Annotated in this window: 48 protein-coding genes (2 of these 48 cut by a window edge); 21 read left to right on the top strand and 27 right to left on the bottom strand. The window is 35.1% G+C overall.

Annotated features, from left to right (window positions below; all coding sequences use genetic code 11):
• The 3 genes from nadD to ICJ83_RS03030 all read left to right on the top strand — a co-directional run.
• Positions 1 to 130: the 3' portion of a nicotinate (nicotinamide) nucleotide adenylyltransferase gene (gene nadD, locus ICJ83_RS03040; RefSeq protein ID WP_188228874.1), read on the top strand. The gene continues 449 nt to the left of window position 1, outside the view; 130 of the gene's 579 nt are visible here — the last part of the coding sequence; its start codon lies off the left edge, out of view; its stop codon occupies positions 128 to 130.
• 236 nt (positions 131 to 366) lie between these two features.
• On the top strand, positions 367 to 873 hold the full coding sequence (locus ICJ83_RS03035; RefSeq protein ID WP_188228873.1) for a hypothetical protein: 507 nt from the start codon (positions 367 to 369) through the stop codon (positions 871 to 873).
• A 28-nt stretch (positions 874 to 901) separates the two neighbouring features.
• Entirely contained in the window at positions 902 to 1,372 is a 471-nt protein-coding gene (locus tag ICJ83_RS03030) for a hypothetical protein (RefSeq protein WP_188228872.1), read from the top strand.
• A 68-nt stretch (positions 1,373 to 1,440) separates the two neighbouring features.
• Here ICJ83_RS03030 and ICJ83_RS03025 read toward each other — a convergent pair whose 3' ends face one another.
• Entirely contained in the window at positions 1,441 to 2,382 is a 942-nt protein-coding gene (locus ICJ83_RS03025) for a nicotinic acid mononucleotide adenyltransferase (RefSeq protein ID WP_188228871.1), read from the bottom strand.
• 132 nt (positions 2,383 to 2,514) lie between these two features.
• Between ICJ83_RS03025 and ICJ83_RS03020 the strand changes: the two genes are divergently transcribed.
• A complete protein-coding gene (locus ICJ83_RS03020) occupies positions 2,515 to 3,516 on the top strand; it encodes an NAD(P)H-dependent glycerol-3-phosphate dehydrogenase (protein ID WP_188228870.1) in 1,002 nt (333 codons plus the stop codon).
• Positions 3,517 to 3,583: 67 nt separating this feature from the next.
• Here ICJ83_RS03020 and ICJ83_RS03015 read toward each other — a convergent pair whose 3' ends face one another.
• The 6 genes from ICJ83_RS03015 to ICJ83_RS02990 all read right to left on the bottom strand — a co-directional run bounded on the left by ICJ83_RS03015 (position 3,584) and on the right by ICJ83_RS02990 (position 10,865).
• Entirely contained in the window at positions 3,584 to 3,979 is a 396-nt protein-coding gene (locus ICJ83_RS03015; RefSeq protein WP_188228869.1) for a hypothetical protein, read from the bottom strand.
• Positions 3,980 to 4,019: 40 nt separating this feature from the next.
• Positions 4,020 to 4,610, bottom strand: a complete 591-nt coding sequence (locus tag ICJ83_RS03010) for a TetR/AcrR family transcriptional regulator (protein ID WP_188228868.1) — start codon at positions 4,608 to 4,610, stop codon at positions 4,020 to 4,022.
• A 64-nt stretch (positions 4,611 to 4,674) separates the two neighbouring features.
• A complete protein-coding gene (locus tag ICJ83_RS03005; protein ID WP_188228867.1) occupies positions 4,675 to 6,078 on the bottom strand; it encodes a TolC family protein in 1,404 nt (467 codons plus the stop codon).
• Between the two features lie 4 nt (positions 6,079 to 6,082).
• Positions 6,083 to 9,214: an efflux RND transporter permease subunit gene (locus tag ICJ83_RS03000; protein WP_188228866.1), complete on the bottom strand. Its 3,132-nt coding sequence runs from the start codon at positions 9,212 to 9,214 to the stop codon at positions 6,083 to 6,085.
• Positions 9,215 to 9,228: 14 nt separating this feature from the next.
• Positions 9,229 to 10,356 (bottom strand): efflux RND transporter periplasmic adaptor subunit, encoded by a 1,128-nt coding sequence (locus tag ICJ83_RS02995; protein ID WP_188228865.1) that lies wholly within the window; start codon positions 10,354 to 10,356, stop codon positions 9,229 to 9,231.
• 17 nt (positions 10,357 to 10,373) lie between these two features.
• Positions 10,374 to 10,865 carry a GbsR/MarR family transcriptional regulator gene (locus ICJ83_RS02990; RefSeq protein ID WP_188228864.1) on the bottom strand — a complete coding sequence of 164 codons (492 nt, stop codon included), beginning with the start codon at positions 10,863 to 10,865 and terminating at the stop codon, positions 10,374 to 10,376.
• Positions 10,866 to 11,034: 169 nt separating this feature from the next.
• On the opposite strand from ICJ83_RS02990, the gene porZ reads away from it, so the two are divergent.
• The 3 genes from porZ to ICJ83_RS02975 are packed head-to-tail and all read left to right on the top strand — an operon-like array spanning position 11,035 to position 14,614.
• Complete coding sequence (porZ, locus tag ICJ83_RS02985) at positions 11,035 to 13,383, top strand: type IX secretion system anionic LPS delivery protein PorZ (RefSeq protein WP_188228863.1); 2,349 nt, start codon at positions 11,035 to 11,037, stop codon at positions 13,381 to 13,383.
• The gene (gene recO, locus ICJ83_RS02980; protein WP_188228862.1) at positions 13,383 to 14,102 is read left to right on the top strand and encodes a DNA repair protein RecO; all 720 of its coding nucleotides are present in this window, start codon (positions 13,383 to 13,385) and stop codon (positions 14,100 to 14,102) included. Before porZ ends, recO begins: the two co-directional genes overlap by 1 nt.
• Positions 14,103 to 14,137: 35 nt before the next feature.
• Positions 14,138 to 14,614 carry a regulatory protein RecX gene (locus ICJ83_RS02975; RefSeq protein ID WP_188228861.1) on the top strand — a complete coding sequence of 159 codons (477 nt, stop codon included), beginning with the start codon at positions 14,138 to 14,140 and terminating at the stop codon, positions 14,612 to 14,614.
• Between the two features lie 170 nt (positions 14,615 to 14,784).
• On the opposite strand, the gene ICJ83_RS02970 is transcribed toward ICJ83_RS02975, so the two are convergent.
• The 4 genes from ICJ83_RS02970 to ICJ83_RS02955 form a co-directional block, all read right to left on the bottom strand.
• Entirely contained in the window at positions 14,785 to 15,276 is a 492-nt protein-coding gene (locus tag ICJ83_RS02970; protein ID WP_188228860.1) for a DUF6646 family protein, read from the bottom strand.
• 64 nt (positions 15,277 to 15,340) lie between these two features.
• Positions 15,341 to 16,201, bottom strand: a complete 861-nt coding sequence (locus tag ICJ83_RS02965; protein ID WP_188228859.1) for a cupin-like domain-containing protein — start codon at positions 16,199 to 16,201, stop codon at positions 15,341 to 15,343.
• Positions 16,202 to 16,380: 179 nt separating this feature from the next.
• Entirely contained in the window at positions 16,381 to 17,469 is a 1,089-nt protein-coding gene (gene bioB / locus ICJ83_RS02960) for a biotin synthase BioB (protein ID WP_188228858.1), read from the bottom strand.
• Positions 17,470 to 17,475: 6 nt separating this feature from the next.
• A complete protein-coding gene (locus tag ICJ83_RS02955) occupies positions 17,476 to 19,299 on the bottom strand; it encodes a TonB-dependent receptor plug domain-containing protein (protein ID WP_188228857.1) in 1,824 nt (607 codons plus the stop codon).
• 65 nt (positions 19,300 to 19,364) lie between these two features.
• Here ICJ83_RS02955 and ICJ83_RS02950 point away from each other — a divergent pair, with 65 nt between their 5' ends.
• Positions 19,365 to 20,879: an aminotransferase-like domain-containing protein gene (locus ICJ83_RS02950; protein WP_223154574.1), complete on the top strand. Its 1,515-nt coding sequence runs from the start codon at positions 19,365 to 19,367 to the stop codon at positions 20,877 to 20,879.
• A 33-nt stretch (positions 20,880 to 20,912) separates the two neighbouring features.
• Here the strand turns inward: ICJ83_RS02950 and ICJ83_RS02945 are convergent, their stop codons facing one another.
• The 3 genes from ICJ83_RS02945 to ICJ83_RS02935 are packed head-to-tail and all read right to left on the bottom strand — an operon-like array spanning position 20,913 to position 23,409.
• Positions 20,913 to 21,395, bottom strand: coding sequence for a hypothetical protein (locus ICJ83_RS02945; protein WP_188228856.1), 483 nt, complete (start codon positions 21,393 to 21,395; stop codon positions 20,913 to 20,915).
• 9 nt (positions 21,396 to 21,404) lie between these two features.
• Positions 21,405 to 22,826: a flotillin family protein gene (locus ICJ83_RS02940; RefSeq protein WP_188228855.1), complete on the bottom strand. Its 1,422-nt coding sequence runs from the start codon at positions 22,824 to 22,826 to the stop codon at positions 21,405 to 21,407.
• Between the two features lie 4 nt (positions 22,827 to 22,830).
• Positions 22,831 to 23,409, bottom strand: coding sequence for a hypothetical protein (locus ICJ83_RS02935; RefSeq protein ID WP_188229278.1), 579 nt, complete (start codon positions 23,407 to 23,409; stop codon positions 22,831 to 22,833).
• Positions 23,410 to 23,998: 589 nt separating this feature from the next.
• Between ICJ83_RS02935 and ICJ83_RS02930 the strand changes: the two genes are divergently transcribed.
• Entirely contained in the window at positions 23,999 to 24,448 is a 450-nt protein-coding gene (locus ICJ83_RS02930) for a DUF3157 family protein (RefSeq protein ID WP_188228854.1), read from the top strand.
• On the opposite strand, the gene ICJ83_RS02925 is transcribed toward ICJ83_RS02930, so the two are convergent.
• From ICJ83_RS02925 to ICJ83_RS02910, 4 genes are all read right to left on the bottom strand, one after another.
• Positions 24,440 to 26,473, bottom strand: a complete 2,034-nt coding sequence (locus tag ICJ83_RS02925; protein WP_188228853.1) for a beta-N-acetylhexosaminidase — start codon at positions 26,471 to 26,473, stop codon at positions 24,440 to 24,442. The genes ICJ83_RS02930 and ICJ83_RS02925 overlap by 9 nt on opposite strands.
• Before the next feature lie 8 nt (positions 26,474 to 26,481).
• Positions 26,482 to 28,407, bottom strand: a complete 1,926-nt coding sequence (gene nagB / locus ICJ83_RS02920) for a glucosamine-6-phosphate deaminase (RefSeq protein ID WP_188228852.1) — start codon at positions 28,405 to 28,407, stop codon at positions 26,482 to 26,484.
• A gap of 111 nt (positions 28,408 to 28,518) precedes the next feature.
• Positions 28,519 to 30,111, bottom strand: a complete 1,593-nt coding sequence (locus ICJ83_RS02915) for a RagB/SusD family nutrient uptake outer membrane protein (RefSeq protein WP_188228851.1) — start codon at positions 30,109 to 30,111, stop codon at positions 28,519 to 28,521.
• Positions 30,112 to 30,116: 5 nt separating this feature from the next.
• Positions 30,117 to 33,206, bottom strand: coding sequence for a SusC/RagA family TonB-linked outer membrane protein (locus ICJ83_RS02910; RefSeq protein ID WP_188228850.1), 3,090 nt, complete (start codon positions 33,204 to 33,206; stop codon positions 30,117 to 30,119).
• Positions 33,207 to 33,444: 238 nt separating this feature from the next.
• On the opposite strand from ICJ83_RS02910, the gene ICJ83_RS02905 reads away from it, so the two are divergent.
• The 3 genes from ICJ83_RS02905 (at position 33,445) to ICJ83_RS02895 (ending at position 35,756) form a co-directional block, all read left to right on the top strand.
• The gene (locus tag ICJ83_RS02905) at positions 33,445 to 34,485 is read left to right on the top strand and encodes a sensor histidine kinase (protein ID WP_223154573.1); all 1,041 of its coding nucleotides are present in this window, start codon (positions 33,445 to 33,447) and stop codon (positions 34,483 to 34,485) included.
• Positions 34,482 to 35,204 (top strand): LytR/AlgR family response regulator transcription factor, encoded by a 723-nt coding sequence (locus ICJ83_RS02900; protein WP_188228849.1) that lies wholly within the window; start codon positions 34,482 to 34,484, stop codon positions 35,202 to 35,204. The genes ICJ83_RS02905 and ICJ83_RS02900 overlap by 4 nt, the downstream gene beginning before the upstream one ends.
• A gap of 117 nt (positions 35,205 to 35,321) precedes the next feature.
• Complete coding sequence (locus ICJ83_RS02895; protein ID WP_188228848.1) at positions 35,322 to 35,756, top strand: LexA family protein; 435 nt, start codon at positions 35,322 to 35,324, stop codon at positions 35,754 to 35,756.
• Positions 35,757 to 35,831: 75 nt separating this feature from the next.
• Here the strand turns inward: ICJ83_RS02895 and ICJ83_RS02890 are convergent, their stop codons facing one another.
• The 9 genes from ICJ83_RS02890 to ICJ83_RS17040 form a co-directional block, all read right to left on the bottom strand.
• Positions 35,832 to 36,125 (bottom strand): FoF1 ATP synthase subunit delta/epsilon, encoded by a 294-nt coding sequence (locus tag ICJ83_RS02890; RefSeq protein WP_188228847.1) that lies wholly within the window; start codon positions 36,123 to 36,125, stop codon positions 35,832 to 35,834.
• Between the two features lie 63 nt (positions 36,126 to 36,188).
• Positions 36,189 to 37,697 (bottom strand): F0F1 ATP synthase subunit beta, encoded by a 1,509-nt coding sequence (atpD, locus tag ICJ83_RS02885; RefSeq protein ID WP_188228846.1) that lies wholly within the window; start codon positions 37,695 to 37,697, stop codon positions 36,189 to 36,191.
• A 167-nt stretch (positions 37,698 to 37,864) separates the two neighbouring features.
• Positions 37,865 to 39,112 carry a G-D-S-L family lipolytic protein gene (locus ICJ83_RS02880; RefSeq protein ID WP_317173250.1) on the bottom strand — a complete coding sequence of 416 codons (1,248 nt, stop codon included), beginning with the start codon at positions 39,110 to 39,112 and terminating at the stop codon, positions 37,865 to 37,867.
• A 42-nt stretch (positions 39,113 to 39,154) separates the two neighbouring features.
• A complete protein-coding gene (locus ICJ83_RS17085) occupies positions 39,155 to 39,496 on the bottom strand; it encodes a hypothetical protein (protein WP_317173249.1) in 342 nt (113 codons plus the stop codon).
• A 10-nt stretch (positions 39,497 to 39,506) separates the two neighbouring features.
• Positions 39,507 to 42,290 carry a TonB-dependent receptor gene (locus tag ICJ83_RS02875; protein ID WP_188228845.1) on the bottom strand — a complete coding sequence of 928 codons (2,784 nt, stop codon included), beginning with the start codon at positions 42,288 to 42,290 and terminating at the stop codon, positions 39,507 to 39,509.
• 197 nt (positions 42,291 to 42,487) lie between these two features.
• Complete coding sequence (gene glmS, locus ICJ83_RS02870) at positions 42,488 to 44,335, bottom strand: glutamine--fructose-6-phosphate transaminase (isomerizing) (protein ID WP_188228844.1); 1,848 nt, start codon at positions 44,333 to 44,335, stop codon at positions 42,488 to 42,490.
• A gap of 159 nt (positions 44,336 to 44,494) precedes the next feature.
• A complete protein-coding gene (locus ICJ83_RS02865) occupies positions 44,495 to 46,180 on the bottom strand; it encodes a DUF4270 domain-containing protein (protein WP_188228843.1) in 1,686 nt (561 codons plus the stop codon).
• Positions 46,181 to 46,287: 107 nt separating this feature from the next.
• Positions 46,288 to 47,094 (bottom strand): glycogen/starch synthase, encoded by an 807-nt coding sequence (locus ICJ83_RS02860; RefSeq protein ID WP_188228842.1) that lies wholly within the window; start codon positions 47,092 to 47,094, stop codon positions 46,288 to 46,290.
• Positions 47,095 to 47,104: 10 nt separating this feature from the next.
• Complete coding sequence (locus ICJ83_RS17040; protein ID WP_262891551.1) at positions 47,105 to 47,233, bottom strand: hypothetical protein; 129 nt, start codon at positions 47,231 to 47,233, stop codon at positions 47,105 to 47,107.
• 89 nt (positions 47,234 to 47,322) lie between these two features.
• Between ICJ83_RS17040 and panC the strand changes: the two genes are divergently transcribed.
• The 9 genes from panC to ICJ83_RS02815 all read left to right on the top strand — a co-directional run.
• Positions 47,323 to 48,201, top strand: a complete 879-nt coding sequence (panC, locus tag ICJ83_RS02855) for a pantoate--beta-alanine ligase (RefSeq protein WP_223154572.1) — start codon at positions 47,323 to 47,325, stop codon at positions 48,199 to 48,201.
• Positions 48,202 to 48,214: 13 nt separating this feature from the next.
• On the top strand, positions 48,215 to 48,565 hold the full coding sequence (panD, locus tag ICJ83_RS02850; RefSeq protein WP_188214471.1) for an aspartate 1-decarboxylase: 351 nt from the start codon (positions 48,215 to 48,217) through the stop codon (positions 48,563 to 48,565).
• An 11-nt stretch (positions 48,566 to 48,576) separates the two neighbouring features.
• Positions 48,577 to 49,536 (top strand): lysylphosphatidylglycerol synthase transmembrane domain-containing protein, encoded by a 960-nt coding sequence (locus ICJ83_RS02845; protein ID WP_188228840.1) that lies wholly within the window; start codon positions 48,577 to 48,579, stop codon positions 49,534 to 49,536.
• A 63-nt stretch (positions 49,537 to 49,599) separates the two neighbouring features.
• Positions 49,600 to 50,748: an alpha/beta hydrolase-fold protein gene (locus tag ICJ83_RS02840; protein ID WP_188228839.1), complete on the top strand. Its 1,149-nt coding sequence runs from the start codon at positions 49,600 to 49,602 to the stop codon at positions 50,746 to 50,748.
• Entirely contained in the window at positions 50,748 to 52,106 is a 1,359-nt protein-coding gene (radA, locus tag ICJ83_RS02835; RefSeq protein ID WP_188228838.1) for a DNA repair protein RadA, read from the top strand. The genes ICJ83_RS02840 and radA overlap by 1 nt, the downstream gene beginning before the upstream one ends.
• Before the next feature lie 71 nt (positions 52,107 to 52,177).
• Complete coding sequence (gene ileS, locus ICJ83_RS02830) at positions 52,178 to 55,582, top strand: isoleucine--tRNA ligase (RefSeq protein ID WP_188228837.1); 3,405 nt, start codon at positions 52,178 to 52,180, stop codon at positions 55,580 to 55,582.
• A 4-nt stretch (positions 55,583 to 55,586) separates the two neighbouring features.
• Positions 55,587 to 55,967, top strand: coding sequence for a TraR/DksA family transcriptional regulator (locus ICJ83_RS02825; protein ID WP_188228836.1), 381 nt, complete (start codon positions 55,587 to 55,589; stop codon positions 55,965 to 55,967).
• Positions 55,968 to 56,062: 95 nt separating this feature from the next.
• Complete coding sequence (locus ICJ83_RS02820; protein ID WP_188228835.1) at positions 56,063 to 56,689, top strand: lipoprotein signal peptidase; 627 nt, start codon at positions 56,063 to 56,065, stop codon at positions 56,687 to 56,689.
• A gap of 90 nt (positions 56,690 to 56,779) precedes the next feature.
• Positions 56,780 to 57,671 carry the beginning of an OmpA family protein gene (locus tag ICJ83_RS02815; RefSeq protein ID WP_188228834.1) on the top strand. It continues 995 nt past the right edge of the window, so 892 of the gene's 1,887 nt are visible here — the first part of the coding sequence; its start codon is at positions 56,780 to 56,782; its stop codon lies beyond the right edge, outside the window.

Raw genomic sequence — 57,671 nt, 5'->3', positions numbered from 1 at the left:
TATTGATGCTCCTATTATGGAGCTGTCTTCAACCTTCATTAGAAAATCTATTAAAGCCGGAAAGAATGTAAAACCTATGCTACCCGAACACGTATGGGAGTATATTGATGAAATGTTGTTTTATAGGTAATTTTATATCATACCCTGTTCGAAATTTAACTTTTTGATTAATAAGCTGCTATAAAATGTAATTTTTAATACTCCGATATGAATGCTTCATTTAAAAGGGTTTAGTGAATTTTTAGGCTGTAGTTTGAGAGGTATCTAACTTAATTTATAGAAATAAATTTTATATTTATCTCATTAAAAATAATGAGGCCGTATGTTGTTGGCTTCAATTTATATACCCAAATTAACCCAATATCTATGAAATTTAATCTAACAATTATTCTTTTACTGTTAAGTTTAATTTGTTTTTCTCAAAACGACCTTTTACAAGACATAGACACCTATGCTAAGCATATAGACTCTCGTTCAGATTTAAATTTAGAAAAATATGACTGGAATAAAGTCACAAAAAGTCAAACCGACAATATTGCTACATTGAAAATTTGGAAGAAGGGTAACCAGATTGTAAAAACAGAAGAACAATTTGAAACTACAAATGGCAAGATTTCCAGATTCATTTATTTAAAAAACAATAAACCTATAAAGGGGATTGAAAAGGAAGAGGTCTTTAACCCAACCCCATCTGAAGCCGCTCAATCTAATCAAAAATTACCGTATCAATTACAAGTTTATGTTACTGGGTTTAATGATGAAATTAAAGAATATGAATTTGAAATGAGTGAGGAAGGAGAGCGATATTTTACAGAGCCTTATTGCGATTTAAATAGCCTTTTTGTAATTCTCGACGAGATTGGTAATTTATAAAAATTGAAGGCCTAAATTTTGAGACATATTGAATAAATCTTTTGATTTAAAGAGGAATGGAAGCATAATCATTTATGAGTCTCATCTGCGTTTATTTCTTAAATGGAAGTTAGAATTACATAAAGACTATATATCTATTGGAAAAAAATCATACAAAACAAATACGGTTGAAAAGTTGGTTTTTGAAGTAGATGGAAGATCACATTCAAAAAATCCGTTCGGACCTACTTTGTGTGTTTCCAAAACATATTTAAAATTGAAAGATAAAAGGACGTATGTGCATTTTTTTACAATTGAAGTTGAAGAGAATTATGTTTTATGTAACCAATCTGAATGTTATAAAATAACTGAAAATTTATTAAAAGAAATAAAAGAGAAATACAATATACCTTTTGAGTACAGCCTAGGGGGGGATACAGAAGAAAAAGACCTGACCACAACCTTGGTATTAGTTTTAGTTCCATTAATTTGGATATTGATTTACCTTCTGAGTAAATAAAAAAAACCGCCTAAAGTGCTTAACTTTAAAGCGGTTTCCAATCTACTTAAATAACCAACCAAAAATTTTTAAACCCGTGTACTTGTTCTCGGGTTATTTACTTTATCTTTTCTAGGTTTACGCAATTTATCGGTGTTTCCAGATGCTGCGGTATTTCCTTTTGTGTTTTCTTGTTTTAAATATTGAATATATCCACGTCCGGTAAATTCATAAACCGTTTCCGATGAGGGGTGAAACAATTCTATCTTTTTATCATTTATAACGGTTAATTCGAAGTATTCATTGCTGAAGAAATCATAATCTAATGTTAAAGTTTTTAGGTACATATCGCCTTTAACATCGCCAACACCATAAACTCCTGTATAATCCCAATATAAAGCACCGACATTAGTGCCTTGTAAATCCTGCGAGCTTCTAAACTCTGAGTCATTTCCACCCGCTAAAAACTGTAAAAAGTTTTCATTATCAAATTCATTTAATGCGCCATATGCGCTGGTGTAGGTTTTCTCCCAAGCTTCATATTCTTGCAAGAAATAATGAATGTTATCGTAAAATACAAAATCGTAATCGAACGTGTTACGCTGGTAACCTTCCAGGAAATACGACGTATCATTATTAGGATTGTAAAGTTCAATCGTATTCCGGTCTATCTGATAAACGTCAAAGGTTTCAAAGCCATCTAAATCGTGGTATACATCTAAAATCATGTCGTAGGCGTCGTATTCACCAATATCGATACCTAATCCATTACCATTGCTTCCAAGGCCCACAATATTGTTATTGGCATAAACCACACCATTTAAAAAAGACATAGTGAAGGCTTTTTGTAAAAAAGGCGTTTCACCATAACCAACAGTTTTATTTATATCGACATACCATAATTCGTAAGAGCCTAAAAGCTGATTTAAGGAGATGCCAGGCTCTTCTTCAACAATTACGGTTTCCTGATAGCAGGAGGTAAATAGTGTTGCCGTCAAGGCAAAAGTTAAAAGTAGTTTTACAGTCTTCATAGTCATTCTTTTTTTTTGTTTCTATTTAAAGAGTTTCAAAACGCGTGCCAAAAAAAGGCTTAATAATTTCTTCACACCATTAAAATGAATATTTTATGTACTTTTGCACCTATATAAATTTGTAGAGTTTTCATGGAAAAACCTTTAAAATATGCGGTGTTTGGCGCAGGCAGCTGGGCTACGGCTATTGTTAAAATGCTTTGCGAAAATTTAGATGAAATTGGTTGGTATATGCGCAGCGTATATACCAAAGAGCATTTATTAAAAGAGCAACATAACCCCAATTATTTAAGTTCGGTTGAGTTTCATTTAGAGCAATTAAAAATTAGCAATGATATTAATGAAATTGCTGCATTTGCCGATGTGCTTATTTTTGCCATTCCATCGGCTTTTATGCATAGTGAACTCCAAAAATTAAATATCGATATTTCAAATAAAATTATTGTATCGGCTGTAAAAGGTATTATGCCCGAAAGTGGCTTGTTAGTAGGAGAGCATTTTCATGATTTTTATAATATACCATCTGAAAATATTGCAGTTATTGCAGGCCCATGTCATGCCGAAGAGGTGGCTTTAGAGCGTTTATCTTACCTCACTATTTCCTGCTCCGATTTAACAAAAGCAAAAACTATTGCCAAAACAGTGTCGAGCGATTATATTAAAACAAAGGTTAACGACGATGTTGTTGGTGTTGAGTATGCCGTTATGCTGAAAAACATTTATGCTATTGCAGCTGGGATTGCCCATGGTTTAGGGTATGGAGATAATTTTCAGTCGGTTTTAATGAGCAACTCTATTAGAGAAATGAAACGTTTTATTAAAAAAATGCACAAAATGAAACGAAACATAAACAACTCTGCGTATTTAGGCGATTTGTTAGTTACGGGGTATTCGGTGTTTTCAAGAAATAGAATGTTTGGTAACATGATAGGGAAGGGCTATACCGTAAAATCGGCACAAATGGAAATGAGTATGGTTGCCGAAGGGTATTACGCCACTAAAAGTGCTCATTTACTAAATGAAAAGAATAAAAGAAAAACGAAACTTCCTATAATAAATGCTGTATACGAGGTGTTGTATGAAAATAAAGAGCCTAAAAAGGTATTTAAAAAGTTAACCGAAAAGCTAGATTAAATTCTAGATTAGAATTAAAAAGGCATCGCATATGCGATGCCTTTTTTTATATAAAAAAATACGTTTCTTATTTTACCATTACACCTTTAACTTTCATTAATGGAACGGGCTGTAAGGCTTTTAAATTGATTGTATTTTTTCTAAATACATACGTTTTTTCAAACATTTGATTGCCTTCAAAAAAGGTGACTTTAAATTGATTATTTAAAGCAAATACAGCCTCTTGCATCAATTCAATTTTAGCATAGCTTTTTGCTGGTAACTTATCTAATTTTTTTCTGAATACTGAGGTTATTTTTTCATCGTTGTATCCGTTGGTAACAATAAGTACAACATCTAAATCAACTTCCTTGTCGTTTATTATGTATGCATTCCAGTCTTGTGTTTTGTATATGTCGTTATATTCGTTCACAACGGCTACATAAACGTCTTCTACTTTAGGAATGTCTATATCTTTTTTCATGGTTTAAAGTCCTTAATTTCAATTTGCAAAAATAGGCAAACTATTCAAAATTTAACTTATAATTTGGCGTTGTAATGCCTTGTAAATTGTAAACGATAAAATGATTTAAAAGTTCTTCGTTACTATAGTTGTCAAAAAATGTATTGTTTTTTAATGCAATTTCCTCAAAACGCAGAAAATATAAATCGCAAAAGAGTCTTAAGTTCACTTCAGGTTTAATATAGCCCAGGGATTTGGCAGTTTCCAGAAGTTGAAATATAACCGAATTTAGAATGAATTCCCTAAATGTATCGAATATATCATTAGCCTTTGGATAATATTTTTTAAGGCCGAATATGAATGAAGGTTTAAAATGTGAAATATGGGCAAATGCTTTTTTATAAATCAATATAATACTCGTAATAGGGTCGGCATTCTTATTTGTGATAATAATGTTAATGTCGGATTTGAAATTTTCTATTAATAATTCTACGCATTGAATTACTAAATCCTCTTTACTATTAAAGTATTTATATATGGTTTTTTTTGAAATACCTAATTTTGAAGCGAGCTCGTCCATAGTAAAGCGTTTACTGCCGAATTTTGTAAAATTCGATACTGAACAGGCTAAAACTTCTTCTTTTGTGGTCATCGTTCTTAAGTAAAATAGCCGAGGCACTAACTTTTTTTACTGTTAATGCCTCAGTTTTGTCAATTTATTTCCAACCGCCACCTAAGGCTTCATAAATATTTACAACGCTTAACAGTTGTTGCAACTTATTATCAATAACATTAAGTTCGGCGTTTAAGGCACTTTGTCTGGCTGTTAACAGGTCTAAATATGTAGCATAGCCGTTCTCAAGTAAAACTTCAGAATTTGTTTCAGCGTTTCTTAATGCCTCTACTTCTTTTTGTCGGTATTCGAATTTTTCGGTTTCAGCATTATAGGTATAAAGTGCATTGGAGACTTCATTACCAGCAACTAATAACGCTTTTTTAAAGTTAAGTAAGGCTTGTTCTTGCTGAGCTTCGGCGACTTCTTTTTGCGTTTTTATTTTTCGTTGATTAAAAATAGGCTGAGTTAATCCGCCAACAATATTTGCAAACAACGAATTGGTACTAAGAAGTTGGTCTAATTGTAAACTTTGAAAACCTCCTGTAGCTGTAATGGTTAACGAAGGATAGAAATTGCTTCGTGCCACATTTGTCATTTCAAACGATTGTATTAAACCGAATTCTGCCGCCATAACATCCGGGCGGTTGCTTAATAGCTGTGAAGGAACGCCTGTTTTTATTTCGGCATCCAGATTTTGATCCGTCAAATCGCTGCGCTCGACAACAATAGAAGTTCTTCCTAAAAGTAAGTTTAAAGTATTTTCGGTAGTAAAAATAGCGGTTTTTAAATCGACTTCAAGTGCTTTGGCATTGTTGTATTGCGCAATATTTTGGTCGACAGCTACCTGATTAACTTGACCAGCATCTTTTAATGCTTTAATCGTTTCTATACTACTTGCTCTATTTGCTATGGTTTGTCTGGTTATAGCCAATTGTGCATCGTAAGCCAGTAACTGATAATATACAGATGCAATGCTTGATACTAACTGGGTTTTTACCGCCTGATGCGCTGCGACACTCTGGAGGTAACTCGCTTCGCTGGCACGTTTGTTACTTCGGATTTTACCCCAGATATCGGCTTCCCAAGATAAATTACTCGACAATTCAAACTGTTCTATTGCTCCGTTGAAAAATGACCCAAACTGACTATTCCTGGCTAATTCCTGGTGCGTCATGGAAGCCTTTGCGCTTATACTGGGTAAATATCCTGCTTTTCCTTGTTTGTAATAAGCTTCGGCCGCTGCCATTTGTTGAATAGCCACCCTGATATCGATATTGTTTTCGAGACCTTCTTCTATATAATTTTGTAAATAGGAATCGGAAAACATGTCTTTCCATGATATGTCGGCCATAGAAATACTATCGGAAGGTAAAGCGTCGGTTCTGTATAAATGCTCGGTATCTTCAAAATCTGGACTCTTGTAATCTTTCGCTACAAAACAACTTTGCAGTGTTAAGGTTAGCACTAAAAGCAGTACTAATTTATGTTTTATTATTGCTCTCATTATTTTAATCTTCAACAATTTTAATTTCTGGTTTTCCCGATATTTTTTCCTGCAGCCATTGAAATGCAATAAACAATACTGGAATTATGAATACACCTAAAATAGTTCCTATAAACATACCTCCGGCAGCTCCCGTACCAATCGAGTTATTTCCTTCGGCACCTACACCTTTTGCTAATACTAAAGGCATTAGACCTAATATAAAGGCGAACGAGGTCATTAAAATAGGTCTTAAGCGCGCTTTTGAACCATGAATGGCTGCATCAATTAGACTTTCACCATTTCGTCTGCGTTGCAATGCGAATTCTACGATTAAAATCGCATTCTTGGCTAATAACCCAACCAGCATGACGAGTGCAATTTGGAAATAAATGTTGTTTTCTAGCCCCATTAGTTTTGTAGAGAAGAAGGCGCCAAAAACACCAAGTGGTAATGAAAATATCACCGATAGCGGTAAAATATAACTTTCGTATTGTGCCGATAATAAGAAATATACAAACACGATAACCAGTAAAAATATAATTACGGTTTGGTTTCCTGCATTAACTTCTTCTCGAGATAGTCCGGAATACGCCACTTCATAATTACTTGGTAAATTTTTAATTTCTTCATTTACAATGGCAATCGCATCACCAGTACTAAAACCTGGATTTGAGGCACCACTAATTTTAGAAGAATTGTATAGGTTGAATCGGGTAACCGATTGTGGTCCGTACACGCGCTTTAAGTTTACAAATTGTGTTATAGGCGTCATGTCTCCGCTACCGGTTTTAATGTATAATTCGTTAAGTGAATTTTCGTTGGAACGATCTTCTGGTAATGCTTGAATATACACGCGGTACTGTTTACCAAATCTCGCAAAATCTGCAGCATATACCCCTCCAATATAACCTTGTAAAGTAGAGAAAATACTGCTTATAGATACCCCGTACTTTTTGGCAAGAGGCACATTAATTTCCATCTCATACTGCGGGTAATTCGTATTAAAGGACGATTGCCCGTATTTAATTTCAGGATGTTTCATTAAATTACCTATAAACTCCTGAGTTGTTTTATCTAGGTCGTCGAAACTTCCACCGGATTTATCTAATAAATTTACTTCGAAACCACCGGCTAATCCAAATCCAGGAATACTTGGAGGTGCAAAGAAGATGATATTAGCATCGGGTATGGTTGCTGCAATACCAAATAATTTGGCAATAATAGCATCGGCCGATTCGGCTTCATCTTCGCGCTCTTCCCAAGGATTTAATTTCACAAAACCTAAACCGTAATTAGTACCGGCACCACTTATTAAACTTCTTCCGTTAATTACCGTAACACCTCTTACACCTGAGATCTGGCTTGCTTTTTCATAAAGTTCGTTGGTAACTTCATTGGTACGATCCATGGATGCACCGGCAGGTAATTCTACGTTCATAAAAATAATTCCGCGATCTTCGGAAGGAACAAAACCTGTAGGCGTTGTATTGGCAGTCCACCAGATGCCTACACCTGCCATAATTAGTATGACTACGGTAATCCATTTGTTATGCGATAAGAATTTTAAGGATCTTCCATAGCGTTCTGTTGTGGCATTAAAAGCAGCATTAAATGCGTCGTAAAAGCGTTGTAAAATGCTTTTGCTTTTATGTTGGTCGTTATGCGGTTTTAAAAATAAAGCACAAAGTGCAGGGCTTAAAGTTAAGGCGTTAACTGCCGAAATTAGAATAGCTACAATTAGTGTGACACCAAACTGTTCATAAAAAACTCCTGTTGGCCCTTGAATAAAAGTTACAGGAATAAATACGGCGGCCATTACAAGTGTAATTGAGATTATAGCTCCCGAAATTTCGTGCATAGCTCCCAATGTTGCCTTTTTCGGATTGTGTTCTCCCTGGTCTATTTTGGCATGTACAGCTTCAACAACTACAATTGCATCATCTACCACAATACCAATGGCCAGAACTAATGCAAATAAGGTTAACAGGTTAATAGAATATCCAAAAAGATTTAGAAAAAAGAAGGTTCCAATAATGGCTACAGGTACAGCAATCGCTGGAATTAACGTAGAGCGGAAATCTTGAAGAAATATGAAAACCACTAAAAATACCAGTAAAAATGCTTCAATTAAAGTGTGTTTTACTTTGTTCATCGATGCCGTTAAAAAGTCGTTGGTATCGTAGTTGATAACATATTTTACGCCATCAGGAAAATCTTTTGAAAGGCGTTCTAGCTCCGATTTAATTTCCCTAATAATATCTTGTGCATTGGAACCAGCAGTTTGATAAATTCCCATATTCACACTTGGGAAACCTTCGGTAAAACCAAACGACTCATAACCTTGTGCATCCATTTGTACGGTGGCAACATCTTTTAATCTTAAGTATTCGCCATTATCTAAAGCTCTTATAATGATATTTTCATACTGGTCCTCTGATTTATAGCGCCCACTGTATTTGATATTATACGTAAATGCTTGACCGTCATTTTGCCCCAAGGCACCAGCTGAAGCTTCTAAACTTTGCTCTCTTAAAGCAGCTGTAACATCGGAAGGTATTAAGTTATACGCTGCTAATTTTTCTGGTTTTAACCAGATACGCATAGCATAATCCTGATTGGAAAATACATTGACATCACCCACGCCGTTAACACGTTGTAGCGCTGGTATTACATTAATTTTTAAATAATTTTGAATATAGGTGGCATTGTAATCTTCATTTTCAGAAAATACTGAGAAAAACATTAATGCCGAAGTTTGTTGTTTTTGTGTCAGTACACCAGTTTGTTTTACCTCTTGCGGTAACAAAGGATTTGCCCGAGCAACACGGTTTTGAACGTTTACTGCTGCGATATCTGGATCTATATTTTGATTAAAAAATACCGTAATACTAGCAGAACCATTATTGTCGGCCGATGAGGTCATATAGGTCATACCCTCTACACCATTAATTTGTTCTTCAATAGGAATGATAACACTCTCTAAAATAGTTTCTGCACTTGCTCCAGGGTAGGAGGCTCTTACCTGAATGGTAGGTGGAGCAATATCAGGATACTGTTCTACCGGAAGGGCTATATAACCTAATATCCCCATAATAACAATGATTATTGATATTACGGTAGATAAAACCGGTCTTTCGATAAATGTTTTTAACATAGCTTAAAAATTAATTATTGAAATAGTGGTTTTAAAGGTTTAACAACACTATCGAAGGCCACTTCCTGAGGAATAATGCTCATGTTATTTCTTAATTTACCAATGCCTTTTACCACAATTTTATCACCCGACTTAATACCCGATTCAATAATGTAAAATGTACTGGTTTTATCTTTTATATTTATTAATGTAGATGATACTGTTTGGTCTGGGTTTACTTTATAAACAAAGATTTGCCCTTGTTGTTCGTAAGTTGCCGATTGTGGTACTACCGTGGCATTGCTATAGTTTGTAGGGATTTCAATGGTACCGCTATTTCCGTTTGACAAAATAAGGTTCGCATTATTAAATAGAGCTCTAAAGCTAACGGTTCCAGTTGTTGCATCTATTTGACCGGTGACTGTTTGGATAGTACCTTCTTCGGTATAAGTTTGTCCGTTTGCCAGTATCAAATTAACTTTAGGAAAGTTTTCAATTTTCTCTTGTCTCGTGTTGCCATCCGTTTTTTGGAGAAAATTTAAGTATTCTGTTTCATTCATTGAAAAGAATGCATAAACATTATCAATACTTGCTACTGTTGTTAATGGCTTTGTACTGGTAGCACTTACTAGTGCACCTTCACGGTAGGCTATAGCACCAACATATCCATCTACAGGACTGGTTACAGTGGCATATCCAATGTTAGCAACAATACTGTTATAATTGCTTTTGGCCTGAAGGAGTTTTGCTTTGGCAGTTTCTAACTGAACTGCGCTAATTATATTTTTTTCTACTAGAGGAATTAATTTGTCAACTTCAACTTGAGCGGCATTTACGTTGGCTTTTGCAGCTTCGGCATCCTGACTCAAAGCTTGGGTTTCTAACTTAAATAAAGCCTGGCCTTTTTTAACTTTTTGCCCTTCATCGATTAATACTTTTTGAATGTATCCTGAAACTTTTGCTCGAACTTCACTGCTTATTGTACCTTCAACGGTGGCAGGATATTTAACAAATGAAGTGACATTTTTTACTGGAACAGTAGATACGGTAAAAGGTAAAACTTGCTGTTGATTTGGTGCAGATTGCTTGGTGTCATTACCACAGGCAACAAGTATTACAGATGCTAAGAGAAGCGTTATTTTGGTATGGATTTTTGTTATCATTTTATTTATTGAATTTTCTAATTTGATCTTTCTATGATTCTGGATTTTAATTTTAGAATGGATTGCGTGGCTTCCTCTAAATACTGAAGATAATCGTCATGGAACTCTAAATCGAATTGTTCCTCTTCATTTAGGTTGTCTAATTTGTTAACTTTTTCTTTATAGGCTTTAATTTCTAAATGCATTTCTTTTTCAAGATTCCAAGATTCTACCATATTATCAATACCAATAAGTATGGTGTCCTTTTTAATGACGAAATATTTTTTTCGATCACCCGGTTTAGTGAAATATTCTATTTTTTTTAAATCTTGAAGATGATTTAAATGTGTAGAAATGGTGCTTTTACTGGCGGCTAAATCAACAACCAGATCTTCGAAAGTTGTTCCCGATTTGCCTTTAAGAATAGCATAGGCCATAATACGTGCAGCAACTGGAGCCAATTGCTCTTTAGTTTCTAGGAAAACGCCTAATTTTTCAATTAAGGTACTTCGTTCTTTGCAAGTCATCATTTTTAAATAATTTCATGCAAAAATACGAATGGTTCGGAATAAACCGAACTAAACGAAGTTAAAATTTCTTAAAATTTTCCCACGCTTCAATTTATTGCTTTGTTCAAATTATATTATTTTCATTTAAAACTCGTTAGTAATAAATATATTTGACAGGTAAATACGATATATGTTTAGAAAAATTGCTGTAATTATATTATGTGTTAGTTCCATTTTGGTTGGTGCTCAGGATTATTCGGCTTCCTGGAAGGGGTATTTTTCATTTTATAATGTTAAAACAGTAGTTGAGGGCAATTCTAAAATTTATGCGGCTGCCGATAATGCCGTTTTTGTTTATGATAAACAAACAAATGACATACATGAAATAACTACCATTAACGGTTTGTCGGGCGAAACCATCTCAACCATTTATTACAGTGATGCTTATGAACTCCTGGTTGTTGGGTACGAAAACGGTTTGATGGAAATTGTTTTTGATAATGATAACGATGTTTTAACTATTGTTGACATACTAGATAAAGTAACCATTCCTCCAACAAGTAAGCGAATTAATCACTTTTATGCTTTCAATAACTTAGTCTATATTTCTACGCGTTACGGGGTATCAGTTTTCGATTTAGAACGGCTGGAATTCGGAGATACTTTTTTTATCGGGAACGGCGGTACTCAGGTTCAGGTAAATCAAACTACGGTTTACGATAATTATATTTATGCGGCTTGCGCTGGAGATCAAGGATTACGCCGAGCGTCCTTGTTAGATACAAATCTTATTGATTTTAATAATTGGGAAACCGTTACCACAGGAAGTTTTATTGCAGTTACGACACAGGGCGATAATTTATACGCTGTTAGAAGTGATAGACGCTTGTTTAAAATTGAAAATGGTTTATTTACAGAGTTAATTCAATTTGGCGATAGTCCATTGGATGTTCAAGCTGTTAATAATAACTTGGTAGTAACAACGCGAAATAATATGTTTGTTTACGATACTATGTTTAATTTGGTGTCGCAATTAGATATCGATTCAAATTTTACAACACAGTATACTTCCGGTGTAGCGGATACAAATTATATGTTTGTAGGAACCAGAGATTTTGGTGTTTTAAAAGTTGATTTATTTAATACCTCTACAATAGAAGAAATACATCCTAACGGACTGTTGTTAAACCGACCTTTTGGCTTACAAGCTGAGCCTAACGGACTTTGGGTAACATTTGGGGAGCATGATTTATGGTATAACCCTTATCCTTTAAATAGCCGTGGTATCAGTCATTTAAAACATGGTGAATGGATAAACACAGCATATTCAGATTTATTTGACGCAAAATGTTTAAATAAAATTTCTGTTAATCCATTTAATAAGAATCAAGTTTTTATAAGTTCATTTTTTAATGGGTTATTAGAATTAAATGATGAAATCCCTACCTTTTTATATAATGAAACTAATAGTGCACTAGAGTCATTGGTACTTGCTAACAATCCAAGTTATGTCGATATTAGAATAGGTGCTTCTGCATTTGATTCTAATGGCGTATTATGGGTTACAAATGGATTTTCTGAGCATCAAATCAAGTCTCTAAATCCTTCTAGCAATCAATGGAAGTCTTACAGTATAGATCAAATTGTACCCGAGCCAGCTTTAAATCATGGATTTAAAGATATTATTGTAGATAACAATGGCGTAAAATGGATGACAGCGGGATATTCCTATGGCGTAATAGCATTTAATGAAAATGGAGGAAACCCAAAAATGAAAGCAATTTATAGTGAGGAGCAAAATATGCCTTTTACTTTCTCTACAGCGATTGCCATGGATAAGAGAAATCAATTATGGATAGGGACATATCGTGGTTTACGCGTGTTGTACAATACCTCCGATATTTTTGAAAACGACAATATTCAGGTGAACGAAATTATTATAGAAGAAGGTGGTATAGCGAAGGAATTATTATTTCAACAATATATTACCGATATAAAAGTTGACGGTTCTAATAATAAATGGATAGGAACATCAGATTCTGGAATATTTTATTTTTCAGCAGATGGTCAAAAAACCATTTATCATTTTACAACCGAAAATTCGCCATTACCATCTAACGTTATTCAAGATATCTCTATTGATGAAGTAAATGGTGTGGTTTATATAGCAACATCTCGTGGTTTGGTTTCTTTTTTATCAGGAAGCTCCAGTCCATTTACAACCTTAGAAAAAGCATATGCTTATCCTAATCCGGTTCGACCTAATTTTAATATTGTGGAGGATAAGGTGAAAATAAAAGACATATCGGAAAATGTAAATATTAAGATAACCGATATTGAGGGTAATTTAGTTGCCGAAGGGCAATCCAGAACTAATCAACGGTATGGGGGGTATAATTTGGAGATCGATGGAGGAACAGCCTATTGGAATGGAAAAAATCTGGCAAATAACATTGTAGCATCGGGGGTCTATTTGGTTATGCTGTCCGACTTGGATACGTACGAAACCAAAGTTTTAAAAATAATGGTCGTTAGGTAATGCTTTTAACAACAAATGCCATTGTTCTTTCTAAAATAAAATATAAGGACAACGATTTAATAGTAACCTGTTATACCCAACAACAGGGGGTTATCGGTTTTTTACTAAAAGGCGTATTAAAAAGTAAAAAGTCGAGTAATAAAGTGGCTTATTTTCAATTGTTATCGCAATTACAATTAGTCGTAAATTATAAAAGTAATAGGTCGTTACATATTGTAAAGGAGTCAAAACCCATTAATGTATATCACGCCTTACATACACATGTTTTAAAGAGTGCCATAGTTATGTTTTTGTCTGAAGTTTTATTTTCAGCATTGCGGGAAGAAGAGCAAAATCAAGCATTATACAGTTATATTGAAACCGCGCTATTATGGTTAGATGAACAAACCGATTTTGCGAATTTCCATTTATTATTTCTTCTGAATTTAACGAAATACTTAGGATTTTATCCAGATACAGCGAGCATTGATTTTCCATATTTTAATTTAGTAGATGGTATGTTCGACTTAAAAGAATATGGTAAACATTCGGTTTCAGGTGATGATTTAAAACTATTAAAGTTATTTTTAGGTTTATCGTTCGATGAATTGCCTACGGTAAAAATAAGTTCCAGACAACGCCAGTCATTTCTTAATATGTTATTACAATATTATGAATTGCACCTCGATAGTTTTAGAAAACCAAAATCACTTGAAATACTAAACCAAGTATTTAGTTAAGGTTATAATTTTGGTAGAATACGTATTTTAGCCATATGCAACAAACTAAAAAATCATATACACTTGAGGAGGCTAAACGTAAGTTAGAGCAGTATTGTGCCTATCAGGAACGTTGTCATAAAGAAATATTTGAAAAATTATCTCAAATGGGTATGATCCCTGAAGCCATCGATGTTATTATTGTGCATTTAATTGAGCATAACTTTTTAAATGAAACCCGTTTTGCAAAGCAGTTTGTAAGTGGGAAATTTAAAATAAAGCATTGGGGAAAAAACAGAATTGCTTTCGAACTTAAAAAAAAGGATATTAGTAAGCATATTATTCAAGAAGCATTAAAAGAAATAAGCGATGAGGATTATCTCGCTTCATTTGATATTATAACACGGAAAAAGGCGGATAGTATAAGAGAATCAAATCTTTATAAAAAGAAAAAGAAATTTGCCGATTATTTTCTTTATCGAGGATGGGAATCCTATTTGGTTTATGATAAGGCCAATGAGCTTATTAAATAAAAAAGAGGTCTAAAAAGAATCGTTTTGTCAAACTCCACATGATTCATGTTCTCATTAAGATTGAAAATCAGTAGGATGAGATTCTGAAATACTAAAATAAATTCAGAACACGTGAATTAATTGATTATGTCGCTTTTAAAGACTTTTTAGACCTTTCTTTATTCATACTTTTACAAGCTAAATGAAGCACCAAAACTTATTGTAAATTGGTTGTGTAATTCTTCTGCTGGTGTTAAATCTTCCGTTTTATATTTAGCAAGTGGCGCATTTAATTCTGTGTACACCCCAAAACCGGGTGTAAAAAAGTAGCGTGCACCCAAATGTCCTCCAAAATTTTTAAGACTTAAGTTTAATCCAGGGTACAAATCGAAATTTTCATCAACATTAATAACATTTCCTAGATTAGCATTAAAACGACCTTTTAGGTCGAAACGGTCACCAAAACTCGCATCAATATCTTCGTTAACACCTAAGGCATAAGTAGAAGAAATACCCACCGAAATATTATCACCTAAACCGTAATCGTAAGTTAAATTAATTCCTGTGGCATTATCTTGTAAATTCACACCCACTTGAAATTTATTGTCGTTAACTCCAACATAGGCTTGAGAATGAGCCAATGAGATACTTAAAATAGAAACTAATAAAATTAATTTTTTCATAATTTGAATATAGATAATTATATGGAACAAATATATTATTAAGATTTTAAAATACAGTATTTTTTTACAAACCTTTATGTGTTTTAACTATAGCTTGGTTATTTTTCCAGTTTATCCATTTTTGACCTCTAACACGACGCATAACATTATCGAAATTTCTCATAATAACAATGTTATAAATAGCCTTACTGAAGTTTTTTGGATTTCTAGCAATGGCACGAAGACTCATTGAAAATCCTGGTGTTATGTACCGCATATAATGCCAGTAACCCTCTGGCATATATAAAACTTCACCATGATTTAGTTCGGTGTGAAAACCTTTTGCTTTTTCAAGCATGGGCCATTTTTTAAAATCAGGATTATTAAAATCGATATCTTCTCGAGTAATTAATGAGTATGGAATTTTATATAAATATTCATTTTGTTTCTGGTCGAAAAGAATAATTTGTTTTTTCCCTTCAAAATGAAAATGAAAAATATTAGCTAAATCAATATCGTAATGCATAAAGGTATGCGAATTCATTCCTCCAAAAAATAACATAGGAATCCCTTTCATAAGACGTAAACCAAAATCGGGAAACTTAAAATCTTTTTGTAATTGAGGAATTTCCTTAATCGCATTCCAAAGAAAAATACGGTATTTGGTGGGTTCGCGCTTTAACAAATCGATGTATTCACCCAATTTCATTTGGGCATGAGGCTCGTTAAAACCGTCTTTATAATCTACTGGTCTGTCATCGTATAGCGGAATCGTAATATCGCCAGCTATAGCTTTCATATAGTCTAAATTCCATTTACTGTAAGCAGGCCAATCGTCTATAAAACGTTCTATAACCACAGGTTTTTGCGGAATAAAATAATGTTTTATAAAATCCTCTTTCGTAATTGTTTTTACTCGAGGAATGTCTTGTAAGTTTAACGACAAGTTAAAAAGATTTAGTGAGCAAAGTTAACAAAACGTTATTAATTGTAAAATAGGGAATGTTAGTTTCCGTTCTATTCTACAATCTGTAACTTGAGAGCATTAGGATTCGGTTTTTGGATAGTGGTTTTTAAACCTTTAGTTAGTAAAATAGACGGTACTAACAAGGTCTTGAAAGTGAATTATGATTTCCTTTTGGATTTTACAGCTTCGTTTCTTGGAATAGTATGTTCAGGACGACTCCATTTGGGTTTTTCTCCTAAGCTCTGGTAGTTAGAATCTTTAGCCTCTACGGTTTGTGGTTGCATTTTTTTTATAAAGGGCTTTTGCGCCTTTAGTCCGAGTAATTTAAATAGCTCCAGGTCATCATTGACATCGGGGTTAGGAGTCGTTAAAAGCTTGTCGCCAGCAAAAATGGAATTCGCTCCTGCAAAAAAGCACATGGCCTGGCCCTCTGGTGTCATTTGAGTTCGTCCGGCACTTAAACGCACTTGGGTTTCTGGCATGACAATACGCGTGGTGGCCACCATACGAACCATTTCCCAAATAGAAACGGTTTGTTGGTCTTCCAGTGGTGTACCTTCAACGGCAACTAAGGCATTAATTGGTACAGATTCTGGTTGAGGGTTTAGAGTTGATAATGCTACCAGCATTCCAGCACGATCATTTACTTTTTCGCCCATACCAATAATACCACCACTACAAACGGTAATATTGGATTTTCGAACATTACCAATAGTTTCAAGGCGGTCATTAAAACCTCTGGTAGAAATCACTTCTTTATAATAGTCTTCAGAGGTGTCTAAATTATGATTATAGGCATATAACCCAGCTTCCGCCAATCGTTTGGCCTGATTTTCAGTGATCATGCCAAGGGTACAGCAGACTTCCATATCGAGTTTGTTAATGGTGCGTACCATTTCCAATACCTGATCGAATTCTTTACCGTCTTTAACATTACGCCAAGCGGCTCCCATGCAAACACGGGAGCTACCGGACGCTTTGGCACGTAAAGCTTGAGCTTTTACCTGCGTAACGGACATTAAATCGTTACCTTTAATATGGGTATGATAACGTGCGGCCTGAGGACAATATCCACAATCTTCTGGGCAACCTCCCGTTTTAATAGAAAGTAAGGTACTTACCTGAACGGTGTTGGGTTCATGATGCAAACGATGTATGGTAGCCGCATCATAAAGTAGCTCCATCAATGGCTTGTTGTAGATTTCTAAAATCTCTTCTTTTGTCCAGTTATGTCTAGCCGCTGCCATCGAGTTTTACTTAAAATTGTAGCGTAATCCAAAAAGAACATTGCTTGGAGGCATTGGAACAATGCCTGTTTCGATATAATCAGCATCGAAAATATTGTTTGCAGTTATGCTTAACTCCATTTGATTAACCTTGAAAATTGCCGAGGCATCCAATACATTATAACTTAAACCTTGGGTGCGTTCAGCATATTTATAAATTACATTGAAGTTTATGGTTTTTGTAATACGCGTGCTTAAACGAGATGTGAAATGGTGTTTAAGTGAGTTGATTGAATATCTTGAAAAATTAAGATTGATGTCTTGAATTTCGTCTTCCATAAACGTGTAGCCAACCGATAAATTTTGCTTTAAGTTATTAATGGTGAAATGATAAGAGGTATTTACTTCGAAACCTTTGGTTTTTGAATCTCTTATGTTTTGAGCCATAAAAGGGTCGTCTTCATTTGCTTTAACATAATCGATTAAATTTTCAGCGTCTTTATAAAACAAGGCGAACGATGCATTAAATCTAGAAGAGAAAAATTTACCACCAACTTCTCCAGAAAGCGCTTCTTCAGGTTGAAGGTCTTCATTACCAATAGAAGCTGGGTCGCTGTAATACAAATCGGTATAGGTTGGCACGCGGTAAGTGTATCCAAAATTACCGTAAGCCCTGAAGTTTTCTGAAATTTTATATCCTAAATCGATTCCAGGAAAGGCATGAAATTTAAAATCGGAAAAATACGTTACCGCAACACCTGGGGTGATATCCAAGTTGTCATTAAATATTTTAAAACGGTGTTCTAAAAATGCAGTAGCCATGAAACGGTCGCGGTCTCCTAAAGTGTTACTTGTTAAATAAATTTGTGAAATATCCACACCTAAACCAGTAACTCCGATATTAGATGTATATGAGGTGTTTACTTCAGCTCCCACTTTGTTACTAATGTGTAAGTTTCTATAAAAGCTAGGTTCGTTGCGTCTTAGTAAGAACATGTCCTGATTACGTTTCCAGTATAATCTAGGTTTAATTTTCAGATTTTTGGCTTTAAAAGCAGTTGAAACCCCGATTAAACTGTTTTGAGTTTCTTCGTATTCATGAAATGTTGCATTGCTCGTATAGAAGTTTTCTGCGCCAAATTTTCTTTCGAAGAAAGTAGCAATCATTTCAACGGGTTGAGCATTTTTATTAAATATGCTTTTTAGAAAATAATTAGAATTATCGTAATCAGAATTTATTCTGTATCCATCAGACGATAATTTACCCATATGCGCAATATGCGTTGAGTTTTCTAGGTCAGATCCAACAGTTACCGATCCGTTTAATTGGTTAAATGAGCCTGCCTCAAGATTTGCCGATACACTATTGTTTAGTTGGTTTTTAGTTACAATGTTAATCGCTCCGGCAAAGGCGTTTTGCCCAAATGCTCTTGCGGCAGGGCCCTTTATAATTTCAATACGTTCAATAACCTCTATGGGTAAAGCGGCATTCATGGTGTGATGACCAGTTTGGGCGTCATCCATTTTTATGCCATCAATAAGAAGCAAGGTTTGGTCGAAACTACCACCGCGAATGTATAAATCGGCCTGGCTTCCTCCTGTACCGCGTTTTCTAATATCGACTCCTGCAACTTGTTGTAAAAGGTCGGCTACATTAGTAGCGGCACTATTTTTAATGTCTTCTGAAGTAATAATGTTTATAGTTCTTGAGTTTTCTTTAAAAGGTAAATCTATTCGTGTAGATGTAATTGTTATCTCCTGTAGTGAATCTATCTTAATAGGTTCATTTTGTGCTTGTACCAATAGGCAAAAAAGTATGACGAATAAAGATAGGGTTAATTTGTTTTTCATGATTAAGTTTAAATTATAAAACAGTGCAAAATTCGTAACTTAGCGGACTATTAAAATAGTCCAGTTTGAAATCAGTTGCTAGTCCGGTTGAAAGTCTTTTTCAAAATTTGATAACATTCGATAAATCGGATGCTAAACCGGTATACTTGCAGGTAGCCGAACAAATAATAAATTTAATTCAAAGAGGCTATTTGGTTAAAGGCGCAATTTTGCCTGGAACCCGCAGATTAAGTACATTTCTTAGTATTCATAGGAATACAGCAGTTGCCATTTACGACGAGTTGGCTTCGCAGGGCTGGGTCGAAATTTTACCGAATAAAGGAACATTTGTTTTGGTTCCCGAACAAAAAACGGTCAAGTTAACCGCTCAGGCACAACCATTAGATGCGGCTTATACCTATTCGAAAACTACAGGTTTTGCATTTCAAGCGTCTTTACATTTAGCGTCTACTGCACAAATTACAAACGCCACTTATACCATAAATGACGGAAATCCCGATTTGAGATTGCATCCCATGCATCAATTTTCAAGGTGGTACAGTGCAGCTATGAAACGAAAGTCTTTAATCACAAAATGGAATAGAACAGGGGAGGGAATACCTTCCATTTTTGAACAGCAATTAACAAATTATTTAAATGCAACCAGAGGTTTTCGTATTAAGCCGTCAAGTATAATTAATACACGTAGTACCGAAATGAGTCTTTACATCGTTTCGCAATTACTTATAAAACCTAAAGACGTGGTGCTAGTAGGGCAATTGAGTAATTACGAATCTAACATGATTTTTCAGCAGGTGGGTGCTACGATAAAAACGGTTCCGATAGATAAAGATGGTTTAGATGTTGATTATATAAAAACACATTTCGCAAAAGGCATGGTTAGATGTGTATATATTTGCTCGCAGCGGGATTATCCAACGACAATAACTTTAAGTGCAGAGCGGCGTTTGGAGTTGTTACAACTTGCAAAAACATATGGATTCGCGATTATTGAAGATGATTACGATTACGATTTTCAATACGAAGGTTCAGCTATGTTGCCTATGGCGAGTTCCGATGCCAATGGGATGGTTATTTATCTGGGGAAGTTGGGCCAATCGCTGTTTCCAAGTTTTCAGACCGGGTTTGTTGTTGCCCCAGAGAATTTAATTCATGAAGCCAAAAATTATCTACAATTATTAGATAAACAAGGCGATTTAATTCAGGAGCAAATGCTGGCAGAGCTTATTTATGAAGGAGAAATACATCGCCTGATTAAAAAAAATATTGTTAATTATAAGTCGCGTCGTGATACATTATGTAAGTATTTAAAAGATTATTTTGGATCTGTCATTCAGTTTGAAATCCCGTCTGGAGGATTGGCAATATGGGTTCAGTTTGAGCCAAAAATTTCATTAGTTACGTTAACGCGTGAAGCTGAAAAACAGGATTTATTTATACCTAAAACTATTTTATATCAAGATAAAAACACCTGCGCCATTCGTTTTGGGTTTGGAAGTTTAAATGAAGAGGAAATTAAAGCTGTGGTTGAAAAACTGTATATGGCTTACCATTGGATTATAACATCTAAACTGGCCTAAACTTTCCTATATGGCGCGTTTCAGTATTGAAATTTATAACCATTTAGTTTCGCGTTCAGTAGCATATAAAACATCAATGCGCAATACTTGAGATAAATATTTAGCGTTTTCAAAAGCGTCGTCAGAATCTTCCGTTCTATAGGCTTCAATCTTTTTATTTCTGTTATAAAATAAATTTAAAATATAAATAGAGTTAGAAAAATTTGCTGATGCGCCCATGCCTTGCACGCGTTTCTTTTCGTTGGTTTTAAAAACCGAAACATAATCAAGGTTTGGTAAAGTTTTCCACTTACCAAAGCTGATACCAAATACCGAATAAATTTCTCTATATTTTTTGGAGGCTAAATCAATTTCAGAACCTTCTCTAAGTAATAGAAATACACCTATCCCAGATAAAATTAAATTAAAAAAATTATTAAAAATGGCACCATAAAGGCCTAAAATAAAAAGAAGCCCTCCAAAAAGTAATTTCATTGGAGAGGCTTTTCTTAAATGTTTAAGCGTTGTTTTATTCATTTAAAATTATTATACTTTATCGTTAGGTGTATCTTTTAAATCAGAACCAATTTCATTTTCAACGTCTTTACCCTTTAAATATTCTGGTAATTGCATTCCCGCCATATTAAACATTTCCTGTAAAGGTGGCACCGATTTATACATGCCTGAAAGGAAGTTTGCAGTAGATGATTTCCCATCTTTATCATTCCCGTTATCCCAAACAGTAACTTTGTCGATTTTAATGTTTTTAATGGCTTCAGACTGTAGTTTTACTAACTCAGGAAGTTTGTCGGCAACTAGTAATAATACGGCATCTCTAGAGTTGTTACCTGCGGCTTTTACAATTTCATCAAGACCTGCAGCTTGTTTGGTTAGTACTTCGTAAATTCCTTGAGCTTCGGCTTGTGCCTTAAATAAAATAGCATCGGCTTCCCCTTTAGCACGCCTTCTAATACGTTCGGCTTCGGCTTCAGCATCAATTTCTACTTTCTTTTTATCAATTTCTGCAGGAACAATTACATCGGCCATTTGTGACGAGCGTTCACGTTCAGCTCTAGCCGTTTCGGCTTCTTTTTCGGCGGCGTAAGCTTCCTCTAAAGCTTTTGCACTTTGTACTTTTTCAGAAGCAATGGCCACGCGTTCTGCTTCTGCCTCTCTTTGCCGACGCAAGGAATCGGAATTAGCAACGGCGATTTTAGCAGTATTTTCACCTTCAACCGCTTGCGCATTTGCGGCAGCAACCTGAGTTCTTTGATCTTGAACAGCATTAGCTTCTCCAATAGAACCATCTCTGTTTTTCTCAGCAACCGATTTACGGGCAGCGTTAATGGCGTGGGCAGCAGCTTCTTTACCTAAGGCTTCGATATAGCCCGATTCGTCTACAATATCGGTAATGTTTACGTTAATGAGTTTTAAACCTACTTTTTTTAGCTCAGACTCGACACTTTGCGAAATGTTAGTTAAGAATTTGTCCCTATCTGAATTAATTTCTTCAATATCCATGGATGCTACCACCAAGCGCAATTGGCCAAATATAATTTCTTTAGCCAGTTCTTGAACATCGTTCATAGACAAACCTAATAAACGTTCGGCAGCATTTTGCATAATACCTGGTTCGGTAGAAACCCCAATAGTAAAACGCGATGGTACATTAACACGAATGTTTTGTTTAGAAAGGGCGTTAACCAAATTTACTTCAATAGAAATGGGTGTTAAATCGAGAAATTCGTAGTCTTGAATTACTGGAAAAATAAAGGCTGCACCCCCATGAATACATTTGGCCGACTGGCCTCCAGCTACTTTACCATAAACCACTAAAATTCGATCGGAAGGACAGCGTTTGTATCGGCGAATGAGTACAATAAAAAATACAAAAATGAACATGATAGCTGCAATAACAGCCATTGGAAGTCCGAAGCCGAAGGCTTCTTGTGTAATAAGTGAAATCATTAAATTAGTTGTTAAGTTGTTCTACAATTAAAATACCATTTGGTGTCACGTCTTTTACTTTTATAACGGTACCCGACTTAAGATTGGTTGGCGAATCGGTCAGGGCTTCAAGTTCTCTTAAAGCACCTTGAATTCTAACATGTGCTTTCCCAATTGACGAGCGGTTGGCACCAATAGTAAGGTATACTTCGCCAACACCACCAATTGCGTTTTTAAAATTAAGTGTGCCACTATGGTTTAGCTTTCGCATATAAAAAAACATGGCCGCCATAATAGTCATCATTAATAATCCCATGATTATAGAAATGACTACAGTTACAGGCTTAGACAGTCCAGAGTCAAGGCATGCAATGCCGCTCCATCCAAAAATGGTAAAAAATCCGACTAAATTTTTAAAGGTTATAAATTGAAACCCAATGCCAGTATCGGTTTCTATTTCGGCATCTGTTTCAAGTTCAAGACCATCAGAATCACCTCCAATAAATGTTAATATTATCATGATAATAAATACACAGGAAGCAATAAGGGCAATTCCCCAGTAGATTCTGGGAAAGATTTCTAAGTTAGAAAACCACTCTACCATAATTTTAAATTTTGAGTTCAATATAAAACCTTTTTTGAGTTTTATACTACTTTCTTTGAAAGTAAAAACTGTGCATAGCACCCTTGAAATCTTACATCGCTAGATAACATGTAATTATACAGTATTTAGCATATATGTTTTAGGAATAAATGCTTTTAGGAGGGTTTTTATTCTCGAGTAAATATGAGACTATAAACCATTCTAGAATTTTGAAGTGATAATTTTTATCGCTCTAATTATTTGTAGGATAATAGGGGGATTTGTTACAATATGTTGTATAATATTAATTCTGAAATGTTCAGAACTTTTATAATGGTTGAGCTTTTTTTAAAAGGAAGTTGTAACATTTTAAGTGGTTTGATGTCTAACAGTTAAACATAAAATTTATTAACACATGCGAAACTTTATGAAATCAATTAAGCAAAAATGGAAGCAATTTTATCAATGCGAAATAAAAGCTTTTAACCGCCTGTTAGGTATAAAATAAGTCCTTTTTGCTTCTATACTTTTAATTTTCAAAATATATACAACAGATTATTTTTGGTTTTAATTACCTATTTTTGAGTTTAACTAAAACCAATATTAAAGAATGAAATCTATTATATGCCTTTTTACAGTCTTTTTGTCATTTACAGCGTTTTCTCAAAACAATTATATTGTAAAAACCGACGATGGGCGTCGTGTATTATTAAAAGCCGATTATACTTGGGAATATATTGATGCGGAAGTAAAGGATTCATCAAAAAAAGATATTTCTAAAGCTATATCAAATATAGATGACGCTTGCAAGCTGGGCGATCATTTTGAAGAGCCTTCACTTAATCGTAAAATTCAGGCGCAGTTAAAAAAGGGTAGGGCAACTATAGATGATATAAAAGCTAAAGTAGCCAAAGATTACAATTGTTTAGCTCATGAGGTTATATTAATATCTGCCGCCGAACAAAAGTCCAAGGGCAGATATATATTTTGTGCTAACGGTACAAAAGTTAGTTATAAGCGTACAGGCTTTACAATTATTGAAAGCGGTAAATTATTTTAAAACTTCGAATAACTTTTCTAAATCCCTTAGGATAACCAATTCTGTATCGGCAAAAGGTTGACTTAAAATATCTATTTGCTGATTAAATGCAGTGCGTTCGGTTTTGATAACCTGTTCTTTATTAATTAATTTGATTAAGGTTTTTGATGCTTCAGCCAAATTATATGATAATGGTTCTAATGGTTTAAGTTTAGGGTTTTTATTTATATTTTGAAATGATTTATGGTTATTTACCCATTTATTAAGGAATTCAATAACCGTTAAGGTGTTTTCTTTACTTGAGTTTTTTACGAAATTGTTTACGGCTTTTTTAAATGGAATAGCATCTTTAGCATCAACATTACAAGCGTCGGCAAATAAGGTAAAAGGGGAGAAGGTTTTATATTCGGTTCCACCTTCATTTCTTGAATATATTTTTAGAGGTTCACAGACATTAGAAAGCGTTTCTATAGATGATATGTCTTGATTATTACTCAAGTTTCTTAAAATAACAGTTTTATTTCTTATATGAGTAATGCCTGATTCTTCAAGTCTGTAATTAATAGTTTCCAAACGAAGTAACATTAGGTCTACCTCATTAATATCTTTCTCAGACCATAGTCGTTCTGCAATAGCTGCGGTACGAGGCCATATTCTGGAATCTATTGTAAGTGGGGTTACTAATTCGCTCCACATAGTAGCCTCGCCGCCCAATATGCGCGAACGTTCCTCAGAGGTTAATTGGATATCGCCAATAGGTTCTGTCTGGTAATGTTTCACTACCGATTCCATGCGGTCGATGTAAAACCCGTTCGATAAAATTGTATTATAACCTTTTTTTGCGGCCTCAATAAGCGTACCTCCTTTTGGTAAACCTTCATGTTCTCCCCGCCATGAATGAATAATGGCTGTTTTAGGCATATCGGGGGTCATAATTTCATCCCATCCCAGGAGTTTTTTGTCTAGTTTATTTAATATTTTCTCTAATCGAATATTGAAATAGGTTTGCAAATCGTGGTTCGTTGCTAATTGATGTTCGGCTTTGAATTTTTGAATATGCTCGCTTGAATTCCAGTGCTTACCTTCATTTTCATCTCCACCAATATGAAAATAGTTATCAGGAAAAAGAGGGGCGATTTCAGTAAATAGGTTGTCTAAAAACACATATGTAGCTTCATTGGTAGGATCTAAAGTGGGATCAAAAACACCCGAATAACGTTCTATGTTATAAGTGGCATCCTGTTTGCTGCCTAGTTCCGGATAGGCAGTGAGAATAGCCGATGCGTGCCCTGGTACATCTAATTCGGGAATAACACGAATACCTAGTAAGGATGCATAATTTACAATATCGTTAATTTGTTCCTGCGTATAGTAAAGACCATCTGAGGCTAATTCGTGCAATTTAGGGTATGTTTTAGATTCGATTCTAAAACCCTGGTCATCGGTTAAATGCCAGTGAAATACATTCATTTTAACAGACGCCATTGCATCCAAGTTTCGTTTTATAACGTTTACAGGTTGAAAATGTCTCGATACGTCAATCATAAGACCGCGCCATACAAATCGTGGGGCATCGGAGATAGAAACACCAGGAATATAGTATTCACTTTCATTATTTGTTAATAATTGAAGAAGCGTTTCTAAGCCTCTAATAGCCCCAACATCTGTATTAGCAACAAGGCTTACCTGATTCGTGTTTACATCTAATTGGTAAGACTCATCGTCTTGAATAATCAACTTAGCAATGTTATTATATTTTATTTGAATGGAAGCTTGTTTTTTATTATTGGCAGGCTGAGCAAAGCCTTCATTTAAAAAGATACCACTTCGATTTGAAAGCCGTCTTAAAAATGAAGTAACGGCATGGTTAACCCGATAGGGATTGTTTCCTTTAATGGATACTGTTAGATTTTCGTCTATAACAAAACGCTGATTATTGCTTTGAATTGATTTTGGCCAAGGCATTAAATGATGCGTTTCCATTAAGGATGCTTGTGCAAAGACATTTAACGTTACTAAGCACAGTATAGTGATTAATTTATTCATGGTGATAATTAGAAATGGTATCGTTTAAAGGCTTCTATGGCAGCATATTCAGCTAAGCCTAAATCATTGTATTTTTTAGCAGTAAGTCGGTTACGGTCTTCAGCGCGCACCCAAAATTCTCTGGAATCGTCACCCTGAAACATCACGCCATCTTTTTGCGATTGATGATAAAAAATGGCATGTCTTTTTTTAAGAACCTGATCGGGGCTCATGGGTATCGCCATATCTATTTCGTAAGATTCCCATTCGTGCCAAGCGCCACGGTATAACCATACCCAGCAATCGCTCATATACGATTCGTATTTTAGTTTTTCTAAGGCCATAAATAAGGCGTTTAAGCATACTCTGTGAGTGCCATGTGGGTCGGCTAAATCGCCAGCGGCGTAAATTTGATGCGGCTTTATCGATGCGATAAGCTCGCACATTATATTAACATCAACTTCAGTTAAGTTCCCTTTTTTAATGGTGCCGGTTTCATAAAACGGAAGATCTAAAAAGTGAACATTTTTATCTTTTAATCCTAAATATCGTGTGGCTCCAAGTGATTCACTTCGGCGTATTTTCCCTTTTAGGTTTCGTACTTCCAAACAATCGATGTCGCTTTCCTTCTTCGATTTTATATTGGATATAATTTTATTTATTTCAGGGTTCGGTTCATAAAGACTGGCTATTTCTGCAAATTTTATGGTTTCTTCATCAGATACAGCTATGTTACCCGAAGTTTGATAAGCAACATGTACATCGTGTCCTTGTTCTACAAGACGATCGAACGTACCTCCCATGGAAATGACATCGTCATCCGGATGTGGGCTAAAAATAATCACACGTTTTTTTTGAGGTGTGGCACGCTCAGGACGATAAGTGTCATCGGCATTTGGTTTTCCGCCAGGCCAACCCGTTATAGTTTGCTGCAATTGATTAAACATTTTTATATTTAAATGGTATGCTGTGCCTTCTTCGGTTAGGAGCCCCGACATCCCGTTGTTGTTATAATCTTTATCGGTTAATTTTAAAATAGGTTTATTAAGGAGTTCACTAAGCCAAACAACGGCCTTTAGTTTTAATGAATCCGTCCATAAGCATGAGGTAACCAACCAAGGCGTTTTAACACGCGTTAATTCTGTTGATGCTTCATAATCTAACACAAATGTTGTGTTATCATGTTCTTGTAAATAGGTGGCCGGTATGTTTGAAGTTATTTTGCCTTCAATAGCTTGTTTAATAATTTGGGCTTTATTATTTCCCCAGGCCAATAGTACAATGCGTTTGGCACTTTTTATTGTGCCTATTCCCATAGTAATGGCTTTTCTCGGCACATTATCTAAGCTTAAAAAAGAACTGGCGGCATCAGCACGGGTGATATAATCTAAAGTGATGCTACGTGTTGCAGAGTTTAGGTGCGAACCTGGTTCATTAAAACCAATATGTCCCGTCCGTCCTATTCCTAAAAGTTGAAAATCTAATCCGCCATAGGATTTAATTTTCATTTCGTAATCTATGCAGAATTGATACAGTTCATCTACAGGAATTTTCCCGTTGGGAATATGAATGTTTTCTGAAAGTATGTCTACATGGTTAAACAAGTGAACATGCATGAAGTAGTAGTAACTCTGGATGTTATTTTTATCCATAGGATAATATTCATCCAGATTGAAGGTTACAACATTCGAAAAGCTTAAGCCTTCTTCTTTGTGCATTCTTACCAGCTCTTCATATACTTTTATAGGTGAAGACCCTGTTGCTAAACCTAAAACACATGGTAAACCTTGTGTTTGTTTTTTTCTTATAAGTGCTGCTATTTCATGGGCTACAACATTAGAAGCTTTATTTGAAGACTCGAATATCACATTGTGAATTTTTTCAAACCGCGTATCTTCAAACTTTCCAGCCTCTTTGTAAGCAATACTTTTTAATTCCGTTACGTCTAATTTCATTGCCATTTGTTTTTAAAAGCAAGCAGAACCTAGGTTCTGCTTGCTTGTTAAGAGCTAATCCAATTATAACTCTAACCTAAACTAAACCAAAAACATTATGAGTTTGTACTTTTAGAAATTAGCATTACCAGTATCCCACCATAGTCTCGTTCCTCCATTATCTGGACCTTTAAGCATGCCAACTGCGGCTTCAACATTTGCGCCGTTGGTGTTTTTTTCAACATCAACAAAGTTGATTCTACGAATTTGAATATCGGTATCAATCGTACCACCACTGTTATTAATAACTACAGGAAATACTTTTGGATATCCTGTGCGTCTAAATTCACTCCAGGCTTCCTGACCATCAGGGAACATAGCAATCCACTTTTGTGTTATAATTTGCTCCAACTTTTCTTCGTTGGTACCTGCGTCATTAAAAGCAATGGTTACATCACTTGGGTAGGCATAGTCGTTATCAGAATTTAAAGCATCAACAAAGTTCGCTGGAGTACTTGTGTTATCTGTTAAATAGGTGTCTACACCTCCAACTCCAAACTGATCGAATGAAGCTTTAACGCCCATTTCGTAATTTGTTTTTGCATCGCCGGCGCCTGCCCATCCACGTAGGGCTGCTTCTGCTTTCAAAAAATATACTTCGGCTGCAGTCATCCAAATTTTACTGCTACCTTCAACCGCCTGTCCAATAGTTGAGTGACTACCATATTGAGATTTGGCTTCTATTTCAATACCTTGACGAACGCCTTTATAATCTCCTAATGCAGCATCGGCTGGGGCATTGAAGAATTTGTCAATTCTACCATCATTAAAACCTTTTAAAATGGATTCCATTTCGGCACTCATACAAATATCACCCCAAACGTTACTAATGGTGTAAATGGGGTGAACGAATCCGCCCATATCAACTAACATATTTTCAGTTTCCATTAAACCGGCATTACTTGAAAGCGCTTTTTCACCTTCTGTTTTAGCCAGAGCGGCATCAACTTTTGATACTCGAATAGCTAAACGTAAACGTAGTGAATTGGCAAACATGCGCCATTTAGCAATATCACCTCCAAAAGACGATTGATCGAATGGAATAAATTGGGCATCACCATGGTAGGCTTCAAGTCCGTCGATTGCTTCTCCTAAATCGGTAAAGAACGCTTTATAAGCTGTTTCCTGAGAATCGTATTGTCCTGTGGTTTCAAAATCGTTGAATTTTGAATATCGTATTGGTCCGAATACATCCGACACTCGGTGCATGGCCATGACTTTTATAATATTACCCAAGAAAACAAATTTTTCGCCTGAAGGATCACCTGATAATTCTACCGCGTCTACAATGTCTTTAGCATAAGGCATGACACCATTTCCGTTTTGAGAATCGTAGGCATCGGCCCAAATAAAACCATTCCAGCCATTAACCAAAGCATAAGTTTGATTGTTTATGTTTCCTGCAAATGGCGTTGGAGCGGTCATATAACCTGAAAATACATCGGCATTCAGGTTTTGTTGTAATTGGTAATTCCAGGCAGGCTGAACACGTATAACATTTGAGAACATGGGACCAAAACTTGATCCTATATGATTGTTTTGCTGGGTTAACTCGTCATAACTATAACCGAAATCATCTCTGTTTATATCTTCAAAGCGGTCTGTACAATTTGTTAAATTTATGGCTATAACCGAAGCCAGAGTATATTTTAATATATGTTTCATTTGTCTTAGAAATTTATGTTAATGTTTAACCCTACACTTCTTGTTGAAGGTTGGTTATAAATATCTACACCTTGTAAACCTAAACCGGTACTCGCTGCAATATTGGGGTCGAAAGGAGCATCTTTATAGAAGAAAAACAAGTTGTTTGCTATTAAAGAGAAATTAATGTTGTCCACGAATGCTTCTTCGGTTAAAACCAGTTTGTAACCAAGTGAAAGTTCTCTTAAGCTTACGTTTGTTGCATCGTAAACATACTCCCCTAACATACCAGCTCTTCCGCCAACGGCATTGTAATATTCCTGAGCAGTAATTTGAGAAGCCGTTCCAGATTCGTTAACAACGTCTATCATTCCGCCGTTTATATTTCTTGCATTTGCCGTAGCCTGAGAAACTCCGTAATAATCATTTACAGCTTCGGTAACACTCATTACATCACCTCCAAATTTTCCGTCGATAAGGAAATTAAAGTTGAAGTTTCCTATCGTAAAATTGTTGTTCCAACCTAAAGTGAAATCTGGTTGTGCGTGTGCTACAGTTTCAAAACCTGTCGATAATAAAGTGCCTGAATCATTTATTACTGGGGTGCCGTTTTCATCTCTTACTAACGAACGAGCTTTGATACTTCCAAAGTCTTCGCCTTCAATTAAAGAATATTCATAACCGTTAACACCTCTCGCTGTAATAATAGCATCTCCGTCTTGTAAATCGGGGTGAACAGAAACAACTTTATTGTCGTTTTGAGCAAAGTTAAAGGCTGTATCCCATTTTAAATTATCATTATTTAATGGTTTTCCATTAAGAACAATTTCGAAACCTTTATTTGATATTTCACCTGCATTTACAATATTCAGTGCGTAGCCGTATGGATTTGGTTCTGCTTGAATGTAAAAAATTTGGTTCGTGGTTTTAGTGTCATAATAGGTAAAATCTAAGCCTAAACGGTTTCCAAAGAAACGCCATTCTGTACCAAATTCAACCGATTGTTGAAGCTGAGGTTTTAGTGTTTCACCTTCTTTTGGTCCGGTTGAAGGTTTGTTTATAAAAGAACCCGTTGCATCGATATAGCGTAAAGGATTTGTTGCATATGCAGGAATATCCGTTCCAACTTCGGCATAAGAGGCTCTAGCTTTAGCAAAAGAAATAGCTTGAGGTAACTCGAAAATATCACTTAAAACCGCGGTTAAACCAGCCGATGGGTAGAAAAATGAATAATTATCTGTAAATGCTAAAGTTGAAGACCAGTCGTTACGTGCTGTTAAGTCTAAAAATAGCATGTTTTTATAACCAAAGTTTAAAGAAGTAAAGACAGATTGTAATTCTCTTCTTTGTCTCGCTTGGTAGATGTTATTGGTATTCTCGAAGTTAGAAATATTGAAATAGTTAGGGTAATTAAGTCCTACACCATCACGACCAGAATCTAGGAACGTTTTATCTCCAATAGTGTATTTGGTTAAACTCGTACCTAACAAACCAGTAAAAGAGAAATTTTCACCTAAATCTGCATTATAATTTGCTATTAAATCAACATATTGTTGATTGTTTTCAGTTTTTTCTAGAATGTATCGTCCGTTATCACCAGAGTTAACAGGATCTGTTCCTGCATATTGTCTTTTGTCATAGGTAAAGTAAGCCTTATCGAAACTTGCTCTAGACTGTAAAGAGAAGTTATCTGTAACTTGATATTTTAAAGAGGCGTTAAGTAATACGCGTTGAGCAATATCTTTACTCGGAGTTCTGTAAGCTAACCAATATGGGTTTTGTTGGATGTTTTCATCGAAAGATGTGGCATACTGATCCATTTGGTTTAAAGTTGTATTGAAGTATTCAAATTTATCTTTGTAAATAGTTCTGTCAATACCTACAGGATTTAAATAATGTCCGGTTAATGGGTTTGCATATAAACCGTTAGTAGGTCTATTCCAAATGCGTTGGTCTGATAAGTTCACACTTGCTGAAACGTCTATTTTTTCATTTAAAAACTTAGCTGTTTCTCTTAAAGTAATATTGTTTCTTGTTAAACGGTTTTCCGGGATAACACCTTCGCCAATAGTATTTGCATACGAAAGGTAGGTTTGCGCTTTTTGATTTCCAGCAGTTAGCGATAAAGCATTAATTGAAGTAAAACCAGTGTTAAAAAAAGCTTTGGCGTCGTTACTTAAACCTGTAGTTTTTGCTCCCCAAGATTTTGGGTCTGTAACGTTTCCGTTTTCGGCAATAGCTTGTCCAACCGAATTACTTTGGTACTCCGATTGTAATTCTGGCAGCGACATGACATTATCTACTGTAAAACTCGTATTGTAGTTTACTGTTAATGCGCCTTCTTTTCCTTTTTTGGTTGTAATTAAAATAACACCGTTCGCACCTTGACTACCGTAAAGTGCCGATGCAGAAGCTCCTTTCAGTACGGTCATACTTTCAATGTCATCTGGATTAATCAACGACATAGCGTCTCCACCGTCGCGATTACCGGTTTGACTACCAAAAATATCAGTACCAGGTTCGTTTCCGTTTGAACCATTTCCTGAGTTTAACATAGGAATACCATCAATAACATAAAGGGGATCGTTATACGTAGTAGAGGCATTACCTCTTAAAACTACTTTTGTGGCACCACCTAAACCCGATGAACTTCGTGCAATGGTAATACCGGCAGACTTACCCGATAAACTATTAATAGGGTTGGTTTGTTTTACACGAGTAAGCTCTTCACCACCTACTTCCTGCGCTGAATAAGTAAGCGCTTTTTTCTCCTTTTTAATACCTAAAGCAGTTACAACAACTTCGGCCAGTTGCTCATTGTCTTCTGCCAATTGGACATCAATTGTTGTCCCTTCAGAAACGGTTACTTGCTTAGTTGTCATTCCTAAAAATGAAAACGTTAATACATCTCCAGTTTTGGCAGTAATCGAATACTTACCATCAAAATCGGTTAATGTACCTGTAGTAGTTCCTGAAATAATGACATTACATCCTGCTATTGGCATACCATCTGCTTGAGAGGTAACGGTTCCATTTATTTCCTTTTCTTGAGCAAATAGCTGCATGCTAAAGAATATGAAGGAAAACAAGAGTGTCGTTTTAAAATAATACTTCATAATTTGAATTGTTTAGTCTTGTTATTTTTATCAATGTTATTTAATTAAAAGTAACTACTGAAAAAAAATATCTAAACTACATAGTTTTGCATACAGAAGACAAAAAATTATCGATAAGTGTATTTTTAATTATAAACAATGCATGAATTAATTGTTAATTAGATATTATATGCTTAAAATTGCTACAAATAGTTTAATTGTTTTGACAATTTTTTAAAGATTATTTAAACCAAGACCCTTGTTAAAATTTAAGATTAAGAATACCATTGCGCCTAAGTATCACGTGCTTTTTTGGCTGACTTATTTCATTTTCAATGTGGTAAGATGGGGAAGTTATTTTAATGATTATGTGTATTCTATTAAATCTAATCTTGTTGAGTTTCCTATACATATTATTGCTGTTTACATTAATATTTACTATTTAATTCCAAAACTTATCTTAAAACGGCGCTATGTTACTTATGTACTTTCTTTAGTTGCTATGTTAGCCGCGGTTTATTTGGTAAGAACCGGATTAAATTACGTGCTTGTTACCAAAGATATATGGCCAGAGGCCCCTGGAGCAGGTGAGTTTATGCAGCTTAATCATATTATAGCAGTAGTGTTAGGTGAGTTGTATGTTATTGGTTTTGTTTCGGCGATAAAACTGGTTATTGATTGGAGTTTAGAAAAAAGACGTAATGAAAAATTAGCAAAACTGCAGTTAAGTACGGAGTTAAAATATTTACGAACCCAGATTCAGCCGCATTTTTTCTTCAATACGTTAAACAATTTATATGCGCTTACTTTAAAAAAATCGGATAGTGCTCCCGAAATGGTCATTAAAATATCTGATTTAATGCAATATATTTTATACGAGGTGAACAGTTCTAAAGCCGATTTACTGGAAGAGATAAACCATATAAATACCTATATTGATGTAGAACGTTTACGGTTTAATGAACGCGTAGAATGTGAAATGGATATTTCAGGCTCGGTTGAAGACGTGCAGGTACCTCCTTTATTATTTTTAACATTTATTGAAAATTGTTTTAAGCATGGTTTAAAAGGCACCGACATGGTAAGGGTTAATATGAGTTTTGAAGTATTACATACAGATTATTTAGAATTTAAATTATCCAATACCTACAAGCCAGAACAAACCAATAAAGGTGAAACTGGTATAGGTATAGCAAATACTAAACGACGTTTAAATTTGTTATTTAATAGTGATTATAAATTTGAGACATATACCGATAAAAATATGTATCATCTTTATCTAAAAATTCCGATTCGATGAAAATAAAATGTGTTATTATAGATGATGAAGCTTTAGCTATCGAAGTTATAGAAGACCATTTAAAGAATTTCGATAACTTCGAGGTCGTAGGAACTTTTACTAATCCTTTGCAAGCCTACGGCAGTTTAGAACAGGATAAAATTGATGTGATTTTTTTGGATATTAACATGCCGCAGTTAAACGGTTTCGATTTTATTGAGAATTTGAGTTACAACCCTCTTGTAATCATTACCACTGCCTATCGAGAATATGCAGTAAAAAGTTTCGAATTAAATGTTTTAGATTATCTGGTGAAACCTATACCGTTTAATCGATTTTTAAAAACCATTAATAAAATATATCAGCAGGTTCATTCGAATAGCACGAACTCCGACGTGTCGCTTCAGCAGGAGCCACATATCTTTTTAAAGGTCGGTAAAAAGTTAGTGAAAGTAAATTTGAACGATATTCTTTATATCGAAAGTCTTAAAGATTATATAAAGGTGATTACTACCATTGGAGATTATGTGGTTCACAAATCATTAACAGCGATTTCAGAAGAACTACCACAATCCAATTTTTTGCGTGTGCATCGCTCATATACTATTTCTATAAGTAAAGTAAATTCTATAGAAGGTAATTTAATAGAAATTTCTAATCGAAAAATACCTGTTGGAAGAAATTATGTTAAAATTGCCAAAGAGCGTATTTTAAATAATGCCGATGAAATTGAAAATTAGGATGTGCCTATATTTTACTTAAATGCTCATAATATTATGAATGATTATTTTTAGGGATATAATTACTCGAAAATGAACGGATTAAATGTTTATATTTGAGTATTAAATATATGAATTGTGCATACTACCGATAGTTTAACGTTTTTTACTCCCGAAAGTTCCGATAGCTTGGGGGCTTTATTTTTTGATACGGGTATTTCATGTGGTATTCCTTCGCCTGCCGAAGATTTTAGTCAGCAACGTTTGTCTTTAGATAAAGAGCTTGTTAAAAATAGCGAAACAACTTTTTTTGCCAGAGTTAGTGGACAAAGTATGATAGGCGCGGGATTAGAAGATAACGATTTACTTGTTATTGATAGAGGTTTAGAGCCTCAAAATAACCGTATTGCAGTTTGTTTTTTAGATGGAGAGTTTACTGTAAAACGACTGCGTGTCGATAATGGCGAGGTATGGTTAAAGCCGGAAAACCCAAATTATCCTATTATTAAAATTACACAGGATAATAAATTTTTAATTTGGGGAATAGTTACTAATGTTATCAAGAAGGTGTAGATTTCCTTTTAAGTATAAAAAAAAAACGCGAAGCCATGGCTTCGCGTTTTTTTATTGTGAATAAAGTAAATGTTATTAGTCAACTAAAACAATTACTTTATTGTCTTTCATTTCAATAGTTCCCGACTTGATTTTTAAAGTTAACACTTTGTCATCGTCGTTGTGTGGAACAACTTCAGAATGCAGGGTGTCGAAAACCAAGTGGCTTTGTGTATGTGTATGAATTTTAATGGTTCCTTCGGTTAAAATTGACACGATAGATGCGTGATCATTTAATATTTGAAATTCACCATTAATACCAGGTAAGGCTACAGAATCAACTTCTGCGTTAAATAAAGTAGCTTCCGGTGATACAATTTCTAAATTCATATGTTTTTTGTATTGAGTATTGAGAACTTAATAGTTTTACCACTAAACGCTCAGTACTTGTTTTTACGCTTCAGCTAACATTTTTTCTCCAGCTTCGATGGCGTCTTCGATAGTTCCTTTAAGGTTAAACGCTGCTTCTGGTAAGTGATCTAATTCACCGTCCATAATCATGTTAAATCCTTTAATAGTTTCTTTAATATCTACTAAAACTCCAGGAATACCAGTAAACTGCTCAGCTACATGGAAAGGTTGAGATAAGAAACGTTGTACACGTCTAGCACGAGATACAGCTAATTTATCCTCTTCAGATAACTCTTCCATACCAAGGATGGCAATAATATCTTGTAACTCTTTATAGCGTTGTAATAACTCTTTTACGCGTTGTGCACAATCGTAGTGCTCATTTCCTAAAATATCGGCAGTTAAGATACGAGAAGTCGAATCTAAAGGATCTACCGCTGGGTAAATACCTAACTCAGCAATTTTACGAGATAATACTGTTGTTGCATCTAAGTGGGCAAACGTTGTTGCTGGTGCAGGGTCGGTTAAATCATCTGCAGGTACGTAAACCGCTTGTACAGATGTAATTGATCCTTTTTTAGTTGAAGTAATGCGCTCTTGCATTGCACCCATTTCTGTTGCTAAAGTTGGTTGATAACCTACTGCAGAAGGCATACGACCTAATAATGCAGATACCTCAGAACCAGCTTGTGTAAAACGGAAAATATTATCTACGAAGAAAAGTACATCTTTTCCTTGTGCGTCTCCAGCACCATCACGGAAATACTCGGCAATTGTTAAACCAGATAAAGCAACACGTGCACGTGCTCCTGGTGGCTCATTCATTTGTCCGAATACGAAAGTTGCTTTTGATTCTTTCATTTTAGATTTATCAACTTTAGATAAATCCCATCCGCCATCTTCCATAGAGTGCATAAAGTCTTCACCGTAACGGATAATACCAGACTCTAACATCTCTCTTAAAAGGTCATTTCCTTCACGAGTTCTTTCACCTACACCGGCAAATACCGATAAACCACCGTGACCTTTTGCAATATTGTTAATTAACTCCTGAATTAATACTGTTTTACCTACACCAGCACCACCAAATAATCCAATTTTACCTCCTTTTGCGTAAGGCTCAATTAAGTCGATTACTTTAATACCTGTAAATAAAACTTCGGTAGAAGTTGATAAATCTTCGAATTTCGGTGCTTCTCTATGAATTGGTAAACCAGCTTCACCAGCTTTAGGTAAATTTCCAAGACCATCGATAGCATCACCAATTACATTGAATAAACGTCCGTAAACATCATCTCCAATCGGCATTTGTATAGGTGCTCCAGTTGCAACAACTTCAGTCCCTCTACTTAATCCATCTGATGAATCCATTGCGATTGTACGTACGGTATCTTCACCAATGTGAGACTGTACTTCTAATACTAATGTAGAACCATCAGCTTTTTTAATTTCTAATGAATCGTAAATTTTTGGAAGTTCTGAACCAGCTCCGAACTCTACGTCGATAACCGGACCAACTATTTGTGCAACTTTACCTGTAACTTTAGACATTACTTATATGTTTAATATTATGCGTTTTAATTCAATGAAAACACTTATAGTTTTCGGCTGCAAAGATAATTTTTTTAATTTAAAAAGAAAGTTGTTTTTACAGCTTTTTTTATAATAAAAAAACACCTTCGCTTTGAAGGTGTTTAAATGTGGTGACAAATAATTATTTATTGTAATGCCGGTGAATAATTTGTTGGGTAATTCCCGACGTTAATTAACATTCCAGATTCTTCAAAATTAGATTCGTATGTAGCATCAATAGCTTTCATAAATTCGTTAGCTAAAAACGAATATCCTCTTGCTGTTAAATGAACGCCATCTAATGAAAAAACACCACCTACAACAAGCTTTGATGATAAATTATAATTGCCACTTGTAAGGCCATCTGTTGCTAACGTGTTTAATAAGGTATTGGTGTCAACATAAGCTAAACCTGCGTCGGAACGCACTGCGTCTATAACTGCATTAAAACTGTTTGTAGCAGCTTCTATTTCATCTTGTTCGTTCGGTATTAAGACCCATTTATCTTCTAGCGGAAGAGAAATCCCTTCTATAGAAAATTGTCCTGCAAGTGCTGCTGGTAAATTTTGATTCATTAAAAATGTCATGAAATCAGAGTTAATCGTACCTATAACGTTAGAACTAGGTAATACCAAAAGATCGTCTTCCGTGGCTTGTCTCGCCTGACCGTAAACCATGCCAAATAAATTGGCTACAAGTGGCGCTGCTTGTTCTGATAATCCAAAAGATTGCACAAACAATTTAAAATTAGGACTGGCATTTAGAGCCGTTTCTATTTCTGATGAAAGATTTTGCAAACTTTCATCTTTAATAACTACGGCGCTAGCTTCAGAATTTGAAAATACAATATTACGCTCTGGAACGCCTAAATATGTGAACACCTGATTTAATTGTCCGAAAACGGCATTAAGCGTTGGAATTTGAGGACCAAAATCCGGGTTCGTCGGATCTAGGGGGTTGTATGGTACTGTAGTAAAATGCGGAATATTGGTTACATTAGGAATATTAGCCACAACACCTTGTGCGCCTTGTGAGGTTAAAGTCGTTACAATCGCGGCATAAGTTTCCGTGAATCCAATACCTATTCCACCTGTTAAAGGAGTTATAGGGTTTGAACCATCACCACCAGATAAGGCGTATCCTAAAATATCATTATTTCCTATCCAAAGCGAAAAAAAGCTTGGTGATTGTGCCATGGCATCTCCTAATATTGTTGCCGTTGGGGACGAGGCCATTCTAACAAAATACGGATTTGCTAAACCGGCTTGTAAATTGTTTGGATTACCATAGCCATCATATAACAAATGATAACTTTTTGCTCCTGGTACCCCCATATTGTTAAAAGGTCCTGCTGGATTATTTAAAATGATATCAGTTGTAGAGGTGGCTTCCAATGGTGCTGGTCCAGAACCATTAAAGTATAACCTAGGACCAAATCAATTTGCGCCTGTTTCGGGATTTAAAATAGGATTACCTCCAGCTATTAAACCGCCAATATTATCATTCATTAAAGGTTGAACAAAATCGCCACCTCCTGCCAAAGCAAATCTGCCCGCCAAAATGTTGGGTAATGAATTTTCTTGTCCTGCAATAAATAAGGCGTTATCAGTAAAGCCTGCGGTTAAGGAATTACCAACTGAAACAAAAGTTGAGAAGTTTGCTGTACCTGATGTTAATTCTGGTTTTATTTCGTTGTCCTCTCTGCTAACATCTTCTAAATCGTTACAAGCTGTAAAACTTACTGCTATTAAAAACAGATATATATATTTTAAATTCATAATTCTAAAATTATAGATTGTTAATTACCCAAGACACATAGTACATAGACCCTATGTAACCTGTACCAAATGCCGTGTAGTATTCTTTACCAGTTAGGTTGGTGCCACCTATTTTAAACTGCGATTTTATTGAAGGTACTTTGAAGCTAACTTGCGCGTCTAATACATGAAATTCTGGAATGGCACCATTACCAAAAGTTGCTTCCCAATAGTAATCGTCACTAAATCTATAAGAAACATTAAAACCAAGATTTTTAACTACTTCCGTATTTCCGAATGAGGCTTTAAATTTATGTTCAGGTGTGTTAAAAAATGTTGTAAAGTCAGGGTATTTATTCTGATCGAAATCTAGTTTTGCATACGTATAACTTCCGCTTAAATCGTAATCTCCAAATATTTTCGTCGATACACTAATAGAGGCGCCATAAGAATTAACGTTGGCAGGAGAATTTGTGTAAGTACTGTAAGCTTGATAGTCACCATTTGAAATGGCGGCAACTGACAAGCCTCCGTCGCCAACTTCACCATAATAAGGAGCTACAACTACCTCTTGAGATAGAAAATCTTTATAAGAGTTGTAATAAGCACTAAAGTCTATAGTAACTGTGTTTAGTTTTCCTCGATAACCAATTTCTCCCGATGTTACTTTTTCTGGTTTAACCAACTCCGGATTAGCTATTTCTAAAACGGCAGGATTTCCTGTTTCAGATAAAGCAGTAACTGAACTTGCTGTATAAGAATTGTTGTAAGCAACGGCTCCTGTTTGAGTAATTGTACTTGGTTGTCCGTAAGCAGTTTGTCCTGTAGTACTCACGTTATATGTTCTAGACCACCTGTCTAAATTATCTGGAGCAGAACCTACTAAAATAGCTCTACCAGCATCAAGACCTATAAATAAATCTTGTGTTGTTGGATTTCTGAAACCTGTTTGCACAGAAGCACGTATATTGTGGTTTTTGTTAATGGTTAATCCAGCTGAAAGTCTTGGAGAGTAAAAGCCATCAAAAAATTCAGATTTATCGTAGCGAATAGAACCTGTAAGTTTTAAATTTAAAGCATCATTTAAATCGATAGCTTTTTGAATTTGCGTGTAAACACCAAATTCAGAATAATCAATATTACCATCGTAATCGGTGTAGATGGTTCCAAAGCTATTCAAATTATATTTTCTGTATGAACCACCAACCTGAATTTCGGCCCAGTCGATTAAGTGACTAAAGTTATAATTTGCATCGGTATGGTAGTATTTAGATGCATCCTGAAATTTTGAACCTGTCGATAAATCGGGATCATTAATACTTCGGTTAAATGCAGCGATATATTCTGGTGTTCCTGGTAAATAGCGCCCAGTATCGGCTACTGCTCTTGCCTGGGCATGGGCTTGGGCTTCAGTAGCACCACCAAGAGTAGCTTGTACAAAAGTACCCGCATATTCCCCAAACCAGGTCTCGTCATCTTTCCATGCTCGGTTAATGTTAATACCTGTAAATACCATGTCGTAAGAGTCTCCAGCTTTATCTGTTACAACATAGGTTCTAACAAAAAAGTTATCATTTCTTACTTCTAATTTATGTTGTTGTTGAAAAAATCCATTAATGTTATAACGATTGGTTCCCTGATATAATGTTGTTCCTGTACCTACTTTTCCAACATATTGGATTTCAAAATCATTAGCCCATGGTCTAAAAAATAATCCCCAATCGGCTTTAATACTTTCCGCATTATAATTGGTTAAATATTTTTCGTTGTACCCTGTTCTACTAACAATTTCAGAAGGCACTAAGGCATTAGCTCCATTAGGTAGAATTCCTAATTCTTCAAGAGTCACAGCAACTTCCTTAATGTTGGTAGCAACTTCATCTCCATATACGTTAATTCCATCGTAGTTTGGGTCTAACCTTGTTCCTTCAGGTCTGGTTTTATCTGCTTCACTTGTAGCTGCCCAGTCTGTACCTTTTAAGTATCCAAAATTAACTTTAGCAGCAAAATAGTCGGAGAATTTATGCGCTGCACGAAAACTAACGTCGGTATAAGGGTTATCTCCAGCAGCTTTTTGAGATGTAATTCCGCGTTTTACAGATGCACTTATTCCTTGATGGTCAAATGGGTTTTTACTGCGCATAAATAAAATACCATTAAAAGCATTGGCTCCATATAATGCTGATGATGCTCCAGGCAATAATTCTACGCTTAAAACGTCGGTTTCAGTCATTCCAACTAAATTTCCAATGGGGAAGTTTAAGGCTGGTGTAGAATTATCCATGCCATCTACCAATTGCATAAATCGATTATTAGCAAACGTTGCAAATCCTCTGGTGTTCACCGATTTAAAGGTTAAACTATTGGTGTTAACATCTACGCCTTTTAGGTTTTCCAAACCATCGTAAAAATCCACTGAAGCCGTATTTTTGATATCTCGTAGTCCGAATCGTTCAACAGTTACTGGCGATTCAAATATGCGTTCTGGAGTACGTGAAGCTGAAATAACAACTTCATCTAATGAAGTGCCTTCTTTTAGAATTAACACAATATTTTGGCCAGCCTTGGTAATTTCTAAAGTGGCTGTATCGAATCCAACACTACTGGCTTGGATAGTAAATGGAGGATTTTCATTTGTTGTTAAACTGAAGTTTCCGTCAAAATCACTAATGGTTCCACTTGAAGTCCCAATAATAATAATATTGGCACCTGCAATTGGAAGGTCGCTGTCATCTTTTACTACACCACTGATTGTTGTTTGTGCATATGTGGCAAAACAACACAGTAAGGCATAGAGAGGGAGTAATGTTTTCATTTAAATAATTAGTTAAGTTTTAGTTCAATTTGATGTAAGAGCTATACATGTTGTTAAAAATATAAAAAAATTATGCATGCATAGTATATTTTAATAAAAAAATGCAAGTATTTTATGTATTTCGCAATTAGTAAGTGAAAAACGCCAAGGTTTAAGTTAAACCTTGGCGTTTTTATTTTAATGTTGTAAGAATAAAGCTATTCAACAGTGACCGATTTGGCTAAATTTCGGGGCTGGTCCACATTTTTACCTAATAAAACAGCAATATGGTATGATAACAATTGTAATGGAATTGTTGTGATTAATGGTGACAACGATTCTAAAGTTTCAGGAACTTCGATAACGTGATCGGCCAGAGCTCTTACTTGAGTGTCTCCTTCGGTAACGATTGCTATAATTTTACCTTTTCTTGATTTAATTTCCTGAATATTGCTAACTACTTTTTCGTAGTGACCTTTTTTGGTTGCGATAACAACAATAGGCATGTTTTCATCAATTAGGGCTATAGGACCGTGTTTCATTTCGGCTGCAGGATACCCTTCGGCATGAATATAGGATATTTCTTTAAGTTTTAGTGCGCCTTCTAAAGCTACGGGAAAATTATACCCGCGTCCTAAATACAAACAATTGCGAGAGTCTTTATATAAATCTGATATTTCCTTTATATGCGTGTCCGATTTTAGAGCACTTATAATTTTGTCAGGAATCATTTCTAATTCTAAAAGATGCTGACGGAATTCCGAGCTACTTATTGTGCCTTTAGCTCTTGATAATCGCAAAGCAATAAGTGTTAATACCGTAATTTGTGTGGTAAAAGCCTTTGTTGATGCTACTCCAATTTCTGGTCCAGCATGGGTATATGCCCCTGCATGGGTTTCGCGTGCAATAGATGAACCAACCACATTACAAACACCAAAAACAAAAGTACCTTTAGACTTAGCTAATTTTATTGCGGCCAGAGTGTCCGCAGTTTCACCCGATTGCGAAATAGCAATAACAATATCCTTTTCAGTAATTATCGGGTTTCTATATCGGAATTCAGAGGCGTATTCGACTTCAACAGGAATTCGGGCTAAATCTTCAAAAATGTACTCGGCTACAAGTCCAGCATGCCATGATGTGCCACATGCAACAATTATGATACGATTGGCATTCAGAAATTTTTTCATGTTATCTTCAACGCCTGCCATTTTAATAATGGCTTCTTGTCGTAAAAGTCGACCACGATAAGTATCGTTAATCGCTTTAGGTTGCTCGTGAATTTCTTTCAGCATAAAGTGATCGTAGCCACCTTTTTCAATTTGTTCAAGATTTAATTTTAATTCTTGAATGTAAGGATCTACAAGAGAATCGTCTTTAATTTTTCTAACCTTAATGTCTTTATGAAGTCTCACGATTGCCATTTCTTCATCTTCCAGGTAAATGGCATTTTTTGTATATTCTAAAAATGGCGAAGCATCACTGGCAATAAAAAATTCATTCTCACCAACCCCAATAGTTAGTGGACTTCCTAAACGAGCAATAATCAATTCATCGGGATTATTTTTGTCGAAAACAGCAATCGCATAAGCACCAATAACTTGATTAAGGGCTATTTGTACGGCTTTGCCTAGTTTAACTTGTTCCTGAATTTGAATATCTTCAATTAAATTGATAAGTACTTCCGTATCTGTATCAGATTGAAATGTGTAGCCTCTTGCAATTAATGCTTTTTTTAAGGCTTCATAATTTTCAATAATACCATTATGAATGATGGCAAGGTTACCTGAGTTAGAAATATGAGGATGTGAATTTACATCGTTCGGTACACCATGCGTCGCCCAACGCGTATGTCCGATACCTATTTGTCCACTTTTATTGTTGTCTTTGCTACAATGGGATTCTAAATCGGAAACTTTTCCTTTGGTTTTAGATATATTAAGATTTTCACCGTCGTAAAGTGCTATACCAGCACTATCATAACCGCGGTATTCTAGACGTTTTAGACCTTCAATTATAATGGGATAGGCGTCTCTTTTACCTATATAACCTACAATTCCACACATATCTTTATCTTTTTTTAGATAATTAAGATTATATTGTTTTGCGTTGCACAGAACAAAGTTGCTATTAATCTAATTGAAATTGAAAGCCTTGGCTTTATTTTTTCTATTTATCTGAATCGATAAAAGGGATTTAGATAAACATTTTGAATTCAAAAAAATTTATTTGGGTTCTGTAAAATACACTTCTAGTTTCATTTTAGCTTCAGGAATAGCGCTGTTCGTTCCATGAACTATTGTTCCTCTTGGCGTAATGATAGATGCAGAAGGTATTCTGGAAACCTCTTGATTTTCTTTATTTAATAATTTCGCCGTATTATTTGCATTTACATTTGTCGATAAGACTAAACCAATTTTTGTGTTGGTAGAATCCTTCAATAAAATATTATTTAAATGCTCTGTAATACGAATTTTATATTTTGTACGCCCAGTGTCGTCTGATCGGCGTTGTCCTAAATGAACAATAAGTGAATTGTACGGAGAAGCCGAATTGGTAATAGGATCTAAAACATAGTCAGCCAGTACTGAATTGTTTTTTATATCGTAGGCATATAGTCGATCATAGTCATGAAATGAATCATCGCCACCTGTTGGCATCGTTTCGTCTTCATAAACTACCAATTGCGCTTCGTTTATTAATCGTTTTAATATGTAGTTACCTCTCTCGTCCTTTTTGTATTCGTTATTGCCAAGAGGAATTCTATAGTTATTAATAAAATTCTCTAAATCGGCTTCTGTTGGAAATAAATTCACAACACCCATAGACCCTTCAGTACCTTTTAAATATAACTTTTCATCACCATCAACCTGATTGCCATCAGCTAGCGATACCTTATTGTAGTCGTTAATAAACGTATTTAAAGTTTTTCCTGAAAAGTTTAGTGTATACGTGCTGTTAAAATCTGTGGTAATGGCGTTATCACCAGTTCCTGTGGTTGCTGAATAAGAATAATAGATTGTAATATTAGCGTTTGAAGCGCTTAAATCTAACATTACCATTTGTCCAGATGTACTAGTCGCTTCTGCTTTAAAGTATAACCCTCTAAAGTAGTTTTTAAAGACACTTGAAGAAGACAGTACATCATTGTCTTCTTGGTCGATAATCGTTGTTTTCCAAAATTCGGTATCTAATTTTACGCGCAATGCCGGAGCGATATACGTTGTTTCTTCTAAACTACCATCTTCTTCATCGAAAGTGTCAAGGCGAATACGGTCTGAGCTCGGTAAAAATGCTAAGTTTTCAAATAATAAGTCGCCTTTATGTTCATCGAAATTAATTGTAGATGTTCCGTTAATGCTAAAATTATCAGTCATGTTAACTTCGCCATCTCCTTTGGAAAAATAGTTTTGAGCCTCCCCAAGCGACCCGTTTGGGTCGAAATCTCTTAAATAATAATTGTTTTTATAAACCGATAATTTAATCGGAGCATTGGCGTCGCCATAAAGCGAATCACCAATGGTGTATAGATTTCCATTTTCGTCAGAATCGTTAATTCTGCTGTAATATGGAATAGTCATAACTACCGAATCAATAACTGTTTCATCTCCAAAATTAGGACTGAACGTTGATGGGGTTAATTGCGTAACAATACTTGCCGTTGTTTGGCCGTAAGCAGGATCATTAAATACACCAAGAAGGTAAGACGATAATCCGTCGATTTGTAATGAATCTAACTTTTTATTGTAAGCAAGTATAGGTAATGATTCTTTGTTGGTTTGAAAATTTGTGTTTTCATCTCCAAGAACATTACTGTCTACAGAAGCAAATTCGCTATCGCAAGCAATAAGGGATGCAATTACAATGGAATAAACTACACAATATTTAAGGGCGTTTATGGTCTTTTTCATAAGTGATTTTAACGAAAAATTGGAAAACTTATTTTGATAACCAGTTATTATAAATTGTGTCTAGCATGAAACACGAGGTTAACAAATGGCATGATAATGACAAACCTTTATATTAGGTTTTCGTTTATAAATGCAGTATAAGCTTGTCCAAATTCATCTTTAGGTTTATATTCTAAAGTAGGTTTGTTTGATGCTTCTGTATACGCTTTTAAATCTTCGGGAATATCTTCCGAACCGTAAATTAAAGCATCAGAATAATCAATAGCTACTTTCATTAAATTTGTATACGAAGGTTTTTCAAGAATCTTGATGGCGTCTTCGTTGATGTTGTCAAATTTAACTTTATTAACCATATCTTCATTTAATGAATTGTTAAAACTTTGACTGTAAACTGATGTTACAATTTTACTTTCATTAAATAAAGGTTCGTCTTTGTAGTATTCTTTTAGGTAAACTGGTAATAAAGAAGCTAGCCAGCCATGAACATGAATAACGTCTGGAGACCAGTTTAGTTTTTTTACTGTTTCTATAACGCCTTTAGCAAAAAATATGGCACGTTCATCATTGTCAGGAAACAGGTTTCCGTCTTCATCTGTTAACGTGGCTTTTCTTTTAAAGTATTCGTCGTTATCAATAAAGTACACTTGAATGCGTTCTTTCGGTATCGATGCGACTTTAATAATTAGCGGCATGTCCAAGTCATTAATTACTAAATTTATACCAGAAAGTCTTATTACTTCATGTAATTGATGTCTTCTCTCATTAATGTTGCCGTACCTAGGCATAAAAATTCTTATCTGTCCTCCTTGTTGATTCACCAATCTAGGTGCTTCAAAAGACATTGAAGAAATTTCGGTTTCAGGTAAATAAGGCACTACTTCAGATGATACATACAATATCCTCTTATCTTTCATGTGTTTTTATTTATTGCTTAATAAGTTCGTATTCGGTGTTAAAAAAGGCATTGCCTAAATAACGCTTGTTTTGTTTGGTTTTTTGGCCAATAGCAACAATAATGCGGTATTTCATAAAAATAAGAAATACAATTATCATGTTTTATAAAGGTCCAGCTTTTGTTAATTCAAAATAAAAAACACGCAAAAGTACAAAAATTTATGCTAATTGGCTGTAAAATCTTAAGTTTGCACCCGCTAAATTTTATAAGAACGGTGGAAGTTTATTCAGAAAAACAACAAATTAAGAAGGTTTTAGGTGCTTTTAAAGACCAAAATTTTACTTTGGGTATGGTTCCTACCATGGGAGCTTTACATAAAGGTCATTTGGCTTTAGTAGAAAGAGCCCTACAAGAAAACGACAAAGTTGTAGTTAGTATTTTCGTAAACCCAACGCAGTTCGATAATAAAGCCGATTTACAAAATTACCCGCGAACTTTAGAGCAAGATGTAGCGCTTCTTAAAGGCGTAAGTAAAGATAGAATTTTAGTTTATGCACCAACTGTAGAAGATGTTTATGAGGGGCGTTTACAAGCAGAGCACTTCGATTATGATGGCTTGGAATTTGAAATGGAAGGCAGGTTTCGCGATGGACATTTTGATGGTGTAGGCACCATAGTTAAACGATTGTTCGAAATTGTAAAACCAAATAATGCTTATTTTGGAGAAAAGGATTTTCAGCAATTACAAATCGTTAAAAAGCTTGTTGAAAAGTTTCATATTCCGGTAAATATTGTCGGGTGCGATATTTACCGAGAAGACTCAGGTCTGGCTATGAGTTCTAGAAATACACGTTTAAAAAAGGAATACCTCGAAGCAGCTCCGTTTATTTACAAAACTTTAACAGCTGCCAAAACATATTTTGGCACAAAAAGTGCTAAAGAAGTAACGCAATGGGTTGAAAATGAGTTTAAAAAGCAAGAGCTTTTAGAGTTGGAATATTTTATAATAGCTGATGTTATAACTCTTAAAACCTTAACAGAAAAAGAAAATAATAAACAATACAGAGCGTTTATTGCAGTATATGCAGATGATATTAGGCTTATTGATAATATTGCTCTAAATTAATTACCTTTGCCACATGCAAATTCAAGTAGTAAAATCTAAAATTCACAGAGTTAAGTGTACCGGAGCAGAGCTTAATTACATCGGTAGTATTACTATCGATGAAGATTTAATGGAAGCTGCTAATATAATTCAAGGAGAAAAGGTTCAAATTGTAAATAACGACAATGGCGAACGTTTAGAAACCTATTGTATTCCCGGTCCACGGAATAGTGGAGAAATTACTTTAAACGGTGCAGCCGCAAGAAAGGTTGCTGTTGGAGATACTTTAATTTTAATCACTTATGCGATTATGGATTACGAAGAAGCTAAAACGTTTAAACCTTCCTTGGTATTTCCTGATGAAGCAACAAACTTGTTAAAATAAATTTTAATTATTTGAAGCCGAAGATAACAAAGGCCATAAAAATAATACTCCCTTTATTGTTAGGAGTATTTTTAGTTTGGTACTCCTTATCGAAAGTTTCACTTGATGAAATTGTTGAATACTTAAAACAATCGGATTATGAATGGATTGTTTTTGGTGTTTTTTTAGGTTTGTTAAGTCATATGTCACGTGCCTATAGATGGCGATTTCAACTAGAGCCAATGGGGTATACTATCAAGTATCCTAACAGCTTTATGGCGGTTTTTGCAACCTACCTTATAAATTATACCATACCAAGAGCTGGCGAAGTGGCCCGAGCAACAATTTTATCCAATTACGAAAATGTGCCTTTTGAAAAGGGATTTGGGACTATTGTGGCCGAACGCATTGCCGATTTGGTTGTTATGATGGGCATAATCGTAATAACCCTTTTTCTTCAGTTTGATTTTATTTATGGCTTTTTTATTGAACGCCTCAATCCCTTGAAAATTGGTTTTGTTTTGGTTTTTGTAATGTTAGGTGTGTACTTGTTTTTTTATTATCTAAAACGAAGTAATTCCAAATGGGCAAGTAAGTTAAGAAGTTTTCTTTCTGGCTTAATTGAAGGTGTTTTAAGTATCTTCAAAATGAAAAAGAAATGGGCTTTTATTTTTCATACCCTGTTTATTTGGGCGATGTATGTCCTTATGTTTTATGTTACTTCATTTGCAATACCCGATTTAAAAGGGATTTCATTGGCAGTAATTTTAGTAGGATTTATTTCTGCAAGTTTTAGTATTGCTGCAACTAATGGAGGTATAGGTTCTTATCCTTTGGCTGTTTATGCGGCATTTTCTTTGTTTGGTATAGCGCAGGAACCCAGTATTGCTTTCGGTTGGATTATGTGGGCATCACAAACCCTAATGATTATTATTTTTGGAGGATTGTCGCTAATTTATCTACCTGTTTATAACCGAAAAAACAAAGGTTAACCAAGCATAGTTCTCCGTAATTTTTTAACTTGCCATTGCAAATCTCTTAATCAACTTTAGGATATGAAATATATACTTTTGTTTTTAGTTACGCTTCTGTCGTTAAGTGTTGTTTCTGCACAGGTTAAATATGAAAAAATTGAATCGTCTAAACTTGGCGAATCCCGAGAAATAAAAATTCAGTTGCCTAGAGGATATGGAAGCGATAAAGGTAAATCTTATCCGCTGTTCATTGTTTTTGATGGTGATTATTTGTTCGAAGCTGTAGCTGGTAATACCGACTATTATGCTTATTGGGAAGATATGCCAGATGCGATTGTAGTCGGAATAAACCAGTATGGAACACGCTACGACGATTGCTTGTACTCCGAACAAAATTCATTACCAGTTGAAACTGGCGCAAGTTTTTTTGAGTTTGTTGGCATGGAGTTAATCCCCTATTTAGAAAGAAATTATAATATCGGAAATTTTAAAGTGGCTGTAGGGCATGGTGAAACCGCTAATTTCATTAATTACTATTTACTTAAGCCACAACCGTTGTTTCAGGCATATATTGTAATTAGTCCTGTTTTGGCGCCAGGTATGGTAACATATTTGCCACGTCAGTTAAGCAACAGCCAGTCTAAATTGTTTTATTATTTAGCATATACCAATAACGATTTACCTCAGGTGCAGGATATGACAAAAATATTAAATGAAGATTTAACAGCAGTAAATAACGAGAATGTAACCTATAAATATCAAGGTTTCGAAGGGCCTTCGCATTACTCAGTGCCTACACACGCTTTACCTAGTGCTATTGAGTTGATATTTAGTGTATATAAGCCGATTAGTAAGAAAGAATATCAGGATGTTATTTTGAAATTAGAAGAATCTCCCGTAGCTTACCTTGAAGAAAAGTATAAAACAATTCAAGATTTATTCGGAATTGAGAAAACCATTTTGGTGAATGATTTTAGGGCTATTTCTGCGGCTATAGAGAAGAATGAATCGTTTGAAGATTTTGAACGATTAGGAGATTTAGCCCGTGAGGCTTATCCGAAAACCTTGCTAGGTAATTATTATTTAGCACGGTTTTATGAAGAAACAGGAGATCCGAAAAAAGCTATGAAAACTTATCAGTCGGCATATATATTAGATGAAATTGGGGGTATTACAAGAGATTTGATGGTGGAAAAAGCCGAAGCAATTAAAACAGATTTTGGATATTAATGGCAAAGGTTAAAACCACATTTTATTGTCAGAGCTGCGGCACACAATTCGCAAAATGGCAGGGTCAGTGTAATGCATGTAAAGCATGGAATACAATTGTTGAAGAAGTGATTCAAACCCCTGAAAAAAGCGATTGGAAATCGCCCACTTCAACAGCAAAAAAAGCAGTAGTGCCACTACGAGTTAAAGATATTGATGTATCCCAGGAGCCACGATTAGACACCTTTGACGGTGAGTTGAATCGTGTACTTGGGGGTGGAATTGTTCCGGGTTCGTTAACACTTTTAGGGGGAGAGCCAGGCATTGGCAAAAGTACTTTGTTACTTCAAATTTCATTAAAATTACCATACAAAACATTGTATGTTTCAGGCGAAGAAAGTCAGAAACAAATAAAAATGCGTGCCGAGCGTATTAACCCTAATAACAATAATTGTTATATTCTTACTGAAACTAAAACCCAGAATATTTTCAGGCAAATTGAGGCTTTAGAGCCTGATGTGGTTATAGTCGATTCCATTCAAACCTTACATAGCGATTATATTGAATCGTCTTCGGGTAGCATTTCACAAATTAAGGAGTGTACTACCGAACTTATAAAATTCGCAAAAGAAACGGCAACGCCTGTTATTTTAATCGGTCACATTACAAAAGATGGTAATATTGCGGGTCCCAAAATTTTGGAGCATATGGTCGATACGGTGCTTCAGTTTGAAGGGGATAGGAATCATATTTTCAGAATATTAAGAGCTCATAAAAACCGTTTCGGATCAACGAATGAGCTCGGAATTTACGAAATGCAAGGTTCTGGTTTAAGAGAAGTTACAAACCCTTCTGAAATATTAATTTCCAAAAAAGACGAAGAGCTTTCGGGGAATGCTATTGCAGCAACTTTAGAAGGTATGCGCCCCTTAATGATTGAAGTGCAAGCCTTGGTAAGTACCGCGGTATATGGTACGCCACAACGTAGTGCAACAGGATTTAACGCAAAACGTTTAAATATGTTGCTGGCTGTTTTAGAAAAACGAGCAGGTTTCAGGCTTGGTGCAAAAGATGTCTTTTTAAATATTACTGGAGGTATAACCGTCGACGATCCGGCGATTGATTTGGCAGTCGTTGCTTCCATTTTATCTTCAAATGAAGATGTGGCTCTCGAAAAAGATTTTTGTTTTGCTGCCGAAGTAGGTTTGTCTGGTGAAATCCGTCCTGTTCAGCGCGTAGAACAACGTATTCTAGAAGCTGAAAAATTAGGGTTTTCAACCATTTTTGTTTCTAAATACAACAAGATTTCATTAAAAAACACTTCAATAAAAATACAGCTAATTTCAAAAATAGAAGATTTGGTAGGGTTTATTGTTTAATTTACTAGTAATCGGCACGTCTATTTTGTCAAAATTCATTAATTTCGCACCTCGAAAAGAAATTTGATATAATGAGTGCTAAATTCCCTGAATATAAAGGTCTTGACTTGCCAAAAGTGGCAGAAGAAATTCTAAACTACTGGCAAGAAAATAATATTTTTGAAAAGAGTGTAACTACCAGAGAAAATAACGAATCGTTTGTATTTTTTGAAGGGCCACCTTCGGCAAACGGACTTCCTGGAATTCACCACGTCATGGCACGTGCTATAAAAGATATTTTTTGTCGTTATAAAACACAAAAAGGCTTTCAGGTAAAACGTAAAGCTGGGTGGGATACACATGGACTTCCTGTAGAATTAGGTGTTGAAAAGGAATTAGGAATAACTAAAGAAGATATTGGTAAAACCATTTCCGTTGAAGAATACAATGAAGCTTGTCGTAAAGCTGTAATGCGTTATACAGATATTTGGAATGATCTAACCGAGAAGATGGGATACTGGGTAGATATGGACGATCCGTATATTACCTATAAACCAAAATACATGGAGTCGGTTTGGTGGTTGTTAAAACAAATTTACAATAAAGATTTGTTGTACAAAGGGTATACCATTCAGCCATATTCTCCAAAAGCGGGTACAGGATTAAGTTCGCATGAGTTAAATCAACCTGGGACGTATCAGGATGTTACAGATACGACCATTGTAGCTCAGTTTAAAACCAAGCAAGAGTCATTACCTGAATTTTTACAAAATGAAGGCGATATTCACTTTTTAGCATGGACGACTACGCCTTGGACCTTGCCAAGTAATACGGCATTAACTGTTGGTCCAAAAATAGAATATGTTTTAGTTGAAACTTACAATCAATATACTTTCGAGCCTGTAAAAGTAGTGTTAGCTAAAAAGTTAGTAAGCTATCAGTTTCAGGGTAAATTCAAACAAGTAGAAGACCAGTCTGAAGTTGGTGCTTATAAAGAAGGCGATAAAAAAATACCATATTACATCGTAAAAGAGTTTGTGGGGAAAGATTTGGTTGGAATTGTTTACGAACAATTATTACCATACGCGTTACCAAACGATAATCCTGAAAACGCATTTCGAGTAATTTCTGGAGATTTCGTAACGACCGAAGACGGTACAGGTATTGTACATACGGCACCAACTTTTGGTGCCGATGATGCCTTGGTTGCTAAACAAGCAACTCCAGAAGTACCACCAATGTTGGTAAAAGATGAAAACGGAAACTTAGTGCCGTTAGTAGATTTACAAGGGCGTTTTAGACCAGAAATGGGAGAGTATGCCGGTAAATATGTTAAAAATGAATACTATGCTGATGGTGAAGCACCTGAGAAATCGGTTGATGTTGAAATTGCTATTCAGTTAAAAACAGAAAATAAAGCCTTTAAGGTTGAAAAATATAAACACAGTTACCCTAATTGTTGGAGAACCGATAAACCTATTCTTTACTACCCGTTAGATTCTTGGTTTATAAAAGTAACCGATGTTAAAGAACGTATGTTCGAGCTTAATGAAACCATAAACTGGAAGCCGAAGGCGACTGGAGCAGGACGTTTCGGAAACTGGCTAGCTAATGCTAACGATTGGAACTTATCACGTTCGCGTTATTGGGGTATTCCGTTACCAATTTGGAGAACCGAAGACGGTAAAGAAGCACTTTGCATTGGGTCTGTAGAAGAATTAAAAGCTGAAATGACAAAGGCAGTTGATGCTGGCTTCATGGAAAAAGATATTTTTGAAGGGTTTGAAGTTGGAAATAATTCCGAAGAGAACTACGATAAAATAGACTTGCACAAAAATATTGTTGATGATATTGTATTAGTATCACCAACAGGACAGAAAATGTTCCGCGAAAGCGATCTGATAGATGTATGGTTCGATTCGGGTTCTATGCCTTATGCACAGTGGCATTATCCATTTGAAAATAAAGATTTGGTAGATAATGGAACGTCTTACCCAGCCGATTTTATTGCTGAAGGGGTAGACCAGACAAGAGGTTGGTTCTATACGCTTCATGCTATTGGCACCATGGTATTCGATTCTGTAGCATACAAAAATGTAGTGTCTAACGGATTAGTGTTAGATAAGAACGGTCAAAAAATGTCGAAGCGTTTAGGTAACGCCATAGATCCTTTTGAAACTTTAGGAAACTACGGAGCCGATGCAACGCGTTGGTACATGATTAGTAATGCTAATCCTTGGGATAATTTAAAATTTGATTTGGAGGGCGTAGAGGAAGTGAAACGTAAATTCTTCGGAACTTTATATAACACGTATTCATTCTTCACATTGTATACCAATCTCGATAACTTTACATATGCTGAAGCCGATTTACCTATCGAGGAACGTCCTGAAATAGATCGTTGGATTCTTTCAGAATTACATACTTTAATCCAGAAAGTTGATACGTTTTATGCAGAATACGAACCAACAAGAGCAGCTCGTGCCATTTCTGATTTCACTCAGGATTACCTAAGTAACTGGTTTGTGCGTTTAAGCAGAAGACGTTTCTGGAAAGGCGATTACCAAAAAGACAAGATTTCGGCATATCAAACGTTATATACGTGTATGGTAACCATTGCTAAGTTAGGTGCGCCAATTGCCCCTTTCTTTATGGATAGGTTGTATTTAGACTTAAATTCGGTAACTAAGAAAGAAGCATTTGACAGCGTTCATCTGGCCGATTTCCCAAAATTCGACGAATCGTTTGTTGATAAGTCTCTAGAAAGAAAGATGGAAAGTGCTCAAACCATCTCTTCTTTAGTACTTTCATTAAGAGCTAAAGAGAAGATTAAAGTGCGTCAACCACTTCAAAAAATCATGATTCCTATCGATAACGAAACACAAAAAAATGAGATTTTAGCCGTGGCAGACCTTATAAAATCTGAGGTTAACGTCAAGGAAGTTGAAGTTTTAGAAGATGCATCAGATATTCTTGTAAAAAATATAAAACCAAACTTTAAAGTACTTGGTCCAAGATTTGGAAAAGACATGAAAGCTGTTGCTCAGGTAGTTAATAACTTTACCGCCGATGATATCAAAAAAATCGAGCAAAATGGTATTTTAGATATCGATATCAACGGAAAAAGTATTACTTTAGAGCGTGGAGATGTAGAAATAACATCCCAGGATATTGAAGGATGGTTGGTTGCAAACGAAGGATCGCTAACAGTGGCACTTGATGTTGCAATAACCGACGATTTAAGAAAAGAAGGTATTGCGAGAGAGCTTATTAATCGTATCCAAAATTTAAGAAAAGATTCAGGCTTTGAGCTTACCGATAGAATAGATGTAATCCTTCAAAACGACGAGCAGGTTGCTAATGCAGTAGGTGCAAATATGGCTTATATAAAAGCCGAAACATTAGCTAATGAACTCGAAATTATTGATGAGTTAGAGAATGGTATAGATATTGTATTTGATGATGTAAATACCAAATTGTTTATACAAAAGCATTAAAGTTATGGGCTTAGATTTAAATGTTAGATATTCTGATAAAGATTTAGCAGAATTCAAAGAGTTAATTCAAGAAAAAATAGTAAAAGCACAGCACGATTTGGAGCTTATAAAAAGCGCGTACATGAATGACCATACCAACGGTACCGAAGATACGTCGCCTACGTTTAAAGCTTTTGATGAGGGTAGTGAAGTTATGAGTAAAGAGTCTAATTCCGCATTGGCTATTCGACAGGAAAAATTTATTCGCGACCTAAAAAATGCGCTTATTAGAATTGAAAATAAAACCTATGGTGTTTGCCGTGTTACGGGTAAATTAATCAATAAAGAGCGCTTAAAATTAGTGCCTCATGCAACTTTAAGTATTGAAGCAAAAAATATGCAATAATAAACTTATATAAGTATATTAAAACGCCTCGGTGTAATTATCGGGGCGTTTTCTTTTGTAGTTCATTCGTCTTAGTTTAATTGATTTAAACAATTATGTCCTTAAAAAAATCAATACTCTTAATTTGCGTTATCCTGCTTGTCGACCAGATAAGCAAAGTTTATATTAAAACACATTTTAAGTTACAGGAAAATATTGAAATTTTTAGTTGGTTTCAAATCTATTTTATTGAAAACGACGGAATGGCTTGGGGGACAAAAATAAGTGACTTTACCTCTTTCATTTCTGACAGAAGTGCTAAAATAATATTAACTGTTTTTAGAATTGTAGCTATTTTTGGAATTGGATATTGGTTAGTACAGGCCACAAAAAAACAAAACCCTAAAGTATTAATTTTAGCTATAGCATTAATTTTTGCAGGTGCTTTGGGGAATATTATAGATTCTGTATTTTACGGGGTACTGTTTGATGATAGTTTTAATCAAGTGGCTCAGTTTTTACCCGAAACAGGTGGTTACGATTCGCTCTTACACGGAAAAGTGGTAGATATGCTTTATTTCCCTTTAATAGAAATTGATTTGCCTGAATGGTTTCCTTTTTATGCCGGCAAGCGATTTAACTTTTTTGAGCCCGTTTTTAATATTGCTGATGTGGCAATAAGCACTGGATTTTTTATGCTTATAGTTTTTAATAAAAAGGCATTTCCGAAAAGTAATTCTTAGTAGATAAATACGTATAATTAGGTATTTGTATATCTGTAAGGTTTCTTAACTTTATAGGATAATTAATTAATTTTTTAACTCTCGTTTTAAATGAAAGGTCTTTCCCTCGCCATTCTGTCATTCTTGCTATTATCTTATTTTCAAACGTTCTCTCAAAATACTTACGACATTATTTTTCCAGGTACGGACAGAGATCAAAAGTGTAAAGCCTGTTTTCAGGCATTTCAACAAAAACCCAAGGAAGTCAAATTTTCTATAAATCGAGAAGGATCACAATTGTCTTTTGTGGTTAACGATAAGCAATGGTTTGAAACTTTACTTGTAAATACGGGAGACGGTCTTGCAATTGAAATTGTTTCTAAAAACCGTTACAACTGTACTGTTCAAAATTTAGAAGATAGACAATTAAGGGGCTTTTTATTAAAACCAGTTTACGCAGAAGCATTAAAAAGAGGTTTAAAATTAACTGGAGAAAATAGATATAGTGTGGCGGTTGGTCAAATTCCAGCAGGCTTGTTACGGGAGGATCTGGAGTTTAATATTTTATTTTTAAATAATAAAAACCTGTGTCAGTACTACGTTATTTACGATTTAGAATCTTATGCCTGGGATTTACTTGATATGGGGATGTTTCTCGATGAATTAACTTATGATTCCAAACGTATAGCATCGTCCAAACAAGATGCCTATACAATTAGAAATAAAACCTTGAAATTTATAATTCCCTTTCAAAAAAATAAATCTACATATTCACAGGCCGATATTAAACCCATTTACGATTCTTTACGATTGACCGATTTTAACATTAAAACTATTGATATAAAAGGGTATTCTTCTATTGAAGGCGTTGAGCATAGAAATATAGAATTGCAACAACTTCGTGCTAACAGTATTGTGTCTGCATTACAAGCCTTTCAAAAATCAACGATTAAAACAGAAGTTACTGCTTCAGAAAACTGGGTTGAATTTTATAACGACATTA

Source organism: Aestuariibaculum sediminum (assembly GCF_014596945.1).
In the GTDB taxonomy this organism is placed as follows: Bacteria; Bacteroidota; Bacteroidia; order Flavobacteriales; family Flavobacteriaceae; genus Aestuariibaculum; species Aestuariibaculum sediminum.
This window is presented reverse-complemented; position numbering and strand designations above follow the sequence as displayed.

What these genes read in the sequence shown, in the direction of transcription:
- ICJ83_RS02995 (WP_188228865.1), bottom strand. Translation starts at nt 10,356, where the DNA reads ATGATAACAAAAATCCATACCAAAATAACGCTTCTCTTAGCATCTGTA.
- ICJ83_RS02820 (WP_188228835.1), top strand. Translation starts at nt 56,063, where the DNA reads ATGTCCTTAAAAAAATCAATACTCTTAATTTGCGTTATCCTGCTTGTC.
- radA (WP_188228838.1), top strand. Translation starts at nt 50,748, where the DNA reads ATGGCAAAGGTTAAAACCACATTTTATTGTCAGAGCTGCGGCACACAA.
- recO (WP_188228862.1), top strand. Translation starts at nt 13,383, where the DNA reads ATGCTTTTAACAACAAATGCCATTGTTCTTTCTAAAATAAAATATAAG.
- porZ (WP_188228863.1), top strand. Translation starts at nt 11,035, where the DNA reads ATGTTTAGAAAAATTGCTGTAATTATATTATGTGTTAGTTCCATTTTG.
- ICJ83_RS02935 (WP_188229278.1), bottom strand. Translation starts at nt 23,409, where the DNA reads ATGGTAGAGTGGTTTTCTAACTTAGAAATCTTTCCCAGAATCTACTGG.
- ICJ83_RS02825 (WP_188228836.1), top strand. Translation starts at nt 55,587, where the DNA reads ATGGGCTTAGATTTAAATGTTAGATATTCTGATAAAGATTTAGCAGAA.
- ICJ83_RS03000 (WP_188228866.1), bottom strand. Translation starts at nt 9,214, where the DNA reads ATGTTAAAAACATTTATCGAAAGACCGGTTTTATCTACCGTAATATCA.
- ICJ83_RS02955 (WP_188228857.1), bottom strand. Translation starts at nt 19,299, where the DNA reads ATGAAAAACAAATTAACCCTATCTTTATTCGTCATACTTTTTTGCCTA.
- ICJ83_RS02900 (WP_188228849.1), top strand. Translation starts at nt 34,482, where the DNA reads ATGAAAATAAAATGTGTTATTATAGATGATGAAGCTTTAGCTATCGAA.
- glmS (WP_188228844.1), bottom strand. Translation starts at nt 44,335, where the DNA reads ATGTGTGGAATTGTAGGTTATATAGGTAAAAGAGACGCCTATCCCATT.
- nagB (WP_188228852.1), bottom strand. Translation starts at nt 28,407, where the DNA reads ATGAAATTAGACGTAACGGAATTAAAAAGTATTGCTTACAAAGAGGCT.
- ICJ83_RS02975 (WP_188228861.1), top strand. Translation starts at nt 14,138, where the DNA reads ATGCAACAAACTAAAAAATCATATACACTTGAGGAGGCTAAACGTAAG.
- ICJ83_RS02945 (WP_188228856.1), bottom strand. Translation starts at nt 21,395, where the DNA reads ATGAATAAAACAACGCTTAAACATTTAAGAAAAGCCTCTCCAATGAAA.
- ileS (WP_188228837.1), top strand. Translation starts at nt 52,178, where the DNA reads ATGAGTGCTAAATTCCCTGAATATAAAGGTCTTGACTTGCCAAAAGTG.
- ICJ83_RS02910 (WP_188228850.1), bottom strand. Translation starts at nt 33,206, where the DNA reads ATGAAGTATTATTTTAAAACGACACTCTTGTTTTCCTTCATATTCTTT.
- ICJ83_RS02860 (WP_188228842.1), bottom strand. Translation starts at nt 47,094, where the DNA reads ATGAAAGATAAGAGGATATTGTATGTATCATCTGAAGTAGTGCCTTAT.
- ICJ83_RS02970 (WP_188228860.1), bottom strand. Translation starts at nt 15,276, where the DNA reads ATGAAAAAATTAATTTTATTAGTTTCTATTTTAAGTATCTCATTGGCT.
- ICJ83_RS02925 (WP_188228853.1), bottom strand. Translation starts at nt 26,473, where the DNA reads ATGAATAAATTAATCACTATACTGTGCTTAGTAACGTTAAATGTCTTT.
- ICJ83_RS02840 (WP_188228839.1), top strand. Translation starts at nt 49,600, where the DNA reads ATGAAATATATACTTTTGTTTTTAGTTACGCTTCTGTCGTTAAGTGTT.
- ICJ83_RS03020 (WP_188228870.1), top strand. Translation starts at nt 2,515, where the DNA reads ATGGAAAAACCTTTAAAATATGCGGTGTTTGGCGCAGGCAGCTGGGCT.
- ICJ83_RS17085 (WP_317173249.1), bottom strand. Translation starts at nt 39,496, where the DNA reads ATGAATTTAAAATATATATATCTGTTTTTAATAGCAGTAAGTTTTACA.
- ICJ83_RS03025 (WP_188228871.1), bottom strand. Translation starts at nt 2,382, where the DNA reads ATGAAGACTGTAAAACTACTTTTAACTTTTGCCTTGACGGCAACACTA.
- ICJ83_RS03005 (WP_188228867.1), bottom strand. Translation starts at nt 6,078, where the DNA reads ATGAGAGCAATAATAAAACATAAATTAGTACTGCTTTTAGTGCTAACC.
- ICJ83_RS02890 (WP_188228847.1), bottom strand. Translation starts at nt 36,125, where the DNA reads ATGAATTTAGAAATTGTATCACCGGAAGCTACTTTATTTAACGCAGAA.
- ICJ83_RS02990 (WP_188228864.1), bottom strand. Translation starts at nt 10,865, where the DNA reads ATGATGACTTGCAAAGAACGAAGTACCTTAATTGAAAAATTAGGCGTT.
- ICJ83_RS02930 (WP_188228854.1), top strand. Translation starts at nt 23,999, where the DNA reads ATGAAATCTATTATATGCCTTTTTACAGTCTTTTTGTCATTTACAGCG.
- ICJ83_RS17040 (WP_262891551.1), bottom strand. Translation starts at nt 47,233, where the DNA reads ATGATAATTGTATTTCTTATTTTTATGAAATACCGCATTATTGTTGCT.
- ICJ83_RS03035 (WP_188228873.1), top strand. Translation starts at nt 367, where the DNA reads ATGAAATTTAATCTAACAATTATTCTTTTACTGTTAAGTTTAATTTGT.
- atpD (WP_188228846.1), bottom strand. Translation starts at nt 37,697, where the DNA reads ATGTCTAAAGTTACAGGTAAAGTTGCACAAATAGTTGGTCCGGTTATC.
- ICJ83_RS02875 (WP_188228845.1), bottom strand. Translation starts at nt 42,290, where the DNA reads ATGAAAACATTACTCCCTCTCTATGCCTTACTGTGTTGTTTTGCCACA.
- panD (WP_188214471.1), top strand. Translation starts at nt 48,215, where the DNA reads ATGCAAATTCAAGTAGTAAAATCTAAAATTCACAGAGTTAAGTGTACC.
- ICJ83_RS03015 (WP_188228869.1), bottom strand. Translation starts at nt 3,979, where the DNA reads ATGAAAAAAGATATAGACATTCCTAAAGTAGAAGACGTTTATGTAGCC.
- ICJ83_RS02915 (WP_188228851.1), bottom strand. Translation starts at nt 30,111, where the DNA reads ATGAAACATATATTAAAATATACTCTGGCTTCGGTTATAGCCATAAAT.
- ICJ83_RS02865 (WP_188228843.1), bottom strand. Translation starts at nt 46,180, where the DNA reads ATGAAAAAGACCATAAACGCCCTTAAATATTGTGTAGTTTATTCCATT.
- ICJ83_RS02940 (WP_188228855.1), bottom strand. Translation starts at nt 22,826, where the DNA reads ATGATTTCACTTATTACACAAGAAGCCTTCGGCTTCGGACTTCCAATG.
- ICJ83_RS03010 (WP_188228868.1), bottom strand. Translation starts at nt 4,610, where the DNA reads ATGACCACAAAAGAAGAAGTTTTAGCCTGTTCAGTATCGAATTTTACA.
- bioB (WP_188228858.1), bottom strand. Translation starts at nt 17,469, where the DNA reads ATGGCAGCGGCTAGACATAACTGGACAAAAGAAGAGATTTTAGAAATC.